General features: G+C 68.2%; 46 protein-coding genes (1 of these 46 running past the window's edge). 23 read left to right on the forward strand and 23 right to left on the reverse strand.

Features of this window, described 5'->3' with window-relative positions; all coding sequences use genetic code 11:
• Positions 1-944, reverse strand: a 944-nt coding sequence (locus AC3A6B_RS23075; RefSeq protein ID WP_487838978.1) for an MCP four helix bundle domain-containing protein, incomplete at its 3' end; no start/stop codon positions are given.
• Here AC3A6B_RS23075 and AC3A6B_RS23080 point away from each other — a divergent pair.
• The 4 genes from AC3A6B_RS23080 to AC3A6B_RS23095 all read left to right on the forward strand — a co-directional run bounded on the left by AC3A6B_RS23080 (position 916) and on the right by AC3A6B_RS23095 (position 7361).
• Positions 916-1458, forward strand: coding sequence for a hypothetical protein (locus AC3A6B_RS23080; RefSeq protein WP_487838979.1), 543 nt, complete (start codon positions 916-918; stop codon positions 1456-1458). The genes AC3A6B_RS23075 and AC3A6B_RS23080 overlap by 29 nt on opposite strands.
• Before the next feature lie 76 nt (positions 1459-1534).
• Complete coding sequence (locus AC3A6B_RS23085) at positions 1535-2767, forward strand: TolC family protein (protein ID WP_487838980.1); 1233 nt, start codon at positions 1535-1537, stop codon at positions 2765-2767.
• The gene (locus tag AC3A6B_RS23090; RefSeq protein ID WP_487838981.1) at positions 2764-4236 is read left to right on the forward strand and encodes an efflux RND transporter periplasmic adaptor subunit; all 1473 of its coding nucleotides are present in this window, start codon (positions 2764-2766) and stop codon (positions 4234-4236) included. The genes AC3A6B_RS23085 and AC3A6B_RS23090 overlap by 4 nt, the downstream gene beginning before the upstream one ends.
• Entirely contained in the window at positions 4233-7361 is a 3129-nt protein-coding gene (locus AC3A6B_RS23095) for an efflux RND transporter permease subunit (RefSeq protein WP_487838982.1), read from the forward strand. Before AC3A6B_RS23090 ends, AC3A6B_RS23095 begins: the two co-directional genes overlap by 4 nt.
• Positions 7362-7383: 22 nt before the next feature.
• On the opposite strand, the gene arsH is transcribed toward AC3A6B_RS23095, so the two are convergent.
• Entirely contained in the window at positions 7384-8121 is a 738-nt protein-coding gene (gene arsH, locus AC3A6B_RS23100; protein WP_487838983.1) for an arsenical resistance protein ArsH, read from the reverse strand.
• Positions 8087-8533, reverse strand: coding sequence for an arsenate reductase (glutaredoxin) (gene arsC, locus AC3A6B_RS23105; protein ID WP_487838984.1), 447 nt, complete (start codon positions 8531-8533; stop codon positions 8087-8089). Before arsC ends, arsH begins: the two co-directional genes overlap by 35 nt.
• A gap of 29 nt (positions 8534-8562) precedes the next feature.
• Here arsC and AC3A6B_RS23110 point away from each other — a divergent pair, with 29 nt between their 5' ends.
• Genes AC3A6B_RS23110 through AC3A6B_RS23135 form a run of 6 tightly spaced genes read left to right on the forward strand, consistent with a single transcriptional unit; the run spans position 8563 to position 12271 of the window.
• Entirely contained in the window at positions 8563-8886 is a 324-nt protein-coding gene (locus AC3A6B_RS23110) for an ArsR/SmtB family transcription factor (protein ID WP_487838985.1), read from the forward strand.
• Positions 8887-8897: 11 nt separating this feature from the next.
• Positions 8898-9335, forward strand: a complete 438-nt coding sequence (locus AC3A6B_RS23115; protein ID WP_487838986.1) for an ArsI/CadI family heavy metal resistance metalloenzyme — start codon at positions 8898-8900, stop codon at positions 9333-9335.
• Between the two features lie 8 nt (positions 9336-9343).
• On the forward strand, positions 9344-9856 hold the full coding sequence (locus AC3A6B_RS23120; protein WP_487838987.1) for an arsenate reductase ArsC: 513 nt from the start codon (positions 9344-9346) through the stop codon (positions 9854-9856).
• A complete protein-coding gene (locus AC3A6B_RS23125; protein ID WP_487838988.1) occupies positions 9853-10347 on the forward strand; it encodes an arsenate reductase ArsC in 495 nt (164 codons plus the stop codon). Before AC3A6B_RS23120 ends, AC3A6B_RS23125 begins: the two co-directional genes overlap by 4 nt.
• 4 nt (positions 10348-10351) lie before the next feature.
• Positions 10352-11065 carry an MIP/aquaporin family protein gene (locus AC3A6B_RS23130; protein WP_487838989.1) on the forward strand — a complete coding sequence of 238 codons (714 nt, stop codon included), beginning with the start codon at positions 10352-10354 and terminating at the stop codon, positions 11063-11065.
• On the forward strand, positions 11066-12271 hold the full coding sequence (locus AC3A6B_RS23135) for an MFS transporter (RefSeq protein ID WP_487838990.1): 1206 nt from the start codon (positions 11066-11068) through the stop codon (positions 12269-12271).
• Between the two features lie 58 nt (positions 12272-12329).
• On the opposite strand, the gene acs is transcribed toward AC3A6B_RS23135, so the two are convergent.
• The 17 genes from acs to glgB all read right to left on the reverse strand — a co-directional run bounded on the left by acs (position 12330) and on the right by glgB (position 40285).
• Entirely contained in the window at positions 12330-14252 is a 1923-nt protein-coding gene (gene acs, locus AC3A6B_RS23140; RefSeq protein WP_487838991.1) for an acetate--CoA ligase, read from the reverse strand.
• A 70-nt stretch (positions 14253-14322) separates the two neighbouring features.
• Entirely contained in the window at positions 14323-15231 is a 909-nt protein-coding gene (locus AC3A6B_RS23145) for an acyltransferase domain-containing protein (protein WP_487838992.1), read from the reverse strand.
• Entirely contained in the window at positions 15228-16091 is an 864-nt protein-coding gene (gene mdcB, locus AC3A6B_RS23150) for a triphosphoribosyl-dephospho-CoA synthase MdcB (protein ID WP_487838993.1), read from the reverse strand. The genes AC3A6B_RS23145 and mdcB overlap by 4 nt, the downstream gene beginning before the upstream one ends.
• Entirely contained in the window at positions 16088-16771 is a 684-nt protein-coding gene (gene mdcG, locus AC3A6B_RS23155) for a malonate decarboxylase holo-[acyl-carrier-protein] synthase (protein WP_487839110.1), read from the reverse strand. Before mdcG ends, mdcB begins: the two co-directional genes overlap by 4 nt.
• Positions 16772-16776: 5 nt before the next feature.
• The gene (mdcE, locus tag AC3A6B_RS23160) at positions 16777-17478 is read right to left on the reverse strand and encodes a biotin-independent malonate decarboxylase subunit gamma (RefSeq protein WP_487838994.1); all 702 of its coding nucleotides are present in this window, start codon (positions 17476-17478) and stop codon (positions 16777-16779) included.
• 14 nt (positions 17479-17492) lie between these two features.
• On the reverse strand, positions 17493-18371 hold the full coding sequence (locus AC3A6B_RS23165; protein ID WP_487838995.1) for a biotin-independent malonate decarboxylase subunit beta: 879 nt from the start codon (positions 18369-18371) through the stop codon (positions 17493-17495).
• Positions 18368-18700, reverse strand: a complete 333-nt coding sequence (gene mdcC, locus AC3A6B_RS23170; protein WP_487838996.1) for a malonate decarboxylase acyl carrier protein — start codon at positions 18698-18700, stop codon at positions 18368-18370. The genes AC3A6B_RS23165 and mdcC overlap by 4 nt, the downstream gene beginning before the upstream one ends.
• Before the next feature lie 14 nt (positions 18701-18714).
• Positions 18715-20397, reverse strand: coding sequence for a malonate decarboxylase subunit alpha (gene mdcA / locus AC3A6B_RS23175; RefSeq protein ID WP_487838997.1), 1683 nt, complete (start codon positions 20395-20397; stop codon positions 18715-18717).
• Between the two features lie 56 nt (positions 20398-20453).
• Positions 20454-21827 carry an SLC13 family permease gene (locus AC3A6B_RS23180; RefSeq protein ID WP_487838998.1) on the reverse strand — a complete coding sequence of 458 codons (1374 nt, stop codon included), beginning with the start codon at positions 21825-21827 and terminating at the stop codon, positions 20454-20456.
• Positions 21828-21986: 159 nt separating this feature from the next.
• Positions 21987-22901 (reverse strand): LysR family transcriptional regulator, encoded by a 915-nt coding sequence (locus AC3A6B_RS23185; RefSeq protein WP_487839111.1) that lies wholly within the window; start codon positions 22899-22901, stop codon positions 21987-21989.
• A 210-nt stretch (positions 22902-23111) separates the two neighbouring features.
• Positions 23112-28262: a malto-oligosyltrehalose synthase gene (locus AC3A6B_RS23190; RefSeq protein WP_487838999.1), complete on the reverse strand. Its 5151-nt coding sequence runs from the start codon at positions 28260-28262 to the stop codon at positions 23112-23114.
• Positions 28255-30099, reverse strand: coding sequence for a malto-oligosyltrehalose trehalohydrolase (gene treZ, locus AC3A6B_RS23195; RefSeq protein WP_487839000.1), 1845 nt, complete (start codon positions 30097-30099; stop codon positions 28255-28257). The genes AC3A6B_RS23190 and treZ overlap by 8 nt, the downstream gene beginning before the upstream one ends.
• Entirely contained in the window at positions 30096-32267 is a 2172-nt protein-coding gene (glgX, locus tag AC3A6B_RS23200; RefSeq protein ID WP_487839001.1) for a glycogen debranching protein GlgX, read from the reverse strand. Before glgX ends, treZ begins: the two co-directional genes overlap by 4 nt.
• Positions 32264-32971 (reverse strand): mechanosensitive ion channel family protein, encoded by a 708-nt coding sequence (locus tag AC3A6B_RS23205; protein WP_487839002.1) that lies wholly within the window; start codon positions 32969-32971, stop codon positions 32264-32266. The genes glgX and AC3A6B_RS23205 overlap by 4 nt, the downstream gene beginning before the upstream one ends.
• Before the next feature lie 23 nt (positions 32972-32994).
• Positions 32995-36336: a maltose alpha-D-glucosyltransferase gene (gene treS, locus AC3A6B_RS23210; RefSeq protein WP_487839003.1), complete on the reverse strand. Its 3342-nt coding sequence runs from the start codon at positions 36334-36336 to the stop codon at positions 32995-32997.
• A gap of 12 nt (positions 36337-36348) precedes the next feature.
• Positions 36349-38391: an alpha-1,4-glucan--maltose-1-phosphate maltosyltransferase gene (locus tag AC3A6B_RS23215; RefSeq protein WP_487839004.1), complete on the reverse strand. Its 2043-nt coding sequence runs from the start codon at positions 38389-38391 to the stop codon at positions 36349-36351.
• Positions 38381-40285, reverse strand: a complete 1905-nt coding sequence (gene glgB / locus AC3A6B_RS23220; RefSeq protein ID WP_487839005.1) for a 1,4-alpha-glucan branching protein GlgB — start codon at positions 40283-40285, stop codon at positions 38381-38383. The genes AC3A6B_RS23215 and glgB overlap by 11 nt, the downstream gene beginning before the upstream one ends.
• 181 nt (positions 40286-40466) lie before the next feature.
• Between glgB and AC3A6B_RS23225 the strand changes: the two genes are divergently transcribed.
• Positions 40467-40727: a hypothetical protein gene (locus AC3A6B_RS23225; protein WP_487839006.1), complete on the forward strand. Its 261-nt coding sequence runs from the start codon at positions 40467-40469 to the stop codon at positions 40725-40727.
• Between the two features lie 15 nt (positions 40728-40742).
• Here the strand turns inward: AC3A6B_RS23225 and AC3A6B_RS23230 are convergent, their stop codons facing one another.
• Positions 40743-41648: an NmrA family NAD(P)-binding protein gene (locus AC3A6B_RS23230; RefSeq protein ID WP_487839007.1), complete on the reverse strand. Its 906-nt coding sequence runs from the start codon at positions 41646-41648 to the stop codon at positions 40743-40745.
• A 142-nt stretch (positions 41649-41790) separates the two neighbouring features.
• Between AC3A6B_RS23230 and AC3A6B_RS23235 the strand changes: the two genes are divergently transcribed.
• Positions 41791-42759 (forward strand): AraC family transcriptional regulator, encoded by a 969-nt coding sequence (locus tag AC3A6B_RS23235; RefSeq protein WP_487839008.1) that lies wholly within the window; start codon positions 41791-41793, stop codon positions 42757-42759.
• Here the strand turns inward: AC3A6B_RS23235 and AC3A6B_RS23240 are convergent.
• Positions 42756-43667, reverse strand: a complete 912-nt coding sequence (locus tag AC3A6B_RS23240; protein WP_487839009.1) for an SMP-30/gluconolactonase/LRE family protein — start codon at positions 43665-43667, stop codon at positions 42756-42758. The two genes, AC3A6B_RS23235 and AC3A6B_RS23240, sit on opposite strands and share 4 nt — an antisense overlap.
• Positions 43668-43787: 120 nt before the next feature.
• On the opposite strand from AC3A6B_RS23240, the gene AC3A6B_RS23245 reads away from it, so the two are divergent.
• Positions 43788-44564 (forward strand): SDR family NAD(P)-dependent oxidoreductase, encoded by a 777-nt coding sequence (locus AC3A6B_RS23245; RefSeq protein WP_487839010.1) that lies wholly within the window; start codon positions 43788-43790, stop codon positions 44562-44564.
• Positions 44565-44794: 230 nt separating this feature from the next.
• On the opposite strand, the gene AC3A6B_RS23250 is transcribed toward AC3A6B_RS23245, so the two are convergent.
• Complete coding sequence (locus AC3A6B_RS23250; RefSeq protein ID WP_487839011.1) at positions 44795-45754, reverse strand: LysR family transcriptional regulator; 960 nt, start codon at positions 45752-45754, stop codon at positions 44795-44797.
• A gap of 88 nt (positions 45755-45842) precedes the next feature.
• Between AC3A6B_RS23250 and AC3A6B_RS23255 the strand changes: the two genes are divergently transcribed.
• The 10 genes in view from AC3A6B_RS23255 to AC3A6B_RS23300 are tightly spaced (at most 59 nt apart) and all read left to right on the forward strand, a layout consistent with a single transcriptional unit that may run on beyond the window.
• The gene (locus AC3A6B_RS23255; RefSeq protein WP_487839012.1) at positions 45843-47294 is read left to right on the forward strand and encodes an aldehyde dehydrogenase family protein; all 1452 of its coding nucleotides are present in this window, start codon (positions 45843-45845) and stop codon (positions 47292-47294) included.
• 55 nt (positions 47295-47349) lie between these two features.
• A complete protein-coding gene (locus AC3A6B_RS23260) occupies positions 47350-48315 on the forward strand; it encodes an ABC transporter substrate-binding protein (protein WP_487839013.1) in 966 nt (321 codons plus the stop codon).
• A 59-nt stretch (positions 48316-48374) separates the two neighbouring features.
• Complete coding sequence (gene chvE / locus AC3A6B_RS23265; RefSeq protein WP_487839014.1) at positions 48375-49445, forward strand: multiple monosaccharide ABC transporter substrate-binding protein; 1071 nt, start codon at positions 48375-48377, stop codon at positions 49443-49445.
• 56 nt (positions 49446-49501) lie between these two features.
• Positions 49502-51025, forward strand: a complete 1524-nt coding sequence (mmsA, locus tag AC3A6B_RS23270; RefSeq protein WP_487839112.1) for a multiple monosaccharide ABC transporter ATP-binding protein — start codon at positions 49502-49504, stop codon at positions 51023-51025.
• A complete protein-coding gene (gene mmsB, locus AC3A6B_RS23275; RefSeq protein ID WP_487839015.1) occupies positions 51015-52223 on the forward strand; it encodes a multiple monosaccharide ABC transporter permease in 1209 nt (402 codons plus the stop codon). Before mmsA ends, mmsB begins: the two co-directional genes overlap by 11 nt.
• Entirely contained in the window at positions 52220-53749 is a 1530-nt protein-coding gene (locus AC3A6B_RS23280; protein ID WP_487839016.1) for a sugar ABC transporter ATP-binding protein, read from the forward strand. The genes mmsB and AC3A6B_RS23280 overlap by 4 nt, the downstream gene beginning before the upstream one ends.
• Positions 53746-54816 carry an ABC transporter permease gene (locus AC3A6B_RS23285; protein WP_487839017.1) on the forward strand — a complete coding sequence of 357 codons (1071 nt, stop codon included), beginning with the start codon at positions 53746-53748 and terminating at the stop codon, positions 54814-54816. Before AC3A6B_RS23280 ends, AC3A6B_RS23285 begins: the two co-directional genes overlap by 4 nt.
• Complete coding sequence (yjfF, locus tag AC3A6B_RS23290) at positions 54813-55835, forward strand: galactofuranose ABC transporter, permease protein YjfF (protein WP_487839018.1); 1023 nt, start codon at positions 54813-54815, stop codon at positions 55833-55835. The genes AC3A6B_RS23285 and yjfF overlap by 4 nt, the downstream gene beginning before the upstream one ends.
• Positions 55836-55851: 16 nt before the next feature.
• Complete coding sequence (locus AC3A6B_RS23295) at positions 55852-57585, forward strand: IlvD/Edd family dehydratase (RefSeq protein WP_487839019.1); 1734 nt, start codon at positions 55852-55854, stop codon at positions 57583-57585.
• A 15-nt stretch (positions 57586-57600) separates the two neighbouring features.
• A protein-coding gene (locus AC3A6B_RS23300) for a dihydrodipicolinate synthase family protein (protein WP_487839020.1) crosses the window boundary here: on the forward strand, positions 57601-57671 show its 5' end (the start). It continues 859 nt past the right edge of the window; 71 of the gene's 930 nt are visible here — the first part of the coding sequence; it begins with the start codon at positions 57601-57603; its stop codon lies off the right edge, out of view.

Genomic DNA, 57671 nt, shown 5'->3' on the forward strand with positions numbered 1-57671 from the left:
TGCTTCACGGTGCTGGTGAGTTCTTCCATCGAGGCCGCGGTCTGCTCCAGCGAGCTGGCCTGCTCCTCGGTGCGCGAGGACAGGTCCTGGTTGCCCGAAGCGATCTGGCTCGAAGCCGTCGAGACATTCACCACCACGCCCTGCACCTGCTGCAGCGACTTCTGCAAGGCCGTGCGCATTAGATCGATGGCACGCAGAAGACGGCCGGTCTCGTCGTTGGCATAGCTTGTCTGCGGCGCGCCGGTCAGGTCCATGTCGGCGATCGACTGCGCCATGGTCTCCGCCCGGCGCAGCGGATGCGTGATGCTGCGCGCCAGGAACCAGGCCAGCAGGGTGCCGAAGATCAGCGACAGCGCGGAGCAGACGATCAGCAGCGTCGTGGTCTGCGCGCGCAGGTCCTCTGCGCGCTTCGCTGCGGCATCGAGGCCGGCGCGCTGCAGGTCGACCATCTGCTTCACGCCCGCCAGGTAGCTGACCGAAGTCGGTTCGAAGCGCGCAGTGAAAACGCGGCCGGCGCCTTCGAGGTCGCCTGCCAGCTTGAGCTTGCTGACCTCTTCGCGCGCGGCGAGGTAGTCCTTGCGCAGTTCGCCCACCGTCTGGAACAGCTCGCGTTCCTCGGGCTTGACCATCTGCCCTTCGATGAACTTCTGCAGCTCGTTGGTTTCCTTGATCGATGCCGCCGTGGCGGGCGCGAAATAGGCGATCAGGCTGGCGTCGCTGCTCTTGGCGATGGCGGCGGCCCGCTGCACGCCCGACGTGGTGTGGCGCAGCCAGTCGGCGCCGGCGCGTTCGGTCCTGACGTTGTCCTGGACCATGCCGGTGATCTCGACGCCGAGCTGCCGCAGCTTCAATGCAGAAATCACGCTGCTTGCCAGGAAGAGGGCGAGGATCGCGCCCAGCACGATGGCCAATCGCTTGGCGATCGAGATATTGCTCAGAAACATGGAGGCTCCGGAAGACGGGAAGGTCAAAAAAGAGAAAAGACAGACCTATATCGGCAGCCGGTCCAGAAAATTAAGGGAAGACCCGCATGTTCGGCGCAATCAAAGCCACATCGCTACACTCTTCGCTGTCATGTACAGACGCTCGCTCCATCGCTGCATGACCGCGTTCGTCGTGGTCCTGTCGCTGCTGTTCTCGCAGCTGGCGCTCGCGAACTACGTCTGTGCTGGTGCCGCTGACGCAGTCGCGATGGCGGAAATGATGGCCGTGGGCGAACCGTGTCAAGGCATGGATTCGGCGCAGCCGGTGCTCTGCCACCAGTACGCAGCCGACATGTCGCTGTCGTTCGAGCCGGTGAAGGTGGCCACCCCGTCGCTGCCGGCCATCGTGCAGGTGCTGGTCGTGCCTCTTGTGCTGGAGGCACAGCTCGCTGCGGCGATCTCCGCCGCAGCGACACCGGAGATCCGACCTCCGCCCGACCCCGTTTTTCTTTCCACCCGCAGACTCCGAGTCTGAAATCTCCGTCGACTGAACGGCGCTGGCGCGGCTTGGCCGCTTGCCGGCTGTTGCCTCATTCGTCTTCGGAGTTTTCATGTCATCCCACCTCCTGCGCGCAGCCGCCATGGCTGCCGCACTGCTTCCCTTCCTGGCAGCGGCAGCCCCCCTGACCCTCGAGGCAGCCCTCGACCTCGCCGTCGGGCGCTCCGAGTCCGGTCGCGCCGCGCGCGCCGGGGTGGCGAGCGCGTCTGAGGCCGCCCGAGCGGCCGGCCAGCTTCCGGACCCGATGCTGCGCGCCGGCATCGACAACCTGCCGGTGACGGGGGGCGACCGGTTCAGCAGCACGCGCGATTCGATGACGATGAAGCGCGTCGGCATCAGCCAGGAATGGCTGTCGAGCGACAAGCGAGCCGCTCGCCAGGCGGCGGCCGAGGCCGCCGTCGCCCGCGAGGCAATCCAGTCCCGGACAGCAGCCGCCGCAACCCGGCTGAACACCGCGCTCGCTTACCTCGACGCTTTCTACGCCGGCGAGGCACTGAAGCTGACGACGCTCATGGAGCACCACGCCCATGAGGAGTTCGAGGCAGCGCGTGCTCGACTGGCGTCGTCGGCCGGAAGCAGCCAGGAAGCGCTCGCACTGGCCGGTGCGCGCGGCAGGGCGGAGGACGAATCGGCCGAAGTGCGCCAGCAGCAAGGCGTCGCCACGGTGGCCCTGCAGCGCTGGGTCGGCACCCGGCACGACGAGTTGGCATCCGTGCCCGCGCTGCCATCGCCGACGGAGCAGGCGTACGTCGAAGGGCATCCGGATGTGGTGACGAAGCAGATCGACATCGAGGTGGCCAGGCAGGGCGCGGCTGTCGCCGCATCGGAGCGCAAGCCCAACTGGACCTGGGAGGTCTCCTACGGACAGCGCACCGGCTACTCCGACATGGTGTCGTTCGGCGTGAGCATTCCGCTTCGAGTGGCCCCGTCCGAGCGCCAGGACCGGGAAACCGCAACGAAGCTCGCGCTGGCCGACAAGGCCGAGGCCGAACTTTCCGAGGCGACTCGCGCTGCCGCCGCCGAGTACCGGACGCTTGCCGGCGACGCCCAGCGGCTGCTCGAACGCATCGAGCGATACCGCGCCGGCGTCGTGACCCCGGCGCGGCAACGGACCACCGTGGCCATTGCCGCGTATCGATCGAATCAGGGCACGCTCATGACGCTGTTCGAGGCAAGGCACGCCGAAGTGGAGGCGCAGCGCAAGCTCCTGGCACTGCAACGCGAGCTCGCCAAGGCGCGAGCGCAGCTTGCATTCAAGCCACTCGCACGAGGAGCCGACCAATGAAAGGCACTCACCTCATCGCGCTGCTCATCGTCGCCGGCGCGGTCCTCGCCGGCGCCGGCTTCTTCCTGGGGCGGCACACCACCCACGAAGGCATGAATGCCGAAGCAAGCGGCGACGCTACGTCCCCGGACGGCCGCAAGGTCCTATATTGGCACGACCCCATGGTTCCGGGCCCGCGCTTCGACAAGCCGGGCAAGTCGCCGTTCATGAACATGCAGCTCGTGCCGGTCTACGCCGACAGCGACCCCGGTGCATCCGGCGTCAAGGTGAGTCCCTCGATGCAACAGAGCCTGGGCATCCGCTACGCCACGGTGCGACGTGCCGAAGCCTCGACGTCGTTCGATGCGATTGGCGCGGTGCAGTTCGACGAGCGCCTGAACGTGGCCGTCCAGACGCGGGTCGCCGGATACGTCGAACGCCTGGCTGTACGGGCCCCGATGGAGCGCGTGCGCAAAGGCCAGGCCTTGGCCACCCTCTTCGCGCCGGACTGGCTCGGGCCGCAGAACGAGCTGCTTGCGCTCAAGCGCGCCGGGGTGGCGCCCGAACTCATCGCCGCAGCGCGCGAGCGGATGCGCGCGATGTCGATTCCGGCCGAGCTCATTCGCCGGAGCGAAGAGACCGGGACCGCGCAGGCGCGCTTTACCCTGAGCGCGCCGGCAGGCGGGGTCGTCGCAGAACTCGGCGTCCGGGAAGGCGTTGCCGTCACGCCCGGCATGACCTTGTTTCGCATCGCCGGCCTGGAAAAGGTCTGGGCCGTGGCCGAGGTTCCGGAAGCTCAGGCGGTGCGCTTGAAGCTCGGCCAGAAGGTCAAGGCGGTGCTGCAGGCGGATGCCACCCAGACCTTCGAGGGCGAACTCAAGGAAGTACTTCCGGAGCTCAGCGCGAACACGCGCACGCTGAAGGCGCGCTTCGAGGTCGACAACAAGGAGGGCAAGCTCACGCCCGGCATGCTGCTGCGTCTGCAGGTGGCGGGACCGGCGAACCCCCGGCTGGTCGTACCGGCCGAGGCGGTCATTCGCACAGGCAAGCGCGCGGTGGTCATCGTCCGCAAGGACGACGGCACGTTCGAGCCGCGCGACGTCGCACTGGGCCTGGACCTGGGTGACGATATCGAGATCGCCCGGGGGCTGAACGAAGGGGACCAGGTGGTCGCGAGCGGCCAGTTCCTGATCGACTCCGAGGCTCGGTTGCGTTCGGTGCTGGGAAGCATGGCGGCAGCCGCCGCGCCGCCCGCCCACGTTGCCGAGGGCAAGGTCGAAAGCGTTGAGCCGGACGGCATCACGATTTCCCATGGCCCTGTGCCGTCCCTCAACTGGCCGGCCATGACGATGGGCTTCTCGAAGCCGGATCCCCAGGCGTTCGCGGATGTGAGGCGAGGCGACAGCGTCCGATTCGAGTTCAGGGAGGGCGGGCCCATGGGCCATGAGCTGCTCTCGGTGCAGCGCGTACAACCGGGCGTGAAGAAATGATCGCCGCGCTCATCCGATGGTCGATCGGCAATCGATTCCTGGTGCTCGTCGCCACGCTATTCCTGGTGGTTGCCGGCGTCTGGTCGGCTGCCCGCATACCGGTGGACGCGCTGCCGGACCTGTCGGACGTGCAGGTCATCATCCGGACGCCTTTCCCCGGCAAGGCGCCGCAGGTGGTGGAGGACCTCGTCACCTATCCGCTGACGACGACGATGCTGAGCGTGCCGGGCGCCAGGACGGTTCGCGGCTACTCCTTCTTCGGCGACTCCTTCGTCTATGTGCTGTTCGACGACAAGACGGACCCGTACTGGGCCCGCTCGCGCGTCGTGGAGTACCTCAATCAGGTGCAGGGCAGGTTGCCCGCAGGGGCGAATGCGTCTCTGGGACCCGACGCCACGGGGGTCGGATGGGTCTACGAATACGCGCTGGTGGACCGCTCGGGCAGGCAGGACATCGGACAGCTGCGTGCGCTCAACGACTGGTTCCTGAAGTTCGAGCTGAAGACCGTCCCGGACGTGGCCGAGGTCGCGAGCATCGGCGGCATGGTGCGGCAGTACCAGGTGGTGCTCGACCCTGACCGCATGCGCGCCCTTGGCATCACGCAAGCGACGGTCGTCGCTGCCTTGCAGAAAGCCAACCAGGCGTCCGGCGGCTCGGTCGTGGAGCTTGCAGAAGCCGAGTACATGGTGCGCTCGCGCGGTTACCTGAAATCGCTGAACGATTTCCGCACCATTCCGCTCTCGGTTTCGGGCACGACCCCGTTGCTCCTGCGCGATGTCGCGACGGTGCAGATCGGCCCGGAGATGCGCCGCGGCATCGCCGAACTGGACGGCCAGGGGGAAGTCACGGGCGGCGTGGTCGTCATGCGCTCGGGCAAGAACGCGCGCACGACCATCGAGGCCGTCAAGGCGAAGCTCGAAGCGCTCAAGCCAAGCCTCCCTGCCGGCGTCGAAGTGGTGCCGACATACGACCGGTCCCTGCTCATCGACCGCGCCATCGAGAACCTGCGCTTCAAGTTGCTCGAAGAGTTCGTCGTGGTCGCGCTGGTCTGTGCCGTCTTCCTGTTCCACCTGCGCTCGGCGCTCGTCGCGGTGGTCGCACTCCCCATTGGCGTGCTCGCCGCGTTCGTCGTCATGCATTGGCAAGGTGTCAACGCCAACATCATGTCGCTCGGGGGCATCGCGATCAGCATCGGGGCCATGGTCGACGGCGCCATCGTGATGGTCGAGAACGTCCACAAGCACCTGGAGGCATTCGAGTCGAAGCATGGCAGGCGTCCGGCAACGCCCGAGCGATGGCAACTGGTCGGCTCGGCGTCCATCGAGGTCGGCCCGGCGCTCTTCTTTTCCTTGCTCATCATCGCGCTTTCCTTCGTGCCGGTGTTCTCGCTCGAAGCGCAGGAGGGCCGCCTGTTCTCACCGCTGGCGTTCACGAAAACCTATGCGATGGCGGCGGCGGCCGGCTTGTCGGTGACGCTGGTGCCCGTGCTGATGGGCTACCTCATTCGCGGGCGCATCCCTCACGAGTCGGCGAACCCCGTGAACCGCTTCCTGATGGCGGCGTATCGACCCGCGCTCGAAGCAGTCCTGCGTTTTCCCAAAGCAACGCTGGTGGCCGCTGCGGTGCTCTTGGCCGTCACGGTCATCCCCGCCACGCGCCTCGGCGGCGAGTTCATGCCGCCGCTGGACGAGGGCGACCTGCTCTACATGCCGTCGGCCTTCCCGGGACTTTCAGTTTCCAAAGCGTCGGAACTCCTGCAGCAGACGGACCGCCTCATCAAGACGGTGCCCGAAGTCGAACGCGTCTTCGGGAAGGCCGGTCGCGCCGACACCGCGACCGACCCGGCTCCGCTCGAGATGTTCGAGACCACCATCCAGTTCAAGCCGCGCGAGCAGTGGCGCGCCGGCATGACGCCCGACAAGCTGGTCGATGAACTGGACCGCGTCGTGAAAGTGCCCGGACTGACCAATGTCTGGGTGCCGCCCATCCGCAACCGCATCGACATGCTGGCAACCGGCATCAAGAGCCCTGTCGGCATCAAGGTGGCCGGTGCGGACCTGGCCACCATCGATCGCCTGGCGACGCAGATCGAAGCCGCAGTCGGGCGCGTCCCGGGCGTGTCCTCGGCATTGGCCGAGCGACTGGCCGGCGGCCGGTACATCGATGTCGACGTCGACCGGCTCGCCGCGGCTCGCTATGGCCTTTCCGTGGCGGACGTTCAGTCCATCGTCACGACCGCTGTCGGCGGCGACAACGTCGGCGAAGTGATCCAGGGCCGGGAACGCTATCCCATCAATGTCCGCTACCCGCGGGAGATTCGCGACTCGCTGCAGCGCCTGCGCGAACTGCCCTTCGTGACGGACAAGGGCGCGCAGCTGCTCCTGCAGGACGTGGCGAAGATCGGCATCGAGGAAGGCCCGCCGATGCTGCGCAGCGAGAACGCGCGCCTGTCCGGTTGGGTCTATGTGGACGTCCGGGGCCGAGACCTCCGATCGGTCGTGAACGACATGCAGGCTGCAGTGGCCGGTTCGGTGACCATGCCCGCCGGCTACGCCCTGTCCTGGTCCGGGCAGTTCGAGTATCTGGAGCGCGCCACGCAGCGGCTCAAGCTCGTCGTGCCCGCCACCCTGGCGCTCATCTTCGTGTTGCTGTACCTGCTGTTCAGGTCCTTCGGCGATGCTGCGCTGGTCATGGCGGCGGTGCCGTTCTCGCTCATCGGCGGGTTCTGGCTGGTCTGGGCACTGGGTCACTCCGTCTCGGTGGCCACGGCGGTCGGGTTCATCGCGCTGGCCGGCGTGGCCGCCGAGTTCGGCGTCGTCATGCTCATCTATCTCAAGAATTCACTTGCGCGACGCATCGAGGCTGGAGCGCCGATGAACGACCAGACCTTGCTTGCCGCCATCCGCGAGGGCGCGGTGCTGCGCGTTCGCCCCAAGGCGATGACAGTGGCCGTCGTCATGGCGGGCTTGCTGCCCATCATGTGGGGGAGCGGAACCGGCTCGGAAGTCATGACCCGAATCGCCGCCCCCATGGTGGGAGGCATGGTGACGGCTCCCTTGCTGAGCATGCTGGTGATTCCGGCTGCCTGGTACCTGGCGCACCGGCGCCGAGCCGCCGTTCCTTAAGGGCGCTGCAACGGGATCTTCATCAGATCGATCGTTGATTCACCCGCTTCGACAGCTGCTCTGCGCTCTCTCTTCGTTCGCTGTAGCGGTCCACCAGGTAGGGCGCGGCATCGCGCGTGAGCAGCGTGAACTTGAAGAGCTCTTCCATCACGTCGACCACGCGCTCGTAGTACGGCGAAGGCTTCATGCGGCCGGCATCGTCGAACTCGAGGAATGCCTTGGCCACCGAAGACTGGTTCGGGATGGTGAGCATCCGCATCCACCGGCCCAGCACGCGCAGCTGGTTGACCGCGTTGAAGGACTGGGAGCCGCCCGACACCTGCATCACGGCCAAGGTCTTCCCCTGGGTCGGCCGCACCGCGCCGAGGGCCAGCGGAATCCAGTCGATCTGCGCCTTCATGATTCCGGTCATCGACCCGTGCCGCTCGGGCGAGCACCAGACCATGCCTTCGGCCCATTGCGCGAGCTCGCGCAGTTCGCGCACCTTCGGGTGGTCGTCGGGCGCGCTGTCCGGCAAGGGCAGGCCCGCCGGGTCGAAGATGCGCGCTTCGCCACCCATGCTCTCCAGCAAGCGCGCGGCTTCCTGCGTCAGAAGCCGGCTGTACGAGCGCTCGCGCAGCGATCCGTACAGCAGCAGGAAACGCGGTGCGTGCACCGACGGCGTGCGGCTGAGCAGGCGATCCAGCGTCGGCCGATCGAAAAGTGCGGGATCGATGTGCGGCAACTCAAGCATCGCGTCGGACACGCCGTCCCTCCGCATCGATGACCGCTTCCCCGTCTTCCTTCGTGAAGGCACCGCGTTGCGGCGACGGAAGAATGTCCAGCACGGCTTCGGAGGGCCGGCACAGCCGGGTGCCCAGCGGCGTCACGACGATCGGGCGGTTGATCAGGATCGGGTGCTGCAGCATCAGGTCGATCAGCTGCTCGTCGGTCCACTTCGCGTCGTCGAGGCCGAGCTCGGCGTAGGGCGTTCCCTTCTGGCGCAGCAGCTCGCGCGGCGTGATTCGCATGGCCTTGATCAGGCCGGCCAGGGTGTCGCGGCTCGGCGGCGTCTTCAGGTATTCGACGACGCGCGGCTCGTCGCCGCTGTTGCGGATCAGGGCCAGCGTGTTGCGCGAGGTGCCGCAGGCCGGGTTGTGAAAGATGGTGATTTCAGGGTTGGGGGATTGCATGCCTGCAATTATGCAAATATTATTGAACTATGGAAGAAAATGATGTCGTCAAGTCCCTGGCCGCGCTGGCACAGCCGCTGCGCCTGCAGGTTTTCCGCGCGCTGGTCGTGGCGGGCCCGGGCGGCATGACGCCCGGCGCGCTGGTCGAGAGCCTGGAGGTGGCGGCGACCAGCCTGTCCTTCCATCTCAAGGAGCTGATGCATTCGGGGCTGGTCTCGCAGGAGCGCAACGGCCGCAACCTGATCTATCGCGCTTCCTTCCAGCAGATGAATGCGCTGCTCGGCTACCTCACAGAGAACTGCTGCCAGGGCGAGCAATGCCTCGCCGCGGCGCAACAGGACTGTTCGTGTTGAAGGAGAAACCCATGAAACGATTCCACGTGCACCTCAACGTGCAGGACCTCCAGGCGAGCATCGCCTTCTATTCCCGGCTCTTCGCTTCCGAGCCGGCGCGCGTCGAAAGCGACTATGCCAAATGGATGCTCGCGGATCCGCCGGTGAACTTCGCGGTCTCGGCCCGCGGCGGCGCCTTGGGCGTCGATCATCTCGGCCTTCAGGCGGAGAGCCCGGAGGAGCTGGCCGAACTGAAGGCCCGCGCGCAAGCCGCGGACACCCAGCTTCTCGATGAAGGGGCGACCACCTGCTGCTACGCGCGCAGCGAGAAGCACTGGGTCACCGATCCGCAAGGCGTGGCCTGGGAGCAGTTCCATACGCTCGGCAACATTCCCGTGTTTCGCGAAACCGAGGCGACGGAGACTCCCGCCGCCGCTTGCTGCGCTTCGTCGTCTTCCTCCTGCTGCTGAGTCCTGCCATGACTGAAAAAATCTACAACGTGCTCTTCATCTGCACCGGCAATTCGGCGCGTTCGATCTTGGCCGAAGCCCTGATGAACGACGCGGGCCATGGCCGCTTCAAGGCTTTCTCTGCCGGCAGCCATCCCACCGGCAAGGTGAATCCGCTGGCGCTCAAGGCACTTGAATGGCTGCACCTGCCGACCGGGGGCTATCGCAGCAAGAGCTGGGACGAGTTCGCCCAGCCCGATTCGCCGCGGCTCGACTTCGTGCTCACCGTCTGCGACAACGCTGCCGGCGAGGTGTGTCCGGTATGGCCGGGCCAGCCGATGAGCGCTCACTGGGGTGTGCCCGATCCGGCCGCGGCCGAGGGTTCGGAGGAGGAGAAGCTGCGGCATTTCCACGATGCAGCGCTCACGCTCAAGCGGCGCATCGAGCTGATGCTCGCGCTGCCCCTGGCGCGCCTCGATGCGATGTCGCTCCGGAACGAACTGCACGACATCGGCAAGACCGGAAAGACCGCCGCCCAATGACCATCAACGTGCTGATCCTCTGCACCCACAACTCGGCGCGCAGCGTACTCGCCGAAGGCATGCTGAACCACCTGGCCGCAAAAGCCGGCAAGGACGTGCGCGCCTTCAGCGCCGGCAGCGCCCCGAGCGGCCGGCTCAATCCCTTCGCGCTGGAAGCGCTGACCCGGGCCGGCGTGGATGTGTCGTCCTATCGCAGCAAGAGCTGGGACGAGTTCGTCGGCGCCGACAAGCCGGTGATGCGCATCGTCATCACCGTGTGCGACAGCGCGGCGCAGGAGACCTGCCCCTACTGGCCCGGCAGCCCGGTCAAGGTGCATTGGGGCTACGCCGATCCCTCGAACGCGCCCGGCGGCGAAGAGGGCAAGCGCGTGGCCTTCGAGCTCACGCGGCAGGCCATCGCCTATCGCATGACGCAGCTGCTGGCCCTGCCATTGGATTCCATGAGCAACGCAGACCTGCAGCAGGCGCTCACCGCGATCTCGCAGAGCTGACGGCATGGCTGCGGATCTTCCTCGCAAGCTGCTGGCCGAGATGCTGGGGACGGCGCTCCTGCTCGCCGTCGTGATCGGCTCCGGCATCATGGCCGAGCGCCTGTCCGGCGGAAACATCGCCGTGGCCTTGCTGGCCAACACGCTGGCCACCGTCGGCGGCCTGTACATCCTGATCGAGGTCTTCGGCCCGATCAGCGGCGCGCACTTCAATCCGGCCGTCAGTGCGGTGATGGCCATGCGCCGCGAGCTGCCGGCCTCGAGCCTGGTGCCCTACGTGGCAGCGCAGCTCGTCGGCGCCATGCTCGGCGCCTGGCTGGCCCACGCGATGTTCGACATGGGCATCCTGCAGTTCTCGGCCAAGCTGCGAAGCGGGACGGGGCAATGGATCGCCGAAGCCGTGGCCACCGCCGGCCTGCTGCTGGTCATCCTGCGCGCCCCGGCAGGCCGCGCGCCGGCCATGGTCGCGGCTTACATTGGCGCGGCCTACTGGTTCACCGCGTCGACCTCGTTCGCCAATCCGGCGGCGGTGTTCGGCCGCATGTTCAGCGACAGCTTTGCCGGCATCGCGCCGTCCAGCGCGCCGGGCTTCGTGCTCGCGGAGCTGATCGGGGCGCTCATCGGCCTGGCGGTCCACAATGCCTTCGAGCCGCGCCTGCATCCTGCCGGCCATCCCAACGTGATCGAATCCTCCGGCCAGCCGCAGGACCAGAATCACTGAATGAGCCGATTCGCGACAGTGGCAGCCCTGGGCACGGCGCAGACGCTGGCCTGGGCCTCCTCCTATTACCTGCCCGCCATGCTCGCGGTGCCGATGGCGCGCGATCTGGGCATCGCACCGTCGACGGTCTTCGCCGCCTTCTCGGTGGCGCTGATCGTCTCGGCCGCGCTCGGACCCTCCGCGGGGCGGGCGATCGACCGCTTCGGCGGGAGGCCGGTGCTGATCGCGAGCAACTTCGTGTTCGCTGGCGGCCTGGCCGCGCTGGGCTGGGCCGACAGCACGGCCGCGCTGTTCCTGGCCTGGGCGCTCATGGGCATCGCGATGGGCAGCGGGCTCTACGAGGCCGCCTTCGCCACCGTGGTGCGCCTGCACGGCCAGCAGGCGCGCAGCGCCATCACTGGCATCACCTTGTTCGCGGGCTTCGCGAGCACGGTCGGCTGGCCGGTGTCGGCGGCGCTCGAATCGCACTTCGGCTGGCGCGGCGCCTGCATGGCCTGGGCCGGGCTGCACCTGCTGATCGGCTTGCCGCTCAATGCCTGCCTGCCGCGGCTTCCGCACGCAGGCGCGGCGGATGCGGCTGCGTCGGCGAAGCCCGAGACCGCGCCGCTGCTTGCGGGCGCCGAGGCGCGGCGCGCGGCCCTGCTGATGGCCTACGTGTTCGCCGTCACCTGGTTCATCAGCACTGCCATGGCCGCGCACCTGCCGCGCGTGCTGCAGGCGACCGGCGTGGGCTTCGCGCTGGCCGTGTCCTTCGCGGCGCTGGTCGGGCCGGCGCAGGTGGCGGGGCGGGTGCTGGAGTTCACGGTGCTGCAGCGCTTTCATCCGCTGCTGTCGGCGCGCCTGGCCGCGATGGCGCATCCGCTCGGCGCGATGGCGATCGGGCTCGCGGGTGCGCCGGCCGCGGCGCTGTTCACGGTGCTGCACGGCGCGGGCAACGGCATCCTCACGATCGCGATCGGCACCTTGCCGCTGCTGTTGTTCGGCTCGCAGGGCTACGGCCGGCGGCAGGGCTTGCTCATGGTGCCTGCGCGGCTGGTGCAGGCGGGGGCGCCTTTTCTGTTCGGTTTGGGCCTCGACCGCTGGGGCGCGCAATCCCTGTGGATTTCCGCCCTGCTGGGCGTGACGGCGATGGGCGCGTTGATGTGCATCCCGGTACCGAACGGCCTTGCCAAGCGCGCAACAGCGCGGTCGACCGGCACGCCCTGAGCGCGCGATCGATGGCCTCGCGCCGGCATTCAGATGAAGCCCCGGCGCCTTCAGGCACTCAATTCTTCTGCGCCAGCTGTTCCAGGATGGCCGGGTTCTCCAGCGTGGACGTGTCCTGCGTGATGATTTCGCCCCGCGCCACGGAGCGCAGCAGCCTGCGCATGATCTTGCCGCTGCGTGTCTTCGGCAGGTTGTCGCCGAAGCGGATGTCCTTGGGCTTCGCGATCGGGCCGATCTCCTTGGCGACCCAGTTGCGCAGCGCATTGGCGATCCGCTTTGCGTCTTCGCCGCTCGGGCGCGGGCCCTTCAGTACCACGAAGGCGCAGATCGCCTCGCCGGTGGTTTCGTCGGGGCGGGCGACCACCGCGGCTTCGGCCACCAGCTCGGTGCACGACACCAGCGCCGACTCGATCTCCATGGTGCCCATGCGATGGCCCGAGACGTTGAGCACATCGTCGATACGGCCGGTGATCGTGAAGTAGCCGGTCTTCGCATCGCGGATTGCACCGTCTCCCGCGAGGTAGTAGCCCTTGAGCTCAGGCGGGTAGTAGCTCGCCTTGAAGCGCTCAGGGTCGCCCCAGATTGTGCGGATCATGCTCGGCCACGGCTTCTTGACCGCCAGGATGCCGCCCTGGCCGTTGGGCACGTCGGCGCCGGTCTCGTCGACGATGGCCGCCGCGATGCCCGGGAAGGGCAGGGTGCAGGAGCCTGGCACCAGCGGCGTGGCGCCCGGCAGCGGCGTGATCATGTGGCCGCCGGTCTCGGTCTGCCAGAAGGTGTCGACGATCGGGCAGCGGCCGCCGCCGATGTGCCGGTAGAACCACTCCCAGGCTGCGGGATTGATCGGCTCACCGACCGAGCCCAGGATGCGCAGGCTCGAAAGATCGTAGCGCTTCGGGTGCACCGCATCGTCGGCCTCGGCCGCCTTGATCAGCGAGCGGATCGCCGTCGGTGCGGTGTAGAACACGCTGACCTGGTGGTCCTGGATCATCTTCCAGAAGCGGCCCGCGTCGGGGTACGTGGGCACGCTCTCGAACACGACCTCGGTCGCCCCCAGTGCGAGAGGGCCGTAGGTGATGTAGGTGTGGCCGGTGACCCAGCCGATGTCGGCGGTGCACCAGAACACATCGTCGTCCTTCAAGTCGAAGGTCCAGGCGGTGGTGAGCGCCGCATGCAGCAGGTAGCCGCCGCTGGAATGCTGGACGCCCTTGGGCTTGCCGGTCGAGCCCGAGGTGTAGAGCACGAACAGGGGATGCTCGGCGCCCACCCATTCGGGTTCGCAGGTCTCTGCCTGTTCTTGCGTCTCTTCGTGCAGCCAGCGGTCGCGCGACGGGACCCAGCCGATCGGTCCGCCGGTGCGCCGGTAGACGATGACGTTCTTGACGGTCTCGCAGCCGCCCAGAGCGATGGCTTCGTCGACGATGGCCTTGAGGGGCAGCTGCTTGCCCCCGCGCATCTGTTCGTCGGCCGTGATGACCATGACTGCGCCGGCATCCTGGATGCGGTCGCGCAGGCTGTGCGCCGAGAAGCCGCCGAACACCACCGAATGCGTGGCGCCGATGCGCGCGCAAGCTTGCATCGCGACCACGCCCTCGATGCTCATCGAGATGTAGATGACGACGCGGTCGCCCCTTCTGACGCCGCGCGCCTTCAGCGCATTGGCCAGGCGGCAGGTGCGCGCCAGCAGCTCGCGGTAGCTGACCCGCGTCACCTGGCCGTCGTCGGCTTCGAAGACGATCGCGGTCTTGTCGCCCAGGCCGCGCTCGACCTGGCGGTCGAGGCAGTTGTAGGACACGTTGAGCGTGCCGTCCTCGAACCATTTGAAGAACGGCGCCTGGCTGTCGTCGAGTCCCTGGGTGAATGGCGTTTTCCAGCTCACGAATTCGCGCGCGAGGCGCGACCAGTAGGCGCTGTGATCGGCTTCGGCCTCGGCCACCAGTTGGTCGTAGGCGGCCATGCCGGACACACGGGCGTTCTTCATTTCCGGGACTGGAACCGGATGGGGCATTGCTTCGTTCTCGCTCACGGTAGATCTCCTGAGTTCATTCAATTCATCGGTCCACGTGGCTGTTCAGCCAGGCTGCGACCGCTGCAGCACTGCGAAAGTCGTCGCAAGCGCGCGCTGGAACGGTGGGCCAGCGCTGATTCCACATGCGCGCCAGGGCCTGGCCCGGACCCAGCTCCAGTACGCAACGTACTTGCCGCGCCATGACGTTTTCCATGCATTCGTCCCAGCGAACCGTCGTGGCGATCTGAGCGGCCAGCGCAGTCCGGGCCGACGCTGCATCCCGGATGCGGTCCCTTGCATTGCTGAACAGCACGACTCGAGGCGCGTGGAACGGCACCTCCGCAAGCGTCTGCGCGAAGCTCTCTGCCGCCTCGCGCATCCAGGGCGTGTGCGATGCCACATTGATGCGCAGGCGCGTGCACTGCGCGCCGGCGGCCAGGGCCACGCGTTCCGCATGGTCCAACGCGGCTCTCGGGCCGCCGAGGATCACGCTGTCGTTTCCGTTGCGGATGGCGAGTGCAAGGCCGGCTTCGTCGCGTATTTGCTCGAGCCGCGACTCGGAAAGTCCGCTGACGGCGAGCAGACCGCCGGGCGCGCGAGCGGCGCATCGATCCATGGCCTCGGCCCGCAGCGGCGCCAGGGCCGCGGCCGTGGCGGGCTCGATCACGCCGGCCGCGCTGAAGGCCGCCAACTCGCCGACGCTGTAGCCGGCGACTGCGGCCGGCGATGCGACCAGGGGCGCCAGCTGGCCCCAGGCCGCCAAGGCGAGCCCGGTCAGAAGCGTCTGCGCATTGTCGTTGCGCTCGGCCCAACCCGGGTCTGCGAGCGCATGGCGCCAGTCGTCGATGCCTAGCTGCGCGCACATGTCGCGCACGAGCTCGTCGTCCGCCAACCAGGGCAGCATCGCCGGATGCTGAGTGCCTTGGCCGGAAAAAAGCAGTGCGAAGCTCATGAGCCTGGACACACGCGCCTGATCCAGCAGGCGGCGGCGAGCGTGTCGGCGGCACCCCCGGGCGACAGGCGCCGCCGGACGAAATCGTCGGCAATGGCTTGTGCCTCCTGGAGCCCGTCGGGCCGTGCGATGCCTCCGCGATCCAGGAATCCCCGCGCAGCGCGCTGGGCCCAGCGCAAGCCGGCGAGCCCGCCGCGATGCGCGAGATTGCTGTCATCCAACACGGCCATGATGTGGAACAAGGTGTCGAGCCGGGCCTGTGAGGGCGTCAGGCCGCGGGCCAATGCTCCCGTCAGCGCGGGGAGCGCCGTTTCGAACAACACCGGGAAGGCCAGCGCCGCCTCTGCGGATGCGCTGCGCAGGCCGTGGCGCCGCGCGGCGATGCCGCCCTGCAAGACGGGCGGACGCCGGCTGCGGCTGGCCAGCGCATCGCCCCAGTGCCGGCGCAAGGCAACACGCAGGGGGTCTGGATGCACTGCGCTGCCGTGCTCACGCAGGACGCCGCCGGCCGCGGCGCACAACAGGCCGAGCATGAAGATCGCGCCGCGGTGCGTGTTGACGCCGCCGGTGGCGGCGAGCATGCGTGCCTCCGCCGCGATGCCGCACCGCTCGAGCACGGCGAAATCAGCGCCGCAAGCGCCGGCTTCGGCAATCTGCGCGAAGTACCGTCGCAGCGAGAACAGGCTGCGCATGAAGGTGTGCGCGTCCATGTCGTCATGGCTGCCGCGGTCGATCAATGTCACCAGGCCCGGCTTGGGGGCCAAAGACAGTTCGTCATACAGCGCGAGCGTGGCGGCGCGTCCGAGCATCGCCGTCGTGAGCGGCGGCTCCGGCTGCAGCGACAGCGCGGTGTTCCTCATCCGGCCAGCTCCGCCAACTCGGGGCGGTCGCACCACGCGGCATCGCGCTGCAGGGTCACGCCATTCAGCCGCTTGACCATCAGCGCCCGCGCGCGTCCGGCGCGCCACTCGATCCATTCGCGCCACGCAACCGCAGCGCCGTCGCCGAACAGAAGCTCGCCGTCCAGCCGCAGCCGTGCAGTGCCAAAGGACTGGAGCGAACGAGTCGCAGCATCCGCATGGACCACCCCATCGACGCAGACCGACAGATCGAGGTCGGAGCCCGGCCGTACGTGATCGAGAGCACTGATCGCCTGCCAGCCGTAGCTGCCGAACACGCGCGCGGTCGCATGGCACGCGTCGAGGCCGCCGAGGAGATCGCGCACCGGGGATCGTGCCGACGGCGGCAGCAAGCCCTGTACCTCGGCAAGGCGCGGGAACTCGTCGAGTCCCAGCACCACAGCGTGAGGCACCTGCAGGGCCAGCCGGCGCCGGCCCCAGCGCGCAGGTGCCGGCAAGCCGAGCGCAATCCATCCCCTGGAGGTCGCATCGTGCGGTTGACGCGTCACCACCAGCGGCAGCCGATGCATCGCCCAATGCGTCAGGCAATCGCGCGCTGCGCTGTCCCATGGGTGGTCCAGGACGGCGGCCCAGCCGGCTTCGGAAAGCCGGGCGAGTTGGTGGCGACGCAGGGAAATCATGGCGATCACGCAGCGTCCAGTACGCGCTGCACGACCCCGGCGGCAAGCCGGCGTCCACCGCGTTCGGCGCCGTCCTGCGCGCGCCGGTCTTCGGTCGGCGTGTTGGCCAGCGCATCGCGCAGGCAGGTCTTCAAGTCGCCACGCCACAGCGCGCGCACGCCACCCATGGCCACGTAGTTCTGCACCCCTGGAGCGAACACCGGGTTGGATTTCGACAGTGCCGTGAGCTTGTCCTCCGGCAGCTTGGTCACGCGCGCCATGGCGGGAATGCGCATGACCCGGATCTCGGCATCCGGCAGCGCGTAGCAGGCGTCGGCAATCAGCCCCGAGGTGATGAAGCCGCCGGACAGGGCCTGGTCGTACACCAGGCCGATCACGCGGTGGCCGCGCCGCCGCGCCAGGTCGATGCTCGCGCCGAGGTGCGCCATCGCACGGTTGATGCCGAGCAATTCATCGCGTCGGCGAAGCTGCTGGCCCTGGGTGTCGATGAGCAGCAGGATCGGCCGGCCAGGGTGCTGGGTGATGGTGTCCAGCACCACGCGGGCCTGCGCCAGCGCGAGCCGCACCCCGATCGGGGCATGGTTCGTGGTGCCGATCACCGTGAGCGGCTCGCCTTCGAAAATCACTTCGCCCAGCAGGAAGTCGCCGACGGCGCGCATGCCGTGATAGGAGCCGAAGAGCTGGGTGACAAGGGAATTCCATTGCATGTGATGCTCCTCGGTTAACTGGCGCGCAGGGCCCGCACGGCTTCGACGGGAAGATCAGGAACCTGCTGCGCGTCGGCGATGCCGAGCGCGCGCCAGAGCAGCGTCGCTTCGTCGCCGCCGGCGGTGTCAGATGGCAGTGCGTGCAGGCGCGCCGTGAGCAACGCGTGCTCCTCTTCCAGCGCCGCGACGTTCAATGGCTTCGATGCATCGATCGCGGCGACCGCAGCCGCGCGGAATTCCGCGACGTCGTCTTCGACCAGCGCGTCGCAGTCGCCGGTCAGCCAGCGGTGCTTGCCGCCGGTGGTGCGCCAGACCAGCGCACGGTCGCGCGAATCGAATTCCTCCACGCCGTGGGATGCTTCGATCACCTCGGGCCCCGACATCGCCAGCCGCCCGACATCGCTCATCACGATGAAGTCGGCACAGCGCGCCACGATGCCCATGCCGCCGAAGCAACCGTTGGCGCCGCCGATCAGCACGATCACAGGGATGCCGGCAGCGCGCACGTCGAGCAGTGCGCGCATCACTTCCGACACTGCAATGAGCCCCGCGTTGGCCTCATGCAAGCGCACGCCGCCCGATTCGGCCAGCAACAGCACGGCGGTCGGCCGGTCGCGCAGCGCGCGCTGCAGCAGGCCGACCAGCTTGGCGCCGTGAACCTCGCCGACGCCGCCGCCCATGAATGCGCCTTCCTGCGCCGCCACGAAGACCTCGCGGCCGTCGAGCATCGCACGGCCGACCGCCACGCCGTCGTCGAAAGCCGAGGGCACGCCGAGCTGCGCCAGGTGCGGGCTGGTGACCCGCTCGGCAGGCGGCAGCCATTCGTGGAAACTGCCGGGGTCGAGCAGCAGCGCCAGCCGCTCGCGCGCCGAGCATTCGGCAAAGCTGATCATGGCTGCCCTCCAGTGATCTCGGCCACTGCCTGGTCAAGCCGCAGGCTCACCACCGCGGGCGTGGCGCCCATGTCGTTGATCGAGACGCGCACGCCGGCCAGCGGATGGCGCGCGTGGAAGTCGTTCATCACGGCCTGCCAGATCGGGCCGAAGCCGCGCGCCGACGTCTCGACGCGCACTGCGCAGTCATTCCCGTCGGCTGGCTCGAGCATGACCTCGAGGTTGCCGGAGCCGACGACGCCGACCAGCACCGGCGCAAAGGCGCCGGCCGGCCGGCCGCCGGAGAAAGAAAAGTCCAGGGTTTCGAGCCCTGCGGGAACGTCGCTCATGGTCGGGACTCCTGCTACCAGTTTCTGAAGCGCTTGGGGGGCTGGTACAACCCGCCCGAGGCGCGCACCAGGTCGCGCATGCTGCGGGCGGCCAGCAGGTTGCGCGTGGCCTGGCGCGGATCGATCCCCAGGTCCTGCGGCCGGCGGATGACGCCGCGGTCGCGCAGGTTCTCCACCGCGCGCCGGTCGCGCGCCAGGCCCACCGCGGTGTAGCCGGCCACGCCGCGGATGGCCTGCTCGCGCTCCGCGTCGCTGCGGCACAGCAGCAGGTTGGCGATGCCTTCCTCCGTCAGGATGTGCGACACGTCGTCGCCGTAGATCATGATCGGCGGCAGGTCCATGCCGGCCTGCTCCTGCAGCGTCCAGGCATCGAGCCGGTCGACGAAGGCCGGCTGCATGTGCTCGCGAAAGGTCTCGACCATCTGCACGACCAGCTTCTGCCCGCGCGGCGTGCCGGCCGCGCCGCTGCGCCCGGCACGCGCCTCGCGCCCGGCCTTGAGCCAGGCCGGGCTGGCATGGCGCCGGCCGCGTGCATCGGCGCCCATGTTGGGCGCACCGCCGAAGCCGGCGATGCGGCCCAGCGTGGCGGTGGAGCTGTTGCCGTCGAGGTCGATCTGCAGGGTCGAGCCGATGAACATGTCGCAGGCGTAGTGGCCGGCTGCCTGGCAGAAGGCGCGGTTGCTGCGCAGGCTGCCGTCGGGGCCGGTGAAGAACACGTCGGAGCGCGCGCGGATGTAGTCCTCCATGCCGAGCTCCGAACCGAAGGAGTGCACGGACTCGACCCACCCCGCCTCGATCGCCGGGATCAATGCCGGGTGCGGGTTCAACGCCCAGTGCTTGCCGATCTTGCCCTTGAGGCCGAGCGACTCGGCATAGGTCGGCAACAGCAGCTCGATCGCCGCGGTGTCGAAGCCGATGCCGTGGTTCAGGCGTTGCACGCCGTATTCGGCATAGATGCCCTTGATCGCCATCATGGCCATCAGCACCTGGACCTCGCTGATCTGCGCGGGGTCGCGCGTGAACAGCGGCTCGATGAAGTTGGGGCGCGGCGCCTTCACGACGAAGTTCACCCAGTCGGCCGGGATGTCGATGCGCGGCAGCGTCGTGGTCTTGCCGTCGACCCATTCGTTGACCTGGGCGATCACGATACCGCCGGAGAATGCCGTGGCCTCGACGATGGCCGGCGTGTCCTCGGTGTTGGGGCCGGTGTAGAGATTGCCTTCGGCATCGGCCGCCTGCGCCGCGACCAGCGCCACCTTGGGCGTCAGGTCGACGAAGTAGCGCGCGAACAGCTCGAGGTACGTATGGATCGCCCCGATCTCGATGCGCCCGGCCGACACCAGCTTGGCCAGGCGTGCGCCCTGCGGCCCCGAGAAGCTGAAGTCCAGCCGGGCGGCCACGCCGTTCTCGAAGATGTCCAGATGCTCGGGCAGTGCCAGCACCGACTGCACCATATGCAGGCCATGGACGCGCTGTGGACCGACCTGCACCAGCGCCTGCGCCAGGAAGTCGGCCTGCTTCTGGTTGTTGCCCTCGAGGCAGACCCGGTCGCCGGGCGAGAGCACCGTTTCGAGCAGGGTGGCGATCGCTTGCGTTTCGACACGCTTGCCGGCGAGCCGCGCCCCGAGTGCAGCGGCCGCGCGCGCCAGCCGGGCGGCGCGGTCGTCGGCCTTGGAGGTCCAGGATCTGGAGTTCATGGGAGTCCGATGGGGTTGAATGGATGTCGGCCGGATGAGAGGGAAGAGGCGCCGCCTCACAGCACCACGAAGAGCAGCCACACCACCACCGGGGCCACCAGGGTTACGATGGCGCCGTACACCATCAGCTGCCGGAAGAACACGTCGCGGTCCACGCCCTTGGCGTTGGCGAGCACCAGCGCGCCATTGGTGGAGAACGGGCTGACGTCGACGATGGTGGAGGACACGGCCATCGCCGCGATGAAGCCGACCGCGCCGACGCCGGCATCGCCCTGCAGAAACGGCACTGCCAGCGGGATCAGCGAGCCCAGCACCGCGGTCGACGAGGCGAAGGCCGAGACCACGGCGCCGACGAAGCACAACAGCAACGCGGCCACCATGGGCGAGGTGAGACCCGCCACGCTGTGGCCGACGAAATCGATGGTGCCCATCTTGTCCATCACGCCCACGTAGGTGCTGACACCCACGATCAGCATGATCTCCGGCCACGACACCTGGCCCAGGGCCCGCTTCTGCAGATTGGGCGCCATCAGCGTCAGCAAGAGGCCGATGGTGATCGAGACGAAGCCGATGTCCTGCTTGAAGAACAGCGTCAGCACGGCCAGCGCCAGCAGACCCAGCACGGTGACGATCTGGTAGAGGCGCGAACCCTGGTCGGCCGGGACCGCCGGCGCCGCGTCCATGAGCGACTCGCCAGCCGCAGTCGCGACGCGCCGCTCTTCCGCGAACGATTCGGCCTCCGCGCCGCCGAACACTTGCGCTCCGCCCTGTGCATGCGCCGTGCGGCGCGTTGCCGGCACTGCGCCGGTCACGTCGGCCTTCTGGCGCACCAGTTTCATGCCGCCCATGAGGAAGAACAGCAGCAGCGACACGGACAGGTTGATGCCGAGGCTCGCCAGCATCGTCGCGATCTCGTTGAGCGGCAGGCCGGCCTTGGCGACGATCTTGTTGGTGATGCCGCCGTAGATGCTGATCGGCGAAAAGCCGCCGCCCTGCGCGCCGTGCACGACCATCAGCCCCATGAGGAGCGGATTGATGCCGTACTTGGCAGCAAAGCCCAGCGCGATCGGCGCGATGATGGCCACCGCCGCCGGGCTGACCGCTCCCACCGCCGTGAGCAGCGCGGCGATGAAGAACATGATCCACGGAATGGCGGCGATGCGCCCGCGCACCGCGCGCACCGCCAGCTTGACGAGCCAATCGATGGTGCCGTTGTTCTGCGCCAGCGCAAACAGGTAGGTGATGCCGACCAGGGTGAGGAACAGGTCGGCGGGAAAGCCGCCCATGATCGCCTTGGCGTTCATGCCGGCCACCAGCGTGCCGACCAGGAAGGCCCCGACGAAGGCGATCACGCCCATGTTGATCGGCAGCACCGTGGCCAGCACGAACATGCCGATCAGTGCGTAGATCGAGATCCAATGAGAAGTCATCAATGCGTCTCCGGGGGTTTTGGGGTTCGACGCATCGGCTGTGCATCTGGGTGCGAACGGTACGCACCCCCTCCGGGACGATCAATGAAGCGGCGGCGTCGACCTTTACGCCAACTGAAACGATCGAGGGTTAACCCGAGTCACGCCCTTGTCGCGTGCTCAGCCGAGTTCGGCTCTTGCAAGGCGGCACACCGCCAGCAACGCGAGCAGGTTGGGATCGCGCTCGCGCGTGCGCAGGAAATTGAGCGCAATCGTCTGGCGCATCAGGTACCTGGGCTGCAGCGGGATCAATTGCACGTTTTGCGGCATGACGCCGCGCACCCGGCCCGGCAGCAGCGTGCAGCCGACGCCGCCGCCGACCAGGTTCATCAGCGAGAAGATGTCATCCGTCTTCATCACCACGTTGGGTGTGAAGCCGGCGATGCGGAACGTTTCGACAAATCCGCTGTAGGTGACGAAACCCTCGCTCAGGCTGACGAAGCGTTCGCCGGCACAGGCGCCCAGGTCGATCTCCTTCTGGGCCGAATAAGGGGAGCCCACCGGTGCGGCGAACTGGATGTCGTCCTCGAACAGCGGTTCGGATTCGACATCGGAAGCATTCTCGGGGATCGCCATGACAGCGGCATCGATGGCGCCGTCGCGCAGCTTCTGCAGCAGGTGCGCATTGGACCCGAGCACGAGCTCGGTGTGCAGGTCCGGCTTGCGCAGCTTCATTCCCATGATCAGCCGCGGCACTGTGCGACTCGTCAGAGAGTAGAGCGAGCCGATTCGGATTCGATCGGCCGAGTAGCCGGCGACTTCTCGCGTGGCGCGGATGCCCGCCGACATCGTGCGCAGGACATCGCGTGCCACCTCCGCCAGCGCCTGCGCCGCCTCGGTCGGGTGCAGATTGCGGCCCTCGTGCCGGAACAAGGCGCAGCGCAGCCCCGATTCCAGTGCATGCAGGGCGCGATGCACGCTCACGGCGCTGATCTCGAGCTTTTCAGCCGCGCGGGCCAGATTGCCGGTCTCCATGAAGACCAGGAGGATTTCGAGCCGGCGGAAGGTGATCTCTTCGTCGACGTGGAGGTGCATGGTCGGATTGCGGGATGGATGCGAATCGTAAGGCAGCCGACGCCAAGCGCTATGCGCTGCTTCCGGGCGGAGCTTCCCCGCAGCACCTTCACCGTGTCGATCCACTGGAGCCGCCGCTTCGAGTCGGATCCGGCACACCAGTGGATGCGGAATCTCTTCGTCGGTCTTCAAGGACAAGGGACGCTGATGGTGCAGCGATGCGACCTCCATTCAGGCCCTTCCCGGAAGCTTCCACAGCGCCGCACCGGGAAAGCTGCCCAGCGCGGCTGAGAGGCGGATGACGCCGCCCTGCACCTCGAGCGTCTCGCCGGTCAGCAGGTTCTCGAAGGCGGCTCCGTCGGGCGTATCCTGCATGTGCACGCTCGTGTCCTGCCACGCATCGCCCAGCGGCAGCTCGCCCTCGGCGGCGACGAGGCCGGTGAACAGCCGGCCCGCGATCAGCACCAGCTCTTGCTCGCCGTGCCGGCGTGCGAAGGCGACCACGTGCCCGGCCTTCGCGCCGCCGGCGGCCAGGCGTTCGTAGCTTCCCTCGCGGAACAGCACAGGGTGCGTGCGTCGAAGCGACAGCAGGCGCCAGATGATCCAGAGCTTGGCCCGGCCGTCGTGCGGTGCGCGCGCGAGCGCGCTCACGCGTGCTGCGACGTCGGGCGCCTTGGCCAGCGCATCGAGCGCGTCGAGCAGCTGCTCGCGAACGCCAAAATCCACCGGACGGCGGTTGTCTGGATCGACCAGGCTCAGGTCCATCAGCTCGTTGCCCTGGTACAGGTCGGGCACGCCGGGAGAGCCGTATTTCAGCAGCGCGAGCGAGAGGCTGTTCAATGCGCCGAACCATGCGAGCCGCGCGGCCATGACCTGCAGCTCGTCGAGAAAGTGGTTGTCGGGCCCGGGCCTGAGCAGCGCGCGCGCGAAGCCTTCGAGGGCGCGCTCGTAGCCTTCGTTGGGATTGGTCCAGCGGGTGTTGAGCTTGGATTCGCGCGCCGCCTTCTGCATGTAGCGCACGATGCGTTCGGCGTAGGGCTCGCGCGTCGCGTCGTCCAGCCCGCCGGGCGGCAGGGTGCCCAGCAGCGTCTGGTAGAGCAGGTACTCGTCCGCAGCCGTTGGCGCGCCGGCCGGTGCGCCTCGGGCTTCCAGCCGCCTGCGCACCGGCCGGGTGAAGCCGCGCCAGCGCCGCAGCGCCAGGCGCCAGGCCGCCGGCATCTCGGACAGCACGTCGATGCGGCAGCGCACGTCTTCGGAGCGCTTGTTGTCGTGCGTGGAGCTGGCCAGCATGGTGTGCGGCCAGCGCCGGCCGCGATCGGCGCTGGCCTCGTGGAACTCTGCGACCGTGCGGCCGAAGCGCGCCGGCTCGCCGCCCACCTCGTTGAGCGAGCAGAGGGGAAAGTAGCGATAGAAGGCGGTGTCCTCCACGCCCTTGGCCGTGACCGGCGAAGTGAACTGCTGGAAGCGGATCGCCAGGCGCAGCACGCGCTGCTGCAGTTCGGCATCGGCGCCGGGCACCGCGCGGCCGAGCAGCGTCTGCTGCACGAAGTCGAAGATCGTGAGATCGGCATCCTGGCTGCCGCGCTCCGCCTCGCGCCGGGCCCAGGCGATGAGGCGTTCGTCCTGCGCGGAAGGCGCCTCGATGATGTAGGTGCGGTACACCGGCAGGCAGGCCGCGATCTCGCCGAGCGCACGGCGCAGCGCATTGAAGGTGTAGTCGCGCGTGCGCCGGTCGGCGCGCGCGATGCGCAGCAGTTCGGTGGCCAGCATGGTGAGTTCCGAGGCCAGGGCGGTGCGCATGATGTCGCGTTTGCCGTCGCGCGCCAGGGTCTCGAAGTCCTTCTCGACGCCGGTGAAGTTGCGCCAGATCTTCTCGAACTTCGTGGCCGCGGCCGTGTCGACCAACACGCCGTTGGCCACGTTGGCGAAGCGGTAGCCGGTGGTGCCGTGTACATGCCAGTCTTCGGGCACCTCCTCGTCTTCGGCGACGATCTTTTCCGCCACCACGTAGAGCGGGCGCGCGGGCCGGCCTGCCGCATCCGGCGCTGCCAGCAGCAGGCCCGCTCGCCGCGCGTAGCCTTCCTGGAGCTGGCGGAAGTAGCGCGCCGGATCGTAGAGGCCGTCCGGATGATCGATGCGCAAACCCTCGACGCGGCCGGACGCGGCCAGGTCGAGCGCGAAGGACTGCGTGGCCTCGAACACTTCGTCGCGTTCCATGCGCAGCCCGGCGAGCGAATTGATGTCGAAGAAGCGGCGGTAGTTGATCTCGTCCGCGGCCACCCGCCAGTAGGCGAGCCGCCAGGCCTGCGCTTCGATCAGCGCATGCAGATCGTCGCGCATGCCCGGCAGGTTGAGCTCGGCCATCCGCCCCGCGATCGCGCGTGCCGCGTCCGGATCGCGGGCGGCAAGACGGGACAGGTCGGCCTTGAACAGTTCCTTGTCGCGGGCGCGCTCGGCCCGGGCGACGGGGTCCTCGGCATCGCGGCCCGGCAGCCGGCCGAAGGCGGAGACCGTGCTCGCCAGGCGCGCCGCGAGCTCCGAATCGTCGACCTGCGTCTCGACGCCCGCGAGCACGCGCGGATAGGTCTCCGGCGCCAGCGGGAAGCGGTGCTCGAAGTAGTGCAGCGCCAGGCTTCCGGCTTCCTCGTCGAAGCGCAGCGCCAGATCGCCGCTCGCGAGCACGTCGCCATAGTGGTCGCCCAGCACCGGCAGCAGCACCTTGCCCCTGAGCTCGGGATTGAGCGGCTGCCAGTCGATGTCGAAATGCTGCGCGAACAGCGAAGCCGGTCCGTTCTCCAGCACGTCCATCCACCATGCGTTGTCGGCGCCCATCACGCCCATGTGGTTGGGCACCAGGTCCAGCAGCTGGCCCATGCCGTGTTCGTGCAAGGCCGCGACGAAGCGGTCGAAGCCCTCGCGCCCGCCGAGCTCGGGGTTGATCTCGTCGTGCGCGACGACGTCGTAGCCGTGCATGCTGCCGGCGCGCGCGCGCTGGATCGGCGAGCAGTAGATATGGCTCACGCCCAGGCGGGCGAGGTAGGGCAGGACGCGGATGGCGTCGTCGAAGCCGAAGCCCTTGTGGAACTGGAGCCGGTAGGTGGCGCGCGGCACCGGCGTGCGGGCGCTGCCGCGGCGTTCGATGGCGGGCGCGCGGCGCGGCCGCGCTGCGGCCATGGCGGCGCACAGGCCCGCGACTTCATCGCTCGCCGCCAGCGCCTGCAGGTCCAGCGGCAGCTTGCGCTGCCAGTTCGGCTGCTCCGCAGTGGTGCCGGGCAGGTTGACCTGGTCCGTAACGCCGAGCGCGTCCTCGAGCTGGACCATCATGATCGCCGAGGGCGCAGCGGCGAGAAAGGCGTGCACCGCCTCGACCGTGCGCGGCGCCAGCGTCGGGCGGCCGGTGGCCTCGGCGACTTCCTCGGCCGACAGCAGACCCGCGCGCTCGATCTGCAGAAGCAGCCCCACGCGTTCCCGCGCGCGGTCGAGGAGCTGCTTCTCGAACAGCGACAGCTCGGGAAACAGGCCGAGCTGCAGCCGCAGCCGCAGGTCCTCTCCGCTCCACCATCCGGCCAGGGTCGGCAGGTCATGGGTGCCGATCGCGGCCAGTGCGTCGGGCGGATAGTCGGCCGCGGACTTGAACGCGCCGTCCTCCGTGCGTTCGAAGAACAGCACGCGATAGGACAGCACGTCCACGCGCGCCAGCGCCTCGCGCACTTCAGGCGCGACCGTGCCCAGGTCTTCGCCGATCACCATGCAGCGGTTGCGCCGGCTCTCCAGCGCGACGATCGCGAGCAGCTCGTCGAGCGGGTAATGCACATAGGCGCCATCGCGGGCGCTTTGCCCGGGCGGTATCCAGAACAGCCGCATCAGCCCCATCACGTGGTCGATGCGCAGCGCGCCGGCGTTCTTCATGTCGGCGCGCAGCGTGTCGATGAAGAGGCGGTAGCGGTCGGCGCGCAGGCGGTCCGGCCTGAGGGGCGGCAGGCCCCAGCCCTGGCCGCCGGGATTGAACTCGTCCGGCGGCGCGCCCACGCTGGCGCCGGCGGCAAAGCAGGCCCGTTCGCTCCAGACCTCGGAGCCCGCGCGGTCGACCGACACCGCCAGGTCGAGGTACAGCCCGACGCCCAGCCCCAGCGTCTTGCAGCACGCGTTGGCGCGTGCGAGCTGGCACTCGGCCAGCCATTGCAGGTACTGGTGGTACTGCACGCGCTCGGCATGCTGCTGCGCGAAGGCGGCGACCTCGGGGCCGGCGGGATCGCGAAAGGCCTCGGGCCATGCCGGCCAGCCCCAGACCGCCTCGTCGGCCGCGTGGAAGTGGCCCTGCAGCACTTCGAACAGCGCATGGCGGTACAACGCATCGCCGCCTTCGGCCACGAAGGCCAGGAAGGCGCGGCCCGCGTCGTCGCGCGCGGCGCTGCCGTCGGCCGACAGATGCTGTTCACGAAAGTGCGCGTAAAGAAGCTTCAGCACCTCGAACTTCGCCGCCGCCACGCCCGCGTAGTCGACCAGCGGCGCCTCGCGCAGGCGCGCCAGCCGGGTCTGGAACTCGAGCGAGTGCACCAGCTGGCGGGCCGCGTCGCAGGCGGCGAAGCCGTCGACCGCCTCGACGTCGATGTACAGCACGTTGAGCTGCCGACGCGAGGAGGGGCTGTAGGGGCTCGCATGCGCCGGGTTGTGCGGGAACAGGGCGTGCAGCGGATTGAGGCCGACGATGTCGGCGCCGCGCGCGGCCATCTGCGCGACCAGCTGCGCGAGATCGCCGAAGTCGCCGATGCCCCAGTTGCGCGGAGAACGCAGCGCGTACAGCTGCACCGCCGGCCCCCAGATGCGGCCGCTGTCCTGCAATGCCGCCGGGCGCCAGCAGCGTGCGGGAGCGCTCACGATCAGCGTCTCGCTGACCGGGCCAGCCAACCCCTCGATGCGCAGCCGGTGGTAGCCGGCCGGCAGCGGCAGCGCGAACGAGAGCTCGCGCTCGCACCAGCGCATGCCACCGTGTTCGGCCCGCGCGAGCTCCGGCAGGGACTGTGCATCGAATTCGCCCTGGTGCTGCGCGCCGGCTTCCTCGTCCAGCTGCCAGTGCAGCCAGCCGGTCGTTGCAGGAAGGCGAAGGTGCAGCAGCCAGCCCGGCGCCCCGGCCCGCACCGCATGTACCGGCGGCAGGCCTTGCGTCCATTCGGCGTGGCGGGCCGCGGCGAGCGCGTCCTCGGCCGTCGTCGCGGCGTCGATGCGGACGTCGAGTTCCGCCAGCAGGGCGATCAGGCTTTCGCGCGGCACCGCGCGCCGCGTTCCCCAGACGTCCTCGTAGCCGGTGGCGATGCCGAAGTGCGCACACAGGCGGCCCAGCGCGTCGTCGTCGTCCAGGACGACGCGCGCGGCTTCAGCCAAGGCGCGCCTCTTTCTGCAGCAGCGTCGCATGCACCGCGCCGGGCGCCAGCTTCAGCGGCGCGGCATTCGCGGCCTGCGCCGAGCCGATGGACCAGAGCAAGTCGCCGGGCGGCGCCGCGCATGCCATTTCCTCGAGCCCGAAGTTCGCAAGCAGGTGCAGCGCCGCGCCCGACCCGAGCGTCCAGTCGACTTGCAGCAGCGCGCCTTCGCAGCGAAAACGGCCGGCGCCGCGCTGGCCCGCCAGCAGAGGGGCCAGGCGCTGCCGCCGCAGGGCCAGCAGTTCGCGCACGTCGGCGAGGCGGGCGCTGTGGTGGGGAACATCACGTTCCTCCCAGCGCAGCTTGGAGACCACGAAGGTGGACTCGGCATTGGGATCGGGGATGCGCGCGCGCGCCGCCTTGTCCGCAAAGGCTTTGAATCGGCCGAACTCCTCGCGCCGGCCGCGCGAGACGGCGTCGGCGAGCTCGGGTCCGAAGTCGCAGAAGTACTGGAAGGGCGTCGACGCGGCGAACTCCTCGCCCATGAACAGCATCGGCACATGCGGCGACAGCAGCACGCAGGCCATGGCCGCGCGCAGCATCGCCGCATCGCCCAGCATGTGGATGCGCTCGCCGAAGGCGCGGTTGCCGACCTGGTCGTGGGTTTGCAGGTAGGAAACGAACGCGCCTAGCGGCAGGTGCGTGGAGGGCTCGCCGCGCGGCTCGCCGTCGCGAAAGCGCGAAGGCTGTCCCTGATAGACGAAGCCTTCGGCCAGCGCGCGCCCGAAGCGCGCCACCGGCTGATCGGCATAGTCGGCGTAGTAGCCGTCGACCTCGCCGGTGATCAGCACGTGGGCCGCATGGTGGAGGTCGTCGTTCCATTGCGCGGTGCCCGCCAGCGGGGCGCCCCGGGCGTCGCGCTCCAGCAGCGAAGCCTGGTTCGCATCGTTCTCCAGCACCACGTGCACCTGCCGCTCGCGGCCCGGCCCATCGCGCAGCGCCTCGCAGATTTCGCGCACGATGTGCTTGCCGGAGTCGTCGCGTATGGCGTGGATCGCGTCCATCCGCAATCCGTCGAAGCCGAACTCCTCGACCCAGTAGAGCGCGTTGTGGATGAAGAAGTCGCGCACCGTCCGGGACGCCTCGCCGTCGTAGTTGATGGCCGAACCCCACGGCGTCTGGTGCGCGGGGTTGAAGAACTGAGGGCAGTAGGCGTGCAGGTAGTTGCCTTCCGGGCCGAAGTGGTTGTAGACCACGTCGATCAGCACCATCATCCCGAGCCCGTGGGCGTCGTCGACCAGGGCCTTGAGCTCGTCGGGCGTGCCGTAGGCGGCATCGGGTGCGAACTGCAGCACGCCGTCGTAGCCCCAGTTGCGTTGTCCCGGAAAGTCGGCCAGCGGCATCAGCTCGACCGCGGTGATGCCCAGCTCGGCCAACGCGTGAAGGCGCTGCCGTGCGGCCGTGAAAGTGCCTTCGGCGGTGAAGGTGCCGACATGCAGTTCGTAGACCACCGCCTCCGCCCACGGCCGGCCCCGCCAGCCATGGTGCTGCCATGCATAGGCCGCGGGGTCGACGATGCGGCTCGCGCCGTGCACGTCCTGCGGGTTGAAGCGCGAGGCCGGGTCCGGCACGCGCAGGCCGTCCGGCAGGCGGAAGCGATAGCTGTCGCCGGGCCGCGCCTCGTCCAGGTCCAGGCGGTGCCAGCCTTGCGCGTCGCGCTGCATGCGATGCGTGCGCGCGCCGGCGTCGGGCCCGTGCTCCAGCGCCACCCCTTCGACGGCCGGCGCCCACAGCGCGAAGCGCACGCCGCCCCCGGGCAGCACGCCGGCACCGAAAGGCATGGCGTGCACGCGTTTCATTCGGGCTCTTCCGCGCCGCGCGCTGCACGGCTCATCAGCACGAAGGACCGCCCTTGCAGCGGGTAGCTCGGCACGGTCCAGGCCGGAGCCTCTTCCTCGGGGCTGCTGGCCTTGTCCGGCGGCAGTGCCTGCGTCGCGGTGTCGATGAGCAGGTGCCAGTCGCCGTGGTTCGCGGCCGGCAGCACGAACGCGATCTCGTCGTGATGGGCATTGAAGAGCAGCAGGAAGTCGTCGTCGCGCAGCGCCTCGCCGCGCGGTCCCCGCTCGGCGATGCCGTTGCCCGAGATCAGCATCGCGAAGCATCGCGCATGGGCATCGTTCCAGTCTTCCGGCGTCATTTCGCGGCCGTCCGGCTTGAGCCAGCACACGTCCTTGATCGCGCTGCCCTCCAGCGGCTTGCCGTGGAAGAAATTGCGGCGGCGAAAGGAGGGATGCGCGCGCCGCAGCGCGATCACGCGCTGCATGAAGGCGAACAGTGCATCGCCCTCCCGCTTCGGATTCCAGTCCAGCCAGGCCGTTTCGTTGTCCTGGCAGTAGACGTTGTTGTTGCCGTTCTGCGTGTGGCCGCGCTCGTCGCCGGCCAGGATCATCGGCACGCCCTGCGACAGCAGCAGCGTGGCGATGAGATTGCGCTTCTGCCGCTCGCGCAGCGCCAGGATCTCCGGGTCGTCGCTCGGGCCTTCGACGCCGCAGTTCCACGACAGGTTGTGGTTGTTGCCGTCGCGGTTGTCCTCGCCGTTGGCCTCGTTGTGCTTCTCGTTGTAGGAGACCAGGTCCTGCAGGGTGAAGCCGTCGTGCGCGGTGACGAAGTTGATGCTGGCGTGGGGCCGCCGGCCCGACCAGCCGTAGAGATCCTGCGAGCCGGTGAGGCGTTGCGCAAGATCGCCCATCGCGCCGTCGTCGCCCTTCCAGTAGCCGCGCACGCCGTCGCGGAAACGGTCGTTCCACTCGGCCCAGCCGTAGGGGAAGTTGCCGACCCGGTAGCCCCCGTGGCCGAGGTCCCAGGGTTCGGCGATCAGCTTCACGCGGTTGAGCGTGGGGTCCTGGCGGATCGCGTCGAAGAAGCCGCCGAGATTCTCGACCTTGCCCGATTCGCGCGCCAGCGCAGCGGCGAGGTCGAAGCGGAAGCCGTCCACGTGCATCTCTTCGACCCAGTAGCGCAGCGAGTCCATCACCAGCTGCAGCGCGCGCGGATGCTCGAGATTCACCGTGTTGCCGCAACCGGTGAAGTCGTCGTAGAAGCGGCGGTTTTCGGCGTTGGTGATGTAGTAGGAGGCGTTGTCGACGCCGCGCATGGACAGGGTGGGCCCGAGCTGGTTGCCTTCGCAGCTGTGGTTGTAGACCACGTCGAGGATGACCTCGATGCCTGCCGAGTGCAGCGTCTTTACCATGGTCTTGAACTCCTTGACCTTGAGCGAGGCGCAATAGCGCATCTCGGGCGCGAAGTAGGCCAGGGTGTTGTAGCCCCAGTAGTTCTGCAGCCCTTTCTCCGCCAGGTGGTGGTCGTTCAGGAAGCTGTGCACCGGCAGCAGCTCGACGGTGGTCACGCCCAGGCGCTTCAGGTAGTCCACCACCGGTGTGGAACCGAGTGCCGCGTAGGTGCCGCGCAGGTGCGGCGGCACTTCGGGATGGGTCATCGTGAAGCCGCGCACGTGCAGCTCGTAGATCACCATGTCCTGCCACGAGATCTGCGGGCGGCGGTCGTCGCCCCAGGTGAAGGCGGGCTCGAGCACGCGCCCCTTGGGCATCAGCGGCGCGCTGTCGCGGCGGTCGAAGGAGAGGTCACCGCGCTTGCTCCCCACGGTGTAGCCGTACAGCGCGTCGCCCCAGCGCAGCTGGCCGATCGTGTCCTTGGCATAGGGGTCGAGCACCAGCTTGTGCGGATTGAAGCGATGCCCCTCCTCAGGCTTGTAGGGGCCGTGCACGCGATAGCCGTAGGCCAGCCCGGGGCGCGCCTCGGGCAGGTAGCAGTGCCAGATGTCGTCGGTGCGCTCGCGCATCGCGATGCGCAGCCGCTCGTGGCGGCCGTTCTCATCGAAGAGGCAGAGTTCGACTTTCTGCGCATGCTGCGAGAAGAGTGCGAAGTTGACGCCCTGGCCGTCCCAGTGGGCGCCGGGCGGGTAGGGGCGGCCGGGCCAGACTGCGGTGATCTGATCGTTGGTCTTCATCGGGGGAGCTTGTCGTCGACCTTGTCGGCGGGGTTCTTGCGCTCGCGCGGCCACCATTGCTCGATGCGCTCCGCGGCCCAGTCCTTGCCGCCGAGGCCGAAGGCCAGCGCCAGCGCGAAGACCACGCCGGCCAGGATCACGAGGAAGCTCTCGCGGACGATGTCGCCGCCGACCTTGATCTGGTCGAGCGCGATCAGCACCACGAACACCATGATCGCGTACTGCGCCAGCTTGCCGAGGAACACCGCGTCCTGCAGCTTGATGTTGCGGCCGTAGGCGGTGACCGTGTCGCCGACGAAGCGCGCGAAGTAGGAGCCGAAGGCCAGCACCAGCAGGGCCACGAAGATGTTGGGAACGAACCAGACAACGCGGCCCAGCAGGTCGGTGATGTAGGTGAGGCCCAGGCCGTTGAAGGCGATCAGCAGCGCGGCGAGGATCACGAGCCAGTACACCAGCACGCCGAACAGGCTGGTGGTGTCGCCGGGCATGCCGCCCTGGCGCAGGAAGTTGTCGAGGCCGGCGCGTTCGGTGAGCACGTTGAAGTTGATCGCGCGCAGGGCTTTGACGACCGTGAAGCGCGCCAGCTTGGCGAGCAGCCAGCCGCCCAGCACGACGACGAGCGCGATCAGAAGACGCGGCAGGAACGCGCCGATCTGGAACAGGATGGCCCGCAGGGGCTCCAGGTGGATTCCGAAGCTTTCCATGATGCGTTTCTCCAGTGGCTCGTTCAGCGCGATGAGCCGGCACCGTTCAATGCCAGCAGGCCCTGCAGCGGGACCTGGACCCAGTCGGTGCGATTGTTGAGTTCGTAGCGCAGCTCGTACAGCGCCTTTTCAAGTTCGAACAATTCGAGAAGATTCGCATCGATCGGCGTCGCCGTTTCGGCCGCGGCCATGGTCTTCAGATAGGCCGAGAGGAAGGCCTCCCGCGCGGCGAGCTCCCAGTCGCGCGCCGGTGCGTCGAGCCGCTGGAGCTCGTCGGCGTTCTGCGCCACGCGCCGCAAGGCCGACCAGCGCGCGTAGTTGAACGAGCGCAGCATGCCGGCGACGTCGCGCAGCGGCGAGCCCTTGGCGCGACGCTCCTCGAAGCTGCGCGTGGGTTCGCCTTCGAAATCGATGATGAGGAAGTCGTTGTCGGCCACCAGCACCTGGCCCAGGTGGTAGTCGCCGTGGTAGCGGGTCTTGATGCCGCCGTCGGCGTTTCCGGCGGCCGTGCTGATGCGATGTTGCAGCGCCTCGTGGCGCGAAAGAAGGGCCAGCGCATCTTCCTGCGTGGTCGCGGGCAGCTGCCGCAGGCGATCGCGCAGCAGCGCCATGCTGGCGGCCGCATCGGCCAGCGCGTGCTCGCGCATGGCTTCGAAGTCTTCGGGCCCGAGCGGCTCGGGGTCGAAGGCCGCGTCCCCGGTGCGCGCGGCCAGCGCCAGGTGCAGCTCGGCCGTGCGCCGGCCGAGCACCGCCATCAGCGCGAGGAAGCCGCCGTGCGCCTGGGCCGGTGCTGCCGCGGCGATGGCATCGGCGCCCGCCGTGCGCAGCTCTTCGAGGAAGCGTTCCAGATAGCCGAGCGTGTAGACCCAGCCGTCGCCCTGGTTGGTCACGTAGGCCTGCACCATCGCCAGCGTCACCACGCGGCCGTCGTTGCCGAGGTATTCGAGCGCGCCCAGGACCGGCACGCAGTGCGGATAGCGCGCGACGCTGGTCAGGAACCAACCCATCTCGAGCTCGGGATTCACGCCCTCGCGCAGGTTGCGATAGCCCTTGAGGAACAGGGTCTCGTCGAAGGTGACGACGGTGTTGCTGCTCATCGCGCTGGGGCGGGCCACGGGCAGCGATGCGATGTCCACCGGAAAGTCGCTGAACGCGTCGGTGGGCGTGAAGCGCAGGCGGCCCGCGCTGGTGGCGATCTCCTTGCCGGCGCGGATGGCCTCGACCACCGCGCGGCAGAAGGCCTCGTCGTAGAAGGCGTCGGCCATGACGCCCACGTTGGCCTGTTGCCGCACCTTGGCCAGCGCAGCCGGCGTCAGGCGGTTGAAGCGCTCCTCGTCCTGCTCTTCCCATGCCAGCGCAAGCGGCACGAAGTAGGTCGACTGCTCGGCAGGGCCGTCGAGCCGCAGCAGCGGCAGCATCCAGCTGAACTCGCCGGCATCCCACACCGCATGGTCGACCAGCCGCGCGCGCTCGATCGGCGTGCCCTTGGAGGCGTACCAGCGCTGGATCTCCATGAAGCGCGGCAGCGTGTCGGTCTCGAACTGCGTCAGCATCCGTTCGGCCATGCCGATGCGCCACGGCATCACGCGGTCTCGGAAGAAGCTGGTCCAGCCGTCGAACAGCACCAGCGTCGGCCGGTCCTGCAGCCCGACGCCTTCCTGGTGCCAGCTCGGCATCTCGGCATCGGCCGCGAGGCGGAACCAGTAGAAGCCGTAGGAGGGCAAGGTCAGCAGGTAGGGCAGCTCGCCGATGGGCGGGAAGGAGGTGCGGCCCAGCATCTCGACCGGCACCTTGCCCTTGTAGGCCGACAGGTCGAGCTCCACCGGCTGCGCCGCGCGCGAGAGGTTGAAGACCGTGAGGATGGTGTCCTCGCCGTACTCGCTCAGGTAGGCCAGGATCTTTCGGTTGCCGGGCTTCAGGAAGATGCGCTTGCCGCGCCCGAAGGCATGGCTCGTCTTGCGCACGGCCAGCATGCGCCGCGTCCAGTTGAGCAGCGAGCTGGCGTCGCGCGCCTGCGCCTCCACGTTGAGTGCCTCGAAGCCGTACATCGGGTCCATGATCGGCTGCAGGTAGAGGCGCTGCGGGTCGGCGCGCGAGAAGCCGGCGTTGCGATCGGGGCTCCATTGCATCGGCGTGCGCACGCCGTTGCGGTCGCCGACGAAGAAGTTGTCGCCCATGCCGATCTCGTCGCCGTAGTAGATGATCGGCGAGCCCGGCATCGACAGCAGCATGCCGTTCATCAGCTTGACGCGGTCGATGTCGTTCTCCATCAGCGGCGCGAGCCGGCGCCGGATGCCGACGTTGATGCGGGCGCGAAGGTCGGCGGCATACATGAGGTACATGTAGTCGCGTTCCTTGCTGGTCACCATCTCCAGCGTCAGCTCGTCGTGGTTGCGCAGGAAGATGGCCCACTGGCAGCCTTCGGGGATCTCGGGCGTCTGCTGGATGATCTCGACGATCGGGTGGCGGTCTTCCTGCGCGATCGCCATGTACATGCGCGGCATCAAGGGGAAGTGGTAGGCCATGTGGCACTCGTTGCCCTCGCCGAAGTACTCGCGCACGTCCTCGGGCCACATGTTGGCTTCGGCCAGCAGGAAGCGGTTCTTGTAGCGCGCGTCGATGGCGGCGCGCAGCTTCTTGATCACCGCGTGCGTCTCGGGCAGGTTCTCGTTGCTGGTGCCGTCGCGCTCGACCAGGTAGGGGATCGCGTCCAGCCGGAAGCCGTCGACGCCCATGTCGAGCCAGAAGCGCATGGTCTTGAACACGGCCTCCAGAACATTCGGGTTGTCGAAGTTCAGGTCCGGCTGGTGGCTGAAGAAGCGGTGCCAGTAGTACGCCTTGGCGAGCGGGTCCCAGGTCCAGTTGGAGGTCTCGGTGTCGGTGAAGATGATGCGCGTGCCCTGGTAGAGCTGGTCGCTGTCGCTCCAGACATAGAAGTCGCGCTCCGGCGAGCCGGGCGGCGCGCGGCGCGCGGCCTGGAACCACGGATGGTCGCTCGAGGTGTGGTTGATGACGAGCTCGGTGATCACGCGCAGGCCGCGGCGGTGCGCCGCATCGAGCATCTCGCGGAAATCGTCCAGCGTGCCGTACTGTGGGTGCACGTCCTCGTACTCGGCGATGTCGTAGCCGTCGTCGCGCAAGGGCGAGGGGTAGAAGGGCATCAGCCAGATGGTGTTGACGCCCAGGTCCTTCACATAGTCGAGCTTGGCGGTGACGCCCTTGAAGTCACCGACGCCGTCGTCGTTGGAATCGAAGAAGGCCTTGACGTTGAGCTGGTAGATGACCGCATCGCGGTACCACAGCGGATCGTCGCTGCTGTCGATCTCGACGGTCTCGAGAGCAATGTGCGGTACCGGAGCGTTCATGGGCGAAAGACCTCACTGGAAATAGTCGAACTCGCGCTCGTCGCGAACCCGGCGCCGCACCCGGAAGATGTGGGCCGGCACGCTGTGCGGATCGAGCTGGACGAAGTGACGATCTCCCTGCCACACGAAGCGCTGGTTGCTCAGCAGGTCGTGCATCTGGAACGGATGCCCGGCCTCGCAATCGATGGACGCGGGATCGAGCTCGAGCCAGCCGGACTGCACGTTATGCGGGTCGAGGTTCACCACCGTCACCACCACGTTGCTGCCGTCGTCCGAGCGCTTGGCGTAGGCCAGCAGCTGGTCGTTGTCGATCGCGAGAAAGCGCAGGCCGCGGTCGGCATGGAGCGCGGGGTTGTCGCGCCGGATGCCGTTGACGCGGGCGATGAAGGGAGCGAGGCTTTCGGGATCGTCGTGCTTCCAGTTGCGCAGCTGGTATTTCTCGGAGTGCAGGTACTCCTCGCTGCCGGGCTCGCGCGGCAGGTGCTCGCGCAGTTCGAAGGCGGGGCCGTAGATGCCGTAGTTGGCGGCCAGCGTCGCGGCGAGCACCAGGCGCGCCATGAAGACCGCGGGCTCGCCGCCCTGCAGGCGCTCGTGCAGGATGTCGGGAGTGTTGGGCCACACGTTGGGACGGAAATATTCGCTGCCCGGTCCCGCCGAGAGCTCGGTGAAGTACTCCGTGAGCTCCTGCTTGTCGTTGCGCCAGGTGAAGTAGGTATAGGACTGCGTGAAGCCCAGCTTGGCCAGCCGGTGCATCACCTTCGGCCGCGTGAAGGCTTCGGCCAGGAAGATGACCTCCGGATGCTGGCGCTTGATCTCGCCGATCGCCCATTCCCAGAAAGGGAAGGCCTTGGTGTGCGGGTTGTCGACCCGGAAGATCTTCACGCCCTCGGCGATCCAGTGGTCGAAGACGCTCTTGAGCTCGGCCCACAGAGCGGGCCAGTCCTCGCTCTCGAAGTTGAAGGGGTAGATGTCCTGGTATTTCTTCGGCGGGTTCTCGGCGTACTGGACGCTGCCGTCCGGCCGCCAGCGGAACCAGCTGGGGTGCGCCTTCACATAGGGATGGTCCGGCGCGCACTGGAAGGCGATGTCGAGCGCGATCTCGAGCCCGTGTCCGGCCGCCTGCGCAATCAGATGCCGGAAGTCCTGGGCCGTGCCGAGTTCGGGCAGGATGGACTTGTGGCCGCCTTCGGCCGCGCCGATCGCCCACGGGCTGCCGACGTCGTCCGCCTTGGCGACCAGCGCATTGTTCTTGCCCTTGCGCTGCACGCGGCCGATCGGATGGATCGGCGGGAAGTACAGCACGTCGAAGCCCATGGCCGCGATCGCGGGCAGGCGCGCCGCCACGTCCTTGAAGCTGCCGTGGCGTCCGGCCTCGGTCGCCGTCGAGCGCGGGAACAGCTCGTACCAGCTGCTGAAGCGCGCCCGGTCGCGATCGGCCACCAGCGGCAGCTCCAACGGATACTGCGCCGCTAGGCGGCGGTCCGGATAGCGGGCGGCGAGCGCGGCCAGCGCTTCGTCCAGCGCCAGCGCCTTGAGCACCGTCGCATCGGCCGCGTCTGCGACGGCTGCGCTGTGCAGTTCCATGCCCCATCGGGCCAGCGTCTTGCGCTCTATGCCGTTGGCGCGTTCGGCGGCCGCCGCGATCTCGAGCGCGCCGACCTGCGATGCGATGCGGATGTCCTCGAGCTCGACGCGCCGTGCCATGTCGTGGCGCCAGGACTCGAAGGCATCGACCCAGGCCGCGACGGTGTAGCGGTAGCGGCCGATCGCGGGCGGCGCGAACTCGGCCTCCCAGACGTCGTTGCCCAGCGGCTTCATCGGCAGCTCGGCGCCGTGGGCGTCGTCCTCGCTGCGCCAGCGCAGCATCACGCGCAGCATGTCGTGGCCCTCGGCGAAGCAGTGGGCCTGCACGCGCAGCGTTTCTCCGGCCACGCGCTTCACGGGAAAGCGCCCGCCGTCCACGATGGGCAGGACGGCGTCGATCACGGCGCGCACGCGGCCGTCGGCGCCGTCGGGGTGGGCAGGAGGACGGGCTTGCTTGTCTTTATCGGCCATCTGGAGCGTGCTCTAGGAACAAGGTTGAAAGCGGCGGCAGCGTGAGGCACAGCGAGTGCATGCGGCCATGGGCGCGCACCGGCGCCGACTCGATGCCGCCGAGGTTGCCCCAGCCCGCGCCGCCGAACTCGCCGGCGTCGCTGTTGACGAGCTCGCGCCAGAAGCCCGATGCCGGCACACCGAGCAGATAGTTGGTGCGCGGCACCGGCGTCATGTTGCTGACGACCAGGAGCGGCGCTGCCTCGCCGTCGCGCGGCTTGCGCAGGAAGGCGAACACGCTGCGGTCGGCGTCGTCGGCGGCGACCCACTCGAAACCGGCGGCCGAGAAGTCGAGCTGGTGCAGCGCGGGCGTGGCGCGGTAGATGCGGTTGAGTTCCCTCACGAAACGCTGCAGGCCTGCATGGCCCTCGAGCGCGGCGACCCACCACTCGAGCTCGTCGTCATGGTTCCATTCGCGCCGCTGCCCGAACTCGCCGCCCATGAACAGCAGCTTCTTGCCCGGATGCCCCCACATGAAGCCGAGCAGAGCGCGCAGGTTGGCGAACTGCTGCCATGGGTCGCCCGGCATCTTGTTGAGCAGCGAGCCCTTGCCGTGGACCACCTCGTCGTGCGAGAGCGGCAGCACGAAGTTCTCGTTGAAGGCATAGACCAGCGAGAAGGTGAGCTTGTGATGGTGGTACTTGCGATGGACCGGGTCTTCCTTCATGAAGGCCAGGCTGTCGTGCATCCAGCCCATGTTCCATTTCATGCCGAAGCCCAGGCCGTCCATGTCGGTCGGCCGCGAGACGCGCGGCCAGGCGGTCGATTCCTCGGCGATGGTTAGCGTGTCGGGATGTTCGCGGTACACCGCGCGGTTCAGGGTCTGCAGGAATTCGACCGCTTCCAGGTTCTCGCGGCCGCCGTAGCGGTTGGGAATCCAGCCGCCGTGCTGGCGTGCGTAGTCGAGGTAGAGCATCGAGGCGACTGCGTCGACGCGCAGGCCGTCGAGGTGGTACTTGTCGAGCCAGAACAGGGCCGACGAGATGAGGAAGCTGCGGACCTCGTTGCGCCCGTAGTTGAAGATGCTCGAGTTCCATTCTGGATGGAAGCCCTGGCGCGGATCGGCATGCTCGTAGAGATGGGTGCCGTCGAAGTAGCCGAGGCCGTGCTCGTCGGTCGGGAAGTGCGAGGGCACCCAATCCAGCAGCACGCCGATGCCGCGCTGGTGCAGATGGTCGACGAAGTACATGAAATCCTGCGGCGTGCCGAAACGCGCGGTGGGCGCGAAGTAGCCGGTGGTCTGGTAGCCCCAGGAGCCGTAGAACGGATGCTCGGTCACGGGCATGAGCTCGACATGCGTGAAGCCCATCGCAATCACATAGTCGGCCAGCTCGTGGGCGAGCTCGCGGTAGCCGAAGAAGCGGCCCTCCTTGCGCCGCCACGAGCCGAGGTGTACCTCGTAGACGGACATCGGGGCGTCCAGCGCATTCTTCGGCGCGCGTGCGGACATCCAATCGCGGTCGTTCCAGCTGTAGTCGAGCGCCCAGATGCGCGAGCCCGTGGCCGGCGGCAGCTCGGCGCAGAAGGCGAAGGGATCGGCCTTGTCGACCTGCCAGCCGCCATGGCGCGAGCGAATGCGGTACTTGTAGGCCTGCCCCGGCGCGGCCTCAGGGACATGGCCCTGCCAGATGCCGAGCTCGCCGCGCGACTCGAGCCAGTCGGCTTCGCCCGACCAGCCGTTCCAGTCGCCGATCACGCTCACGGATTCGGCGTTCGGCGCCCAGACCGCAAAGTCCGCACCTCCCGTCGGCTGCAGGTGGCAGCCGAGGCGCTCGTAGAGCCGCGAGTGGGTGCCTTCCGCGAACAGGTAGCCGTCTTGGGGACCGAGGAATTGATGTTGGTATTCGGTGTGCACAGCGCGCCATTGGAGTGCCGGCGCGGCAGCGCGCAAGCGCGGCGCATGCGCTTCAGGCTGTCAGACAGCGACTCGTCTGTCAGCTCCTGTAGGCCTTTTCGGGAACAGGAGCGCGGGCTGTTCCTACGCCAGCTGCCATCGGCCTTCGCGAAGTTCGGGAAAACTCTGAAGGAGCCGCGCGATGCCCATCAGCTCTTCCGATCTCAAACGGCCTGGCCACCAGTTCGCGATCGAGAACTCGCAGGGGAAGGTGATGGTTCGCGTCAACAACGAAGCCTTGATCGCACTCGGCGCAACGCCGGACGAAGAGAGCCTCTCGGCCACCCTCGATCGCCACATGCCGCGGCTGCGCGCCCTTGCGATGCAACTGGCGGGCAGCGGCCGCTGCAGCGAAATCACCATTCGCAGCGCAGACATCTGGTGGTCTTCCTGGCGGCGCTAGCGCGACAAAGGCCGGTCACATCGCCGCGTAGACGCTGGCGAACTCCTCGGCGAAGTCCTCGAAGCGCGTGGCCGTGGTGTTGGCGGCGTTGCGCCCCGCGCTCGGCCCGACCCGGTCTTCGTCGAAGGCGCGCGTCATCTCGATGTACAGCCCGGCAAAGCTGGCCGACAGGCCGGCCTCGACCATGGCGCCGCTCATCTCGGCCTCGGAGAGCCGGACATAGGCGAGCTCGGGCTTGCCGATGCGCTCGCCCAGGATGCGTGCCACCTCGCTGTGGCTCAGGTCGCGCTGGCCGAGCAGTTCGCGCACGGCGACGCCGGTCCAGTCGCGGGCCAGCAGCGCCCGGGCCGCGACCTGGGCGATGTCGTCGGTCGCGATCATCGGAACGGCGATGTCGGGCTCGACGGTGTCCGCCATCACGCCGGCTTCCTTGATCTGCCCCAGCGCGTCGTAGAAGTTCTCGAAGAAGGAGGCCGGGCGCAGCAGCAGCAGGTGGACGCCTGCGATCCGCTTCAGCCGCTCTTCCTGCGCATGCAGGCCGGCGATCACGCCCGTGCCTTCGGCCAGGTCCGCGCCGAGGCTGCTGAGCGCGACCACATGGCGCACGCCGCTCGCGCGCAGGGCTTCGGCGATGGCCTCGCCTTCCTGGTCCTGCCGGGCCCGGTAGTCGGGCGCCCCGCGGTCGGTGGCCAGCAGCGTGTAGACGGCATCGGCGCCGCGGAAGGCCTCGGCGAGAAAAGCCGGGTCGCAGGTGTCGCCCGCCAGCACCTCAGCGCCGGCGCGTTCGAGCACGGCCAGCTTGTCGGGGTTGCGGCCGAGGGCGCGGACCTTGGCGCCTGCGGCCAGCAGCCGCCTGGCGATGTTGCCGCCCGTGTGGCCGGTGGCGCCCATGACGGTGATGGTGGGGGTGGTGTTGCTCATGTCCGCTGCTCCTTGGGTTGGGTTGACATGGCGTCTACTATCGTCGCGTAATCCAGGCCTATCAATGTTTGAAAATCGCTGATTCATGCTCATTCGTCCAGGCACGCTGGACGATGGCGCAGGAGCTCCGCATACTGCCCGCATGAAGCTCAAAGACATCTTGGTGCCCGTGGATCCGCTCGGCGAAGCGCTGCACTTCCTGCGCATGAGCGGCATCTTCTATTGCCGCTCCGAGTTCACGGCGCCCTGGGGGGTGGCGGTGCCGCCGATGGCCGACAGCCTGATGTTCCATGCCGTGACCACCGGCCCCTGCTGGCTCGAGGTCGAGGGCAGCGAGCCGCAATTGCTGCAGCCCGGCGATTTCGCGCTGGTGCCGCACGGCGCGGGTCATCGGCTGTTGAGCGAGCCCGGGGCCGAGGCGCCGGCGCTCTTCGATCTGCCGCGCGAAGAGCAGAGCGACCGCTACGAGGTGCTGCGGCACGGCGGCGGCGGCGCGCCCACCCACCTGGTCTGCGGCGCGGTGCGCTTCGACCACCCGGCCGCGCACCGGCTGGTCAAGCTGCTGCCCAGCGTGATCCGCATGGATGCGTCGGCGTCGCCCGAGGCCGACTGGCTCGGCAGCACGCTGCGCTTCATGGCTGCCGAAGCGCGCGCCATGCAGCCGGGCGGCGAAACCATCATCACGCGGCTGGCCGACATCCTCGTGATCCAGGCGATCCGCTCGTGGATGGCGCGCGATCCCGCGGCGCGCACCGGCTGGCTGGGCGCGCTGCAGGACCGGCAGATCGGCCGCGCCATCTCGCTCATCCACCGCGATCCCGCGCGGCCGTGGACGGTGGCCTCGCTGGCGGCCGAGGTCGCGATGTCGCGCTCGGCCTTTGCGGCGCGCTTCACGGCGCTGGTCGGGGAGCCGGCGATGCACTACGTGGCGCGTTGGCGCATGCATGTCGCACTGACGATGCTGCAGGAGAAGAACGCGCGGCCGGTCGAGCTGGCGAGCCAGCTCGGCTACCAGTCGGAGGCGGCGTTCAGCCGTTCCTTCAAGCGCTTCATCGGCGTGTCGCCGGGGACGGCGCGGCGCCAGCGCGACATGGTCTTGCCGGACTTCTAGCCGCCGAACAAGGGCGCCGGCAGGCCGGGGCTGTCGATGCGCACCGCGAACAGGCCGCCCGCCTCGGGCTCGGCTGCGCGCTGGGCTGTAGTCAGGCCGCTGGTCGCGCTCGTGATGTAGAGGGTGCGCAGGTCCGCATCGCCGAAAGCGCAGTTGGTGACGTGACTGGTGGGCAGCTTCACGCGGCAGAGTTCTTCGGCGCTGACCGGGTCGTGGCAGCTCACGCAGGCGCCGCCCCAATGCGCGATCCAGAGCCGGCCGGTGGCGTCGGTGGTCATGCCGTCGGGCAGGCCGTCGCCGCGCGCGAAGCGTAGCCACTGGCGCTTGTTGGCCAGCGTGCCGGCGGCCATGTCGAAGTCGTAGGCGTAGATGCGGCCGGCAACGGTGTCGTTGAAGTACATCGTCCTTCCATCGAGCGACCAGGTCGGGCCGTTGGTCACGGCGAAGCCCTGGTCATGGCGGCTTGCGCGGCCGTCGGGGTCGAAGCGGTAGAGCACACCGGTCGGCGCCTCGCAGGCGAAGTCCATGGTGCCGCCCCAGAAGCGGCCTTGTGCGTCGCACTTGCCGTCGTTGAAGCGGTTGGCCGGCAGGTCGAGCTCGGGCTGGTGCAGGTACTTGGGCGGCAGCCCGCTCGCCGCCGGATCGAAGAGCGCGAAGCCGCGGCGCAGCGTGACGATCAGGCCAGGGGCCTGCGCCCGCTCGGCCAGCGCCGAGATCTCCTCGTCGAAATCCCAGCTCTTGCGCTCGCCGCCGGTGGGGTCGAAGCGATGCAGCCGGCGCTCGAGGATGTCGACCCAGTAGAGCGCCTGTTCGCGCACCGACCACAGCGTGCCTTCGCCGAGCGTCGCGCCGGCCGGCCAGATGCAGCGCGGGGCTCCGAGAACCGTGGGCGGGGGTGTACTGTTCAAGCTTGTCTCCAGCGGTGTCCCTTGACGCGGCGGATCGTATCAAGGCATATTGATATTAGAAATCAATTATTTGCGTATTGATTGATACGTGAATTGCAATCTCATATTTTGGAGACACCCATGAGTTCCGCCCCAGCACTTTCCACCTATCCGAGCCTGAAGGGAAGGCCGGTTTTCATTACCGGCGGCGGCAGCGGCATCGGCGCCGCGATGGTGAGCGCCTTCGTGGAGCAGGGCGCGCGCGTGGCTTTCGTCGACATCGCCGAGGGCGCGAGCGATGCGCTCGCGCGGCAACTGGCCGAGGCGGGCCATGCCGAGCCGTGGTGGCGCGTCTGCGATGTGCGCGACGTGGCGGCGCTGCAGTCGTGCATTGCCGAGGCGGCCGCAGAACTGGGCGATTTCGCGGTGCTGGTCAACAACGTCGCGAGCGACGATCGCCACACGCTCGAGTCCGTCACGCCGGCTTATTACGAGGAGCGCATGGCGATCAACGAGCGGCCCGCCTTCTTCGCCATCCAGTCGGTGGTGCCTGGCATGCGGCGCCTGGGCTTCGGCTCGATCGTCAATCTCGGCTCGACCGGGTGGCAGGGCAAGGGCGGTGCCTACCCCTGTTATGCGATCGCGAAATCGTCGGTCAACGGCCTCACGCGCGGGCTCGCCAGGCCGCTGGGCGAGGACCGCATCCGCATCAACACGGTGTCGCCGGGCTGGGTGATGACCGAACGCCAGATCAAGCTCTGGCTCGACGCCGAGGGCGAGCGCGAGATCAAGCGCAACCAGTGCCTGCCCGACAAGCTGCAGCCGCAGGACATCGCGCGCATGGTGCTGTTCCTTGCCTCGGACGATGCGGCGATGTGCACGGCGCAGGAGTTCAAGGTGGATGCGGGCTGGGTTTAGGGCCCGTTTGAGTTGCCACGCTCGCCCCATGGATGGCGCCCGGCATGCGCTGCGGGCCGGTCGACCCCAGCCCTCTCCCGGAGGGAGAGGGAGCAAGACTGCAGCGCGTCCACGGAGGCGGGCGGTGTGCCCTGGACCGGCCGTTGAGGCACTGCCGAGCAGCGCAGGGAAGCCCGAAGGGCCAGTGACGTCGGCCGACACAGGGCACACCGCCCGCCTCCGCCCCCGGACTAATCCGCCTCCAGCCGCCTCCCATACACCGCCAGGCATTGCGCCTTCAACGCCTTCATCATCACCTTGGCCGCCGGCGAGGGCAGCCGGTCGGTGCGCGTGATGAGGCCGAAGGCGTCCATGTGGCAGGGCATGTCGACCGGCAGCACGGCCCCGATGCCGTGCGCGGCGTAGTAGCGCGCCACGTCGGTCGCGAGGACGGCGATCATGTCGCTCTGCTGCAGCATGCGCGTGATGAACAGCAGCGCTGCCGTCTCGATCACGTTGATCGGCGGCGCGAGGCCTTCCTCCTGGAACATCAGGTCGAAGCGATGGCGCAGCACGCTGCCCGCGGGCGGCACGATCCAGCCGGCGGACACCACGTCGCGCAGGCCCAGGCCTGTCATGCCAAGCAGCGGATGCCCGGGGCGCACGAGCGCGCACACCGGCTCCTCGACCAGCGCCTCGTAGCGCAGGTTCGACTTGTCGTGCTCCGCGAACAGGCGCGCGACCAGGATGTCCAGCTTGCCCTGCTCGAGCCGCTCGAACAGCACCGGGCTGGTCTCGATATCGAGCGAGATGCGCAGGTTCGGCTGCTCGCGCTTCACGGCCTCCATCGCCGGTGGCAGCAGCACCAGGCCGGGCGAGGTGACCGCACCGATGCCGACCTGGCCGAAGCTGCCGGCCTTCAGCGCGACTAGCTCGTCGTGCGCCTGGTTGAGGCTTGCCAGCGCCTCGCGCGCGTGGCGGATCATGGTCTCGCCGTACCAGGTCGGGCGCATGCCGCGCGGCAGGCGCTCGAAGAGCGAGACCTCCAGCACGTCCTCCAGGTCCTTCAGCAGCTTCGAGGCCGCGGGCTGCGTCATGTTGAGCACCTGGGCCGCGCGATGGATGTTGCCCTCCTCGGCCAGGGCCACGAGCAGCAGCAGCTGGCGGGTCTTGAGGCGCGCACGGATGAACCAGTGCGTGTAGTTGGTCATGGGGTTTACCTGAATGCTGTTTCTGATATCGATTTGATCCAAATATTGATTGGAAAGATATGGGTGTGGTTCCTAAACTCGCCCCACTTTGAAGCGCAGCCATCTCCAACAGAACGCCAGGCAGTACATCAACGGCCGCTGGGAAACCGGCGTGACCAGCGGCCTGAGCGAAAACCCCTCCGACACGCGCGAGGTGGTGGCCGAGTACGCACGCGCCGACCGCAGCCAGACCGACTCTGCGATCCGCGCGGCAGTCGATGCCTTCCCGCACTGGAGCCGGACCACGCCGCAGCGCCGCGCCGACGTGCTCGACCAGATCGGCAGCGAACTGCTGGCGCGCCGCGAAGAGCTCGGCGTGCTGCTGGCGCGCGAGGAAGGCAAGACCCTGGCCGAGGCCATCGCCGAAGCGACGCGCGCGGGCCAGATCTTCAAGTTCTTCGCCGGCGAGGCGCTGCGCGCCGGCGGCGAGACGATGTCCTCGATGCGGCCGGGCGTGCAGGTCGACGTGACGCGCGAGCCCGTCGGCGTGGTCGGCTTGATCGCGCCCTGGAACTTTCCGCTCGCCATCCCCGCCTGGAAGATCGCGCCCGCGCTGGCCTACGGCAACAGCGTGGTGTTCAAGCCGGCCGAACTGGTGCCGGCCTGCGGCTGGGCCCTCGCAGAGATCATCAGCCGCGCGGCGCTGCCGGCCGGCACCTTCAACCTGGTGATGGGCAGCGGCCGCGAGGTGGGCCAGGCGATCGTCGACAGCCCGCTGGTCGATGCGATCAGCTTCACCGGCTCGGTCGAGACCGGCGAGCGCATCCTGCGGGCCGCATCGGCGCGGCACGCCAAGGTGCAGCTCGAAATGGGCGGCAAGAATCCGCTCGTGGTGCTGGCCGACGCCGACCTCGAGCTCGCCGTCGACTGCGCGGTGCAGGGCGCGTATTTCTCGACCGGGCAGCGTTGCACCGCCTCGAGCCGGCTGATCGTCGAAGCGCCGGTGCACGATGCCTTCGTCGCGCGCCTGCGCCGCCGCATGGCCGCGCTCAAGGTCGGGCATGCGCTGGAGCGCGGCGTCGACATCGGCCCGGTGGTCGACCACCGCCAGCTCGGGCAGAACATGGCCTCGATCGCGGCCGCGATCGAGGAGGGCGCCGAGCACGTGTGGGGCGGCGAACTGCTCACGCGGCCGACCGCGGGCCACTACATGAGCCCGGCCCTGTTCCTGGCCCGGCCCCATCAGCGCGTGGCGCGCGAGGAGATCTTCGGCCCGGTCGCCTGCGTGCTGCGCGCCGACGACTACGAGCATGCGCTGGTGCTGGCCAACGACACGCCCTTCGGCCTGTGCGCCGGCATCTGCACCGGTTCGCTGCAGCGCGCCATGCATTTCAAGCGCCATGCCAAGGTGGGCATGACCATGGTCAACCTGCCGACCGCGGGCGTCGACTACCACGTGCCCTTCGGCGGCCGCAAGGCCTCGAGCTACGGGCCGCGGGAGCAGGGGCGCTACGCGGCCGAGTTCTACACCACGGTCAAGACGGGATACGTGATGGCCTGACGCAGGCACCCGGCCGCTTAAGTTTTTTCACCACGACAACCACAGGAGACAGACCATGAAACTGAACCGTCGCACGCTCACCCTTGCCCTCGCAAGCGCCTCGCTGGCCGTGCTGCTGCCGGGCACGGCGCTGGCGCAGAAGAAAATCGTTCTCGGCTTCGCCCAGGTCGGCGCCGAAAGCGAGTGGCGCACCGCCAACACCGAGTCGATCAAGTCGGCCGCCAAGGAGGCCGGCATCGAGCTCAAGTTCTCCGACGGCCAGCAGAAGCAGGAGAACCAGATCAAGGCGATCCGCTCCTTCATCGCGCAGAAGGTCGATGTCATCGCGTTCTCGCCGGTGGTCGAGTCGGGCTGGGAAACGGTGCTGCGCGAAGCCAAGGCCGCCAAGATCCCGGTGGTGCTGACCGACCGCTCCGTCAACACCAAGGACGACTCGCTCTACGTCACCTTCATGGGCTCCGACTTCGTCGAAGAAGGCCGCAAGGCCGGGCGCTGGCTGGTCGAGAAGATGAAGGACCAGAAGGGCGAGGTCAACATCGTCGAGCTGCAGGGCACCGTGGGCTCGGCGCCGGCGATCGACCGCAAGAAGGGCTTCGAGGAAATCATCAAGGCCGACCCGAAGTTCAAGATCATCCGCTCGCAGACCGGCGACTTCACGCGCGCCAAGGGCAAGGAAGTGATGGAAGCCTTCCTCAAGGCCGAGGGCAAGAAGATCAACGTGCTCTACGCGCACAACGACGACATGGCGATCGGCGCGATCCAGGCCATCGAGGAAGCGGGCCTGAAGCCGGCGAAGGACATCACGATCATCTCGATCGATGCGGTCAAGGGCGCCTTCGAGGCCATGATGGCCGGCAAGCTCAACGTGTCGGTCGAATGCAGCCCGCTGCTCGGCCCGCAGCTGATGACGGCCGTGAAGGACATCAAGGCCGGCAAGCCCGTTCCGAAGCGCATCGTGACGGAGGAGACCATCTTCCCGATGGAAGTGGCCGCCAAGGAATTCCCGAAAAGAAAGTACTGAGCATCACCGGCGCGCCGCGCGAGCGGCGCGCATGAACCGCAAACGAAGGAGACACCTCAATGAAACGCATCTTTCTCAAGACCCTGCTCGCGGGCGCCGCCGTGAGCCTGATCGGCCTCGCCCCGCTGGCCCAGGCCCAGGACAAGGGCCCGATCGCGATCTCGATGCCGACCAAGTCCTCGGCGCGCTGGATCGCCGACGGCAACAACATGGTCAAGTACTTCAAGGAGAAGGGCTACAAGACCGATCTCCAGTACGCCGACGACGACATCCCGAACCAGCTCGCGCAGATCGAGAACATGGTGACCAAGGGCTCCAAGGTGCTGGTGATCGCCGCGATCGACGGCAGCACCCTGTCGGACGTGCTGCAGAAGGCGGCCGACAAGGGCGTCAAGGTCATCGCCTACGACCGGCTCATCAAGGGCTCGAAGAACGTCGACTACTACGCGACCTTCGACAACTTCCAGGTCGGCGTGCTGCAGGCGGGCTACATCGAGCAGGCGCTCAAGCTGAAGGAAGGCAAGGGCCCGTACAACATCGAGCTCTTCGGCGGCTCGCCGGACGACAACAACGCCTTCTTCTTCTACAACGGCGCGATGTCGGTGCTCAAGCCCTACATCGACAGCGGCAAGCTGGTCGTGCGCAGCAAGCAGCTGGGCATGGACAAGGTCTCGACGCTGCGCTGGGACGGCGCGGTGGCGCAGGCGCGCATGGACAACCTGCTGTCGGCGTACTACACCAAGGACCGCGTCGATGCGGTGCTCTCGCCCTACGACGGCCTGTCGATCGGCATCATCTCCTCGCTCAAGGGCGTGGGCTACGGCTCGGCCCAGCAGCCGATGCCGGTGGTGACGGGGCAGGACGCCGAGGTGCCCTCGGTCAAGTCGATCCTGCGCAAGGAACAGACGGCGACCGTGTTCAAGGACACGCGCGAACTGGCCAAGGTGACGGTGAACATGGTGGACGCGATGCTCGCGGGCAAGACGCCGGAAGTGAACGACACCAAGACCTACAACAACGGCGTCAAGGTCGTGCCGTCCTACCTGCTCAAGCCGGTCAGCGTCGACGCTTCGAACTGGAAGCAGGCACTGGTCGACAGCGGCTACTACAAGGAAAGCCAGATCAAGTAGTCGCGAGGGTGGGGCGGAGGTTCGAAGGAGACAGGGTGAACGATGTAATTCTGGAGATGCGCGGCATCACCAAGACCTTTCCGGGGGTGAACGCGCTGGACAACGTCAACCTCGCGGTGCGCGCGGGCGAGATCCACGCGGTGGTGGGCGAGAACGGCGCGGGCAAGTCGACGCTGATGAAGGTGCTCAGCGGGGTCTATCCCTGCGACAGCTATTCGGGCGAGATCCGCTTCGAGGGCGAGCTGCGCCGCTTCCGGGACATCGCCGACAGCGAGAAGCTCGGCATCATCATCATCCACCAGGAGCTCGCGCTGGTGCCGCTGCTCTCGATCGCCGAGAACATCTTCCTCGGCAACGAGACGGCGCGCGGCGGCGTGATCGACTGGTTCGCGGCCTATGCCAAGACGCGCCAGCTGCTGGCCAAGGTCGGCTTGAAGGAGCCGCCGACCGCACTCATCACCGACCTCGGCGTCGGCAAGCAGCAGCTGGTCGAGATCGCGAAGGCGCTCTCGAAGGAGGTCAAGCTCTTGATCCTCGACGAGCCGACGGCGAGCCTCAACGAGAGCGACAGCGACGCGCTGCTGGCGCTCCTGCTCGGGCTCAAGAAGCAGGGCATCTCCTCGATCCTGATCTCGCACAAGCTCAACGAGATCGCGAAGGTGGCCGACTCGATCACCGTGCTGCGCGACGGCGCCACCGTCGAGACCATGGATTGCCGCACGGCGCCGATCAGCGAGGACCGGATCATCCGCGGCATGGTGGGGCGCGACATGGCGCACCGCTATCCCGAGCGCTCGCCGCAGATCGGCGAGACCGTGTTCGAGGTGCGCGACTGGCGCGTGCACCACGCGCTGCATGCCGAGCGCGAGCAGATCAAGGGCGTGAACCTGCACGTGCGGCGCGGCGAGATCGTCGGCATCGCCGGCCTCATGGGCGCCGGCCGCACGGAGTTCGCGATGAGCGTGTTCGGGCGCGCCTACGGCCAGCGCATCAGCGGCTCGGTCTTCATGCACGGCCAGGAGGTGGACGTCTCCACCATCGGCCGCGCGATCGACCACGGCATCGCCTACGTCACCGAAGACCGCAAGGGCGCCGGCCTGGTGCTGGAGGAAGACATCCGCAAGAACCTCAGCCTGGCCAACCTGGCGGCCGTTTCCGACCGCGGCGTGATCGACGACGGGCGCGAGTTCAAGGTCGCCAACGATTACCGCCGCGCGCTCGGCATCCGCTGCGCCGGCGTCGGCCAGCAGGTGCTCAACCTGTCGGGCGGCAACCAGCAGAAGGTGGTGCTCGCCAAGTGGCTGTTCGCGAAGCCCGAACTGCTGATCCTCGACGAGCCCACGCGCGGCATCGACGTCGGCGCCAAGTACGAGATCTACACCATCATCGACCAGCTCGCGAGCCAGGGCAAAGGCATTCTCATGATTTCTTCCGAACTGCCCGAACTGCTGGGCATGTGCGACCGCATCTATGTGATGAACGAAGGGCGATTCGTCGCCGAGTTTCCTGCCGCCGAGGCCTCGCAGGAAAAGATCATGCGGGCCATCGTGGCCTCGGGGAGCAGCGTCCATGCCGCCTGAAGTCGACACCACCGTCACGCCGGCGCAGCCCGTCGCGCCGCTCGCCGAGTACGCGGGTTTCCTCAAGAACAACCTGCGCGAATACGGCATGCTGATCTCGCTGGTCGCGATCATGGTGCTGTTCCAGGTGCTGACCGACGGCACGCTGATGCGGCCGCTGAACCTCACCAACCTGCTGCTGCAGAACAGCTACATCGTGATCATGGCGCTGGGCATGCTGCTGGTGATCGTGGCCGGCCACATCGACCTGTCGGTCGGCTCGGTGTGCGGCTTCATCGGCGCGCTCGCCGCGGTGCTGATGGTGGAGTACGAATGGCATTTCGTGCCCACCTTCATCGTCTGCCTGATCGCCGGCGGGCTGATCGGCGCCTCGCAGGGCTGGTTCGTGGCCTTCTTCCGGATCCCGTCCTTCATCGTCACGCTGGCCGGCATGCTGGTCTTCAAAGGACTGACCCTGGCGCTGCTCGCGGGCCAGTCGGTCGGCCCCTTCCCCGAAACCTTCCAGAAGCTGAGCTCGGGCTTCGTGCCCGACCTGGGGAGCGGCGGCGGCCTGCACACCAGCTCGCTCGTGCTCGGCGCGCTGGCCGCCGCGGCGCTGGTGTTCTTCAAGCTGCGCGGCCGCGCCAAGCTGGCGCAGCACGGCATGGAGCAGGAGCCCTACGCCTTCTTCCTGGTGAAGAACCTGTTCTTCGCCGCCGTCATCCTGCTGCTGAGCTACCTGCTGGCGACCTACAAGGGCCTGCCGAACGTGCTGATCGTGATGGCCGTGCTGATCGTGGCCTACGACTTCGTGACCAGCCGCACCACAGTCGGCCGCCGCATCTACGCGCTGGGCGGCAACGAGAAGGCGGCGCGGCTGTCGGGCATCAAGACGCAACGGCTCGCCTTCCTGACCTTCGTCAACATGGGCGTGCTGGCGGCGCTGGCCGGGCTGGTGTTCGCGGCGCGCCTCAACACGGCCACGCCGAAGGCGGGGCTGGGCTTCGAGCTCGACGTGATCGCGGCCTGCTTCATCGGCGGCGCCTCGGCCTCGGGCGGCGTCGGCAAGGTGATGGGCGCGGTCATCGGCGCCTTCGTCATGGGCGTGATGAACAACGGCATGTCGATCCTCGGCATCGGCATCGACTACCAGCAGGTGATCAAGGGCCTGGTGCTGCTGGCCGCGGTGTTCGTCGACGTCTACAACAAGAACAAATGAACTCCGCCGCAGAGTCCGAGATGCCGGTGCTCGAGCTCACCGGCATCGACAAGCAGTTCAACGGCGTGCCGGCGCTGCGCGGCGTGGCGCTCAAGCTCCGGCCGGGCGAGATCCATGCGCTGATGGGGCAGAACGGCGCGGGCAAGTCGACGCTCATCAAGGTGCTGACCGGCGTGCATGCCGCCGACGCCGGCGAGATGCGGCTCGCGGGGCAGCCGATCCGGCCGGGCTCGCCGCTCGAGGCGCAGCGTATGGGCATCAGCACGGTCTACCAGGAAGTCAATCTCTGTCCCAATCTGTCGGTGGCCGAGAACATGTTCTCGGGGCGCTATCCGCGCCGCGGCGCGGCGCAGGGCTTTCGCATCGACTGGGCGAAGGTGAACCGCGATGCGCGCGCGCTGCTGGCGCGGCTGGACGTGGACATCGATGTCTCGCAACTGCTGTCGAGCTACTCGGTGGCGGTGCAGCAGATGGTGGCGATCGCGCGCGCGCTCGGCCTCTCGTCGCGCGTGCTGATCCTCGACGAGCCGACCTCGAGCCTCGACGACGAGGAGGTGAAGAGCCTGTTCGCGGTGCTGCGCAGGCTGCGTGACGACGGCATGGCCATCCTGTTCATCACGCATTTCCTGAACCAGGTCTATGCGGTGTCGGACCGCATCACCGTGCTGCGCAACGGCAGCTGGGTGGGCGAGTGGCGCGCCAGCGAGCTCGGCCCGCAGGCGCTCATCTCCGCCATGGTGGGACGCGAGTTCGCGGCGCAGGCCACCGGCCCTGCGCAGCTGCCCGCCCTCGAGGAGTTCGCACCCGCGGTGCTGCAGGCCGAGGGCCTGGGCCAGCGCGGGCAGCTGCAGCCGGTCGACCTCAGCGTGCGCGCGGGCGAGGTGGTGGGGCTGGCCGGCCTGCTGGGCGCCGGCCGCACCGAGCTGGCGCGGCTGCTGTTCGGCCTGGCGAAGCCGGATTGCGGCCGCCTGCGCGTGGACGGCGTTGCCGTCGAGCTCGCCAGCCCGGCCGATGCGGTGAAGCACGGGCTCGCGCTGTGTCCCGAGGAGCGCAAGACCGACGGCATCGTGGCCGAGCTCTCGCTGCGCGAGAACATCGCGCTGGCCTTGCAGGCGAGCCTGGGGCTGCGCCGCACGCTCTCGCGCGCGGAGCAGACGGCGCTGGCGGAGCGCTTCGTCAAGGCACTGGGCATCAAGACCGCGAGCATCGACACGCCGATCGGCCTGCTGTCGGGCGGCAACCAGCAGAAGGCGGTGCTCGCGCGCTGGCTGGCGACCCGGCCGCGCCTCCTGATCCTCGACGAGCCGACGCGCGGCATCGATGTCGCGGCGAAGCAGGAAATCATGGACGAGATCCTGCGGCTCGCAGGCGAGGGGATGGCGGTGCTGTTCATCTCCTCCGAGATGAACGAGGTGGTGCGCGTGTCGCACCGCATCGCGGTGCTGCGCGAGCGGCGCAAGGTGGGCGAGCTGCCCGCGGGCAGCAGCGAGGACGCGGTCTACGAACTGATTGCGGCGGAATCATGAGCGCATCGTTTTCCGAATCCTTCAGGCGAGTGTTCAGTCACCGCCTCGCGTGGCCGGTGGTCACGCTGCTCTTGCTGCTGGCCGTCAACGCGACCTTCAACCCGAGCTTCCTGCACCTGGAATGGCGCGACGGCCATCTCTACGGCAGCCTGATCGACATCCTCAACCGCGCGGCGCCGCTGGTGCTGGTGTCGCTCGGCATGACGCTGGTGATCGCCACCCGCGGCATCGACATCTCGGTCGGCGCGGTGGTGGCGATCGCGGCGGCGCTCGCGGCCTGGATGATCGGCGGATCGCTGGTGGTCGCCAACGGCGCCGCCGCCGAGGTCAGCCGCTTCCCGATGTGGCTGGCCATCGTCGCGGCGCTCGGCGCGGCTGCGGCCTGCGGGCTGTGGAACGGCCTGCTGGTGGCGCGCGTCGGCATGCAGCCGATCATCGCGACGCTGATCCTCATGGTGGCGGGGCGCGGCATCGCGCAGCTGATCACCGGCGGCCAGATCATCACGATCTACTACGCCCCCTTCTTCTTCATCGGCAGCGGCTACCTGTTCGGGCTGCCCTTCTCGGTCTACATCGCGGCGCTGGTGCTGGCGGTGGTCTATTTCGGCATCACGCGCAGCGCGCTGGGGCTCTTCATCCAGGCGGTGGGCATCAACCCGAGCGCGGCGCGCGTGGCCGGCGTGCGCGCGCGCCGCATCATCGTCTGCGCCTACATGTTCTGCGGCTTCTGCGCCGGTGTCGCGGGCCTCCTGATCAGCTCCAACGTCAAGAGCGCCGACGGCAACAACGCCGGCCAGCTGCTGGAGCTCGACGCGATCCTGGCGGTCACGCTCGGGGGCACCGCGCTCACCGGCGGCCGCTTCAGCCTGATCGGTAGCGTGATCGGCGCGCTGATCATCCAGACCCTGACCTATGCCATCTATTCGCTGGGCGTGCCGCCGGAAATCAACCTGGTGGTGAAGGCGGTGGTCGTGTTCGCGGTCATGCTGCTGCAGTCGGCGGAGTTCCGCGCCAGCATGCGGCAGCTGGTGCGGCGTGCGCCGCGCGGCGCGGAGGTTGCCCGATGAGCGCCGTCGTCTCTCGCCCGCCGGAAGCCGCCGCGCCTGCGGCGGCGCCCAGGCCCCCGCGCACGCGCCTGAACCCCAAGTACCTGCCGCTGGCCGCGACCATCTCGCTCTTCATGCTGATGGCGACGCTGGGCTCGGTGTTCTACGACGGCTTCTTCTCGCCGCAGGTGTTCCTGAACCTGCTGATCGACAACGCCTTCCTGTGCATCGTCGCCGTCGGCATGACCTTCGTGATCCTGTCGGGCGGCATCGACCTGTCGGTGGGCTCGGTGATCGCGCTGACCACCATGGTCTCGGCCTCGCTGGTCGAGAAGCACGGATGGAGCCCGGGCCTCGTGATCCCGCTGGTGCTCGTCATGGGCACGCTGTTCGGTGCCTGCATGGGTCTCCTGATCGAGCGCTTCCGGCTCCAGCCCTTCATCGTGACGCTGGCCGGCATGTTCCTGGCGCGCGGCCTCTGCTATCTCATCAGCATCGACTCCATCAGCATCTCCAACGCGTTCTATTCGGAAGTGTCGCAATGGCGCATGCCGGTCTGGGGCGAGGCATCGATCTCGGCGAGCGCCCTGATCGCGCTGGCGGTGGTGGCGCTCGCGGTCTTCGTCGCGCACTACACGCCCTTCGGCCGCACCGTCTACGCGATCGGAGGCAACGAGCAGTCGGCCCTGCTGATGGGGCTGCCGGTGCGCTCCACGGTGATCGGCGTCTACACGCTGTCGGGCTTCTGCTCGGCGCTGGCCGGCGTGGTGTTCACCTTCTACATGCTGTCGGGCTACGGCCTGCACGCGGTCGGGCTCGAGCTGGATGCCATCGCGGCGGTGGTGATCGGCGGCACGCTGCTCACCGGCGGCGTCGGCTACGTGGTCGGCACGCTGTTCGGCGTGCTGATGCTGGGCATCATCCAGACCCTCATCTCCTTCGACGGCACGCTGAGCTCCTGGTGGACGCGCATCGTGGTCGGCGCGCTCCTGTTCGTCTTCTGTCTCCTGCAACGCCTGTTCGCCGCGCGCAGGCCCTAGTCCCGAAAGCCCCCGCATGCCCCAGACCTCCAAGAAACTGCGCTCGACCGAATGGTTCGGGTCCGCCGACAAGAACGGCTTCATGTACCGAAGCTGGATGAAGAACCAGGGCATCCCGGACCACGAGTTCGACGGCCGGCCGATCATCGGCATCTGCAACACCTGGTCGGAGCTGACGCCGTGCAACGCGCACTTCCGCAAGATCGCCGAGCACGTGAAGCGCGGCGTGTCGGAGGCGGGCGGCTTCCCGGTCGAGTTCCCGGTGTTCTCCAACGGCGAGTCGAACTTGCGCCCGACCGCGATGCTCACGCGCAACCTCGCGAGCATGGACGTGGAGGAGGCGATCCGCGGCAACCCGATCGATGCGGTGGTGCTGCTCACCGGTTGCGACAAGACCACGCCCGCGCTGCTGATGGGCGCGGCGAGCTGCGACATCCCGGCCATCGTGGTCACGGGCGGGCCGATGCTCAACGGCAAGCTGGAAGGCCGCGACATCGGCTCCGGCACGGCCGTGTGGCAGCTGCACGAGGCGATGAAGGCCGGCGAGATTGACGTGCACCAGTTCCTGTCGGCCGAGGCCGGCATGTCGCGCTCCGCCGGCACCTGCAACACCATGGGCACTGCGTCCACCATGGCCTGCATGGCCGAGGCGCTGGGCACCTCGCTGCCGCACAACGCGGCGATTCCCGCGGTCGACGCGCGCCGCTATGTGCTGGCGCAGATGTCGGGCATGCGTGCCGTCGAGATGGCGCGCGAAGGCCTGACGCTCTCGAAGATCCTCACGCGCGAGGCTTTCGAGAACGCGATCCGCACCAATGCCGCGATCGGCGGCTCGACCAATGCCGTGATCCACCTGAAGGCCATCGCAGGGCGGATGGGCGTGCCGCTCGAGCTCGAGGACTGGACGCGCATCGGCCGCGGCACGCCGACGCTGGTCGACCTGATGCCCTCGGGCCGCTTCCTGATGGAGGAGTTCTACTACGCGGGCGGGCTGCCGGCCGTGCTGCGCCGGCTCGGCGAGAACGGCCTTTTGCCGCATCCCGATGCGCTCACGGTCAATGGCCGGTCGCTGTGGGAAAACGTGCGCGATGCGCCGAGCTGCAACGACGAGGTGATCCGTCCGCTGGCCCGGCCGCTGGTCGAAGACGGCGGCATCTGCATCCTGCGCGGCAACCTGTCGCCGCGCGGCGCGGTGCTGAAGCCTTCGGCCGCTTCGCCCGAGCTACTCAAGCACCGCGGCCGCGCCGTGGTGTTCGAGAACCTGGAGCACTACAAGGAACGCATCGTCGACGAGGCGCTGGAGGTGGACGCGAGCTCCGTGCTGGTGATGAAGAACTGCGGCCCCAAGGGCTATCCCGGCATGGCCGAGGTCGGCAACATGGGCCTGCCGCCCAAGCTGCTGCGCCAGGGCATCAAGGACATGGTGCGCATCTCCGACGCGCGCATGAGCGGAACCGCCTATGGCACCGTGGTGCTGCACGTGGCGCCGGAAGCCGCCGACGGCGGCCCGCTGGCGGCCGTGCGCGACGGCGACTGGATCGAGCTCGACTGCGAGCAGGGCCGCCTGCACCTGGACATCAGCGACGCCGAGCTGGCCGAGCGGCTGAGTGCCATCGCCGTGCAGGAGGCGCCTGCCAATGGTGGCTACCGGCGCCTCTACGTCGAACACGTGCTGCAGGCCGACGAGGGCTGCGACTTCGACTTCCTCGTCGGCTGCCGCGGCGCCGCGGTGCCGCGTCATTCCCATTGAATCCGGAGCCTTCGCATGACTTCTTCCCGCCAACGCCGCTACCAGGGCATCTTCCCGGTAGCGCCCACCACCTTCACCGAAACGGG

The organism is Variovorax sp. Soil_C_33 (assembly GCF_057656935.1).

Bases quoted from the DNA above. Each gene is read 5' to 3' on its own strand.
- AC3A6B_RS23085 (WP_487838980.1), top strand. From the start codon at position 1,535: ATGTCATCCCACCTCCTGCGCGCAGCCGCCATGGCTGCCGCACTGCTT.
- AC3A6B_RS23090 (WP_487838981.1), top strand. From the start codon at position 2,764: ATGAAAGGCACTCACCTCATCGCGCTGCTCATCGTCGCCGGCGCGGTC.
- AC3A6B_RS23095 (WP_487838982.1), top strand. From the start codon at position 4,233: ATGATCGCCGCGCTCATCCGATGGTCGATCGGCAATCGATTCCTGGTG.
- arsH (WP_487838983.1), bottom strand. From the start codon at position 8,121: ATGCGGAGGGACGGCGTGTCCGACGCGATGCTTGAGTTGCCGCACATC.
- arsC (WP_487838984.1), bottom strand. From the start codon at position 8,533: ATGCAATCCCCCAACCCTGAAATCACCATCTTTCACAACCCGGCCTGC.
- AC3A6B_RS23110 (WP_487838985.1), top strand. From the start codon at position 8,563: ATGGAAGAAAATGATGTCGTCAAGTCCCTGGCCGCGCTGGCACAGCCG.
- AC3A6B_RS23115 (WP_487838986.1), top strand. From the start codon at position 8,898: ATGAAACGATTCCACGTGCACCTCAACGTGCAGGACCTCCAGGCGAGC.
- AC3A6B_RS23120 (WP_487838987.1), top strand. From the start codon at position 9,344: ATGACTGAAAAAATCTACAACGTGCTCTTCATCTGCACCGGCAATTCG.
- AC3A6B_RS23125 (WP_487838988.1), top strand. From the start codon at position 9,853: ATGACCATCAACGTGCTGATCCTCTGCACCCACAACTCGGCGCGCAGC.
- AC3A6B_RS23130 (WP_487838989.1), top strand. From the start codon at position 10,352: ATGGCTGCGGATCTTCCTCGCAAGCTGCTGGCCGAGATGCTGGGGACG.
- AC3A6B_RS23135 (WP_487838990.1), top strand. From the start codon at position 11,066: ATGAGCCGATTCGCGACAGTGGCAGCCCTGGGCACGGCGCAGACGCTG.
- acs (WP_487838991.1), bottom strand. From the start codon at position 14,252: ATGAAGAACGCCCGTGTGTCCGGCATGGCCGCCTACGACCAACTGGTG.
- AC3A6B_RS23145 (WP_487838992.1), bottom strand. From the start codon at position 15,231: ATGAGCTTCGCACTGCTTTTTTCCGGCCAAGGCACTCAGCATCCGGCG.
- mdcB (WP_487838993.1), bottom strand. From the start codon at position 16,091: ATGAGGAACACCGCGCTGTCGCTGCAGCCGGAGCCGCCGCTCACGACG.
- mdcG (WP_487839110.1), bottom strand. From the start codon at position 16,771: ATGATTTCCCTGCGTCGCCACCAACTCGCCCGGCTTTCCGAAGCCGGC.
- mdcE (WP_487838994.1), bottom strand. From the start codon at position 17,478: ATGCAATGGAATTCCCTTGTCACCCAGCTCTTCGGCTCCTATCACGGC.
- AC3A6B_RS23165 (WP_487838995.1), bottom strand. From the start codon at position 18,371: ATGATCAGCTTTGCCGAATGCTCGGCGCGCGAGCGGCTGGCGCTGCTG.
- mdcC (WP_487838996.1), bottom strand. From the start codon at position 18,700: ATGAGCGACGTTCCCGCAGGGCTCGAAACCCTGGACTTTTCTTTCTCC.
- mdcA (WP_487838997.1), bottom strand. From the start codon at position 20,397: ATGAACTCCAGATCCTGGACCTCCAAGGCCGACGACCGCGCCGCCCGG.
- AC3A6B_RS23180 (WP_487838998.1), bottom strand. From the start codon at position 21,827: ATGACTTCTCATTGGATCTCGATCTACGCACTGATCGGCATGTTCGTG.
- AC3A6B_RS23185 (WP_487839111.1), bottom strand. From the start codon at position 22,901: ATGCACCTCCACGTCGACGAAGAGATCACCTTCCGCCGGCTCGAAATC.
- treZ (WP_487839000.1), bottom strand. From the start codon at position 30,099: ATGAAACGCGTGCACGCCATGCCTTTCGGTGCCGGCGTGCTGCCCGGG.
- glgX (WP_487839001.1), bottom strand. From the start codon at position 32,267: ATGAAGACCAACGATCAGATCACCGCAGTCTGGCCCGGCCGCCCCTAC.
- AC3A6B_RS23205 (WP_487839002.1), bottom strand. From the start codon at position 32,971: ATGGAAAGCTTCGGAATCCACCTGGAGCCCCTGCGGGCCATCCTGTTC.
- treS (WP_487839003.1), bottom strand. From the start codon at position 36,336: ATGAACGCTCCGGTACCGCACATTGCTCTCGAGACCGTCGAGATCGAC.
- AC3A6B_RS23215 (WP_487839004.1), bottom strand. From the start codon at position 38,391: ATGGCCGATAAAGACAAGCAAGCCCGTCCTCCTGCCCACCCCGACGGC.
- AC3A6B_RS23225 (WP_487839006.1), top strand. From the start codon at position 40,467: ATGCCCATCAGCTCTTCCGATCTCAAACGGCCTGGCCACCAGTTCGCG.
- AC3A6B_RS23230 (WP_487839007.1), bottom strand. From the start codon at position 41,648: ATGAGCAACACCACCCCCACCATCACCGTCATGGGCGCCACCGGCCAC.
- AC3A6B_RS23235 (WP_487839008.1), top strand. From the start codon at position 41,791: ATGAAGCTCAAAGACATCTTGGTGCCCGTGGATCCGCTCGGCGAAGCG.
- AC3A6B_RS23245 (WP_487839010.1), top strand. From the start codon at position 43,788: ATGAGTTCCGCCCCAGCACTTTCCACCTATCCGAGCCTGAAGGGAAGG.
- AC3A6B_RS23250 (WP_487839011.1), bottom strand. From the start codon at position 45,754: ATGACCAACTACACGCACTGGTTCATCCGTGCGCGCCTCAAGACCCGC.
- AC3A6B_RS23260 (WP_487839013.1), top strand. From the start codon at position 47,350: ATGAAACTGAACCGTCGCACGCTCACCCTTGCCCTCGCAAGCGCCTCG.
- chvE (WP_487839014.1), top strand. From the start codon at position 48,375: ATGAAACGCATCTTTCTCAAGACCCTGCTCGCGGGCGCCGCCGTGAGC.
- mmsA (WP_487839112.1), top strand. From the start codon at position 49,502: ATGCGCGGCATCACCAAGACCTTTCCGGGGGTGAACGCGCTGGACAAC.
- mmsB (WP_487839015.1), top strand. From the start codon at position 51,015: ATGCCGCCTGAAGTCGACACCACCGTCACGCCGGCGCAGCCCGTCGCG.
- AC3A6B_RS23280 (WP_487839016.1), top strand. From the start codon at position 52,220: ATGAACTCCGCCGCAGAGTCCGAGATGCCGGTGCTCGAGCTCACCGGC.
- AC3A6B_RS23285 (WP_487839017.1), top strand. From the start codon at position 53,746: ATGAGCGCATCGTTTTCCGAATCCTTCAGGCGAGTGTTCAGTCACCGC.
- yjfF (WP_487839018.1), top strand. From the start codon at position 54,813: ATGAGCGCCGTCGTCTCTCGCCCGCCGGAAGCCGCCGCGCCTGCGGCG.
- AC3A6B_RS23295 (WP_487839019.1), top strand. From the start codon at position 55,852: ATGCCCCAGACCTCCAAGAAACTGCGCTCGACCGAATGGTTCGGGTCC.